Origin of the sequence: Flavobacterium frigoritolerans (genome assembly GCF_025847275.1) — a bacterium.
In the GTDB taxonomy this organism is placed as follows: Bacteria; Bacteroidota; Bacteroidia; order Flavobacteriales; family Flavobacteriaceae; genus Flavobacterium; species Flavobacterium frigoritolerans.
This window is the reverse complement of the sequence record NZ_JAOZEV010000001.1, coordinates 288,357-346,027: the sequence shown is the minus strand read 5'-3', so window position 1 is coordinate 346,027 and position 57,671 is coordinate 288,357. Positions and strand designations below refer to the sequence as shown.

Sequence of the window (57,671 nt, the reverse complement as noted above, 5' to 3'; positions counted from 1 at the left end):
GTGGAGATTGCCTCGTTGGGTGTCAAAATTGGTACCTAATTCCATGGTAGTTGTAGTACCTAAAGTGTGCTTCATATTGGTTACATAACCATAGCTGTCATACGTATTATTTATAGCAATTCCGTTGCCAAGTGTCGCTTGGGTTAGTTGTCCTCGAGCATTTACTCCTGTTGTTTCCCAGAGAGTTTTAGTTTTTTGCCCGTTTTTTATTTCATATATCTTATATGCAAAGCCATTTTTGTACTCATTTTGTGTACTAGTGATACTGCTTTTTCCGTTTAGAGTTGCTGTATTGGTCTCTTTATCAACCCTGCCCCAAGCATCGTATTCTATTTTTTTTGTAAAAATGGCACCGTAACCTGTGGTTTCAGTAGTTGTTTCTAATCGTTTTTTAGAATCGTAGGTATAATCAGTAGTACTTGTTTTACCAGCATCTCCAGTATCTGTATATATCGTTTTTAGTAATAATTTACTGTCTGCCGTATAAATGTACTGAGTGCTACTGTTGGTGTTATTGCCTACTACGGTTTTTGTTTCGGGTTTGCCCCAGGAATTTAGTGTAAAGGTAGTTTCTCCATTTGGAGTCGTTTCTTTGATGTTTTCACCTAGTTCATTATAGGCATAGGTATAGGTACCCGCCGAAGGATCTGTTAAGCTAATTTTTCGTCCCCAACCATCTTGTGTTATGGATATTTTGTTGCCATTGTAATTGGTTTCCTTAAGATTTCCGTTAGCAAAATAACTGTAATTTATAGTACCTCCAATTGGGGCTTCTATCATAGAGATGACGTTACCCATGGCGTTCTTGATAGTTGTTTTGGTTTGACCAGTACTGCCATCAGTTGCTACGGATGTTAGTTTATCATATTTTAGTGTTATTACTTTACCTTTAAAGTCTGTGGCACTTTCGGGACGGCCATATACGTCATAGGTCGTGGTATTCCATAAAGGATTACCTGTGTTAGGTTCGCTTATGCTAAAGTTACGATCATAAATATCGTATACGAAATCTTTGTAAGACATCGTGCCTTGAATATCTTTTGTACCAGTACGTATTTTTCTGCCTAGCTCATCAAATAGTTCTTCGCTGTAACTATCATCTGTATTTCCTGTGAGCGTGATCTTAGTTTTTTCGTTTTGGCGTACATAGGCATATGTTTGGGTTTTACCTAAATAATCGGTGACTATAGTCTTTTTGAACCAGGAATCATATTCGTAGCCTGTTACAAGTGCATTGCTCCAGGTACCAAGTTCGGTCTGTTTACTTTCAGATTTAAGTGTACCATTAGGATTGTAGACAAGCTCAGTTTTGAATCCTTCAATATCGGTACTTTCTTTTAAGAAACGACCTGTTGGATCGTATAGAAAACTCGTTTTTCTATCGGTAACTCCTGGTGCTGATATCGTTTTTGCTGTGATATTTCCAAAAAGGTCATAGCTATTAGTTTCAGTGATGGCGCTGGTGTTGTTGCCCCACTTTTGTATTGTTTTTAGTAAATTACTTTCAGACCCCGAGCCGTATTGATACGTTTCTTTAGAATCCATGCTATCACCAGCTGCTGTTATAGTTTGTGTTTTGTTTTTAGGTCTGCCTACTATATAAGGGGATTGTAGTGCCGATTCATAAGCTAATACAGTCGTAGTAGTTTGTTGGTTAACTCCTCCTGATTTAACTTTAGTGATGGATTCGGTAGGGTTGCTGAATTCATCATATATAGTATTGGTCTCACTACCAATGTTACTTAGAATATCGTAGTTTTTGGACTGTATATTTTGGAGTTTAAATACTTTTGATGGAGACAGACTCGTTTCATAAAATGATAGCGATTTACTTATCAAATTATAGGGTGGGCTAGTGTTGGTTTCTGTATATCCATTAGGATCATAATCAGGAGTGATTCTGGCAATAAAAGTATTGCCTGCTGTGGGAGCAATAATTGCACCTGGTCTAAAAACAATACTATTAGTTGCTAAAAGAGTTTCGGTCGCTGTTCTGGTGTTGTCTACTATAATTTGGCTTGCCCTAGGAGTGCTAGGAGCAGTATTAGACATTGCAATTGCAGGACTAACTAACCCAAGGTAGGTATAATTCTCTGTATTGGCACCACGCATATTAGGGTCAAACTTGGATATGGTGCTAATAATTTGATCATCGTTTTCGAACCAATTGGTACGCATCGAGGCACTATAGCCCATAAAACCTAATCCTTCAAGATTGGAAGTTGCTCCTGCATAGGCAAATAATTGTTTTTTATAAACTGAAGCACTTTGTCTTTCAAGTTTGGTTACTACTTGTACTGTTGCTGCTGATTCGATATCAGTTTTGGGATAATTTTGACCATATCCACTAGTATATATTGGCTCATAATGATTCTCATTATAAGAATTAGGAGATAATGGCTGGTAGGTAATCGATTCTTTAACACCGTTGCCTGTGGTTATAGTTCGTAGTAATTGATCTTTAGTATTATCCTTTTGAGAATTAAAATAAAAAATTTTATTATTACTCAGAAATGCAATTTCTAAGGTTGGATTATACGGTTTGCCACTAGTTGCTACTCCTCTTCCTGAGGGTAAGTAAATAGGCATTGTACCTACATTAATATCTGGGTGATAAATAGTAGATTTATTTGTAACAGGATAAGAAAAAATACCATCCTGATTGTTAAAACATTCAAGTTCTATCTGACCATTTTGGGAAACTGTATTTCGATTGCTTTTAGCTATAATTAAATCAGACTTTCCATCCTTATTATAATCAGTAGCTATGTAGTTGTATGTAACATCTTCATAACTAAGGTTGTACCAAACTCTGTTAAAAAAAGATTTTACAAAATCAGTTCCTGTCGAGGTGTAAACAATCCATGACATAGTTGCCTTGTTTATATCATAAGGAATCATAAAATCAGTTTTTCCATCTCCATTATAATCTCCCAGAAGAGGGAAATTTGAATTTGGGGTGATCTTTGCATCAGTATAGTCAAATAATAAAGTCAATTGATAGTCATCATTGAGGGTATAAACGGTTGCTTTTCTGTTTTCAAAAATTATGATGTCTGATTTTCCATCTCCATTGATATCCGCTACTTCTACTTTAGAGCTGGAAGTAATATTTGAAGCTAATTCTCCTGAATAAGTTAAGAAATCAGTTGTTTTGTCTCTTTTTAAATCAATAAAATAGACTTTTTTGGAAGTTATTATATTGGTCTTTGAAACACATCCAAAAGTCAAGTAAGATTCTGTTAGTTCCATATCAATGGCAATAACATCTGTGAGCCCATCCCCGTTAAAATCGCCTGAAAGTATTTTTTTAGGAAAAATCTTTTGAGATACAGAATTTTTACAATTAGTAGTTTCACGAACTGGTACAGTAGGGAAATTAGCAGTTTTTTCATACTGGTGGTAAACAGAAGCAGTTGGACCTATAGAATAAATATTAAAAGTATAATTAGTATTTGTTTTTTTAGCTACTGCCCAGCCTTGTTTTGACCAAAGTGTATTGTTCCAGGTTAACCAGCTAACAGGGAATATAGTTTCAAAAGCACCAACATCATGAACGTAACCTATATTTGTATCGTCACTTGAATGTATATCTGAGTATATCCAATATTTTGATTTGGCATCGGGACCTACTGTAGGGTAGAGTAAAAACTCCATTCTTTCATCCCCACTAAAATCTCCAGAAACGGTAGCTGCATTTTGGGAGGAAACGTTTCCAACACTTATTTTTGTCGTAATATCATTATATGATATGGATTCGGCGGTAGTTTCGTAAGAGAATACAGTAGGGTTATAACCTTTGGTTCCATCTCCATTGAATTCAGTTATTTTCTCTAAACGCTGGTATCCTATAGAAGTAGGATTATGAGTTAAGTTGTAATTTCTGAAGCCTATTCCATTGCCTTTAACTTCAATTTTTTCTAATATTCGGTCATTGAAAATACCTTTTCCTCCTACATAAGATTGTTCTGGTCTTTTGCGTGTACCATAAACAAATTGAATTTCGTTAATAGGTGTTGCATTTCTTAATGCTCCATATTTTATGTTAGCTATTGTAATATTGTTATTTGTATTGGTGTAATTGTATACAATTCGTACTCCTTGCGGATTTTGCCAATACGTTATCGACCATGTTGTAATTGATTGAGAATCTGTAGTAGAACCGTATTCTGCAATAGAACCATCTGGGTATTCTACTAAGAAAGACGCAGGGCCATAATTCCCAGGTATTGGTGATGTTCCAATCGCAGTAATTTTTATATTCGAGAAGTTCTCAGTTTCATAAGTTGTATTTGGAGCGCCATAGGGAGTACCTGATTTTAAAATCAGCCGTTGGCCATCAAGAGCAAAACGATCGTTGGCATCGAGATTTACACCTCCCATACTTCCATCATGAAATTTTGTTCTTGGAATTCTGGTTATAGCAGATATACCTGAAATATTCCAGCCATACCCTGCAATTCCATTTCCTCCCTGACTGTTGTAAACTAAACTAATTTGAGGAACTACACCATTGATTCCTGGTGGCACAGCAATAGGAATAGAATAACTTGCTGAACCGCTAAGAGAGACTGCTAATTCACCTTCGGTAATACCTACTTCAGTTGAAGACCCAGTAGGTGCTGATAGTGTACTTACTGCTGAAGACTTAGCGGTTTCGTTAACAGGTAGATTGTTATTTGTTGTTTCTGCAGTGCTGCTAACCCGTTTTATAGGAGTTAACCCTTGAACAGGTGTTCCTCCTGAGTCCTGAGCTGAAACAAAAAAAGACAAACTTATAAATAGTAATGTATAGTAAAATTGCTTCATGTCTTATTGCTTGATAATTTTTATTGTTTTTTGATCTCCGCTTGTATAAATTAAAGCGACTATATAAATACCAGTTGGGTAACTCTGAAAAGAAATATTTTGAGTATTTATTTTTTCGGTTTTATGGTAGGTATTTAGTGTTTGTCCGTTTAAACCGTACACCACTATAGATGAAACACTGTTACCATCTTTTAATTCCCATTTAAGATACAATTCTTCTCTTACAGGGTTCGGATAGTAGGATATAACATCTTCAGGAGAGAACTTTTGTAAGTCCTCATCTGTAATTGCCTCAATCTCTTTGGGGATTTCTTTAGCCATTTTAGCTGTACAACCTGAAAGGCATAGTTCTCTCAATGTTTGGTTGCCAGCAGCATCATAGTTGAACGTGATTTTTGTTTGGGCATTAGAAACAAAGCATGTTATTAAGGATATAAAAAGTAGTAGTCTTTTCATAATTTGGTATTTATTTAAAAGGGATTATTATAAGAATAGTTTTAAAAAAAAAAGGAATTGCAAATATTGATTATTAAAGTATAATTTGCAAGATTTTTTTTATTTTTTAATGGGTTAGAAAATCTAATATTTTACATAAAAACAGCACTTAAAAATGGTATTGTTTTAATTTCTATGAATTAATTCACTTTCAATTTTTGCAACTCGCAGAGCTAAATCTTTTAAAGCTTCAAGCTCTTGCGCTTGTGTATTTATTTTCTTTTCTTGAGCAATAGAGTAAAGTGTCAATTCCTCAATTTTCTTCAACAAACTCATATTCATCTCAGCAAGCATAAGACCATTTTTTTCAATTTCTTTTGCTGATGGAATTTCTGGTAAATGGCTGTTTTGTTTGATGAATTCTTCTACTTCTTGTAATGATTTTAGTTTGTAATTATTGGCGAAGACATAATCGGGTGCGGGGATACCTAAATCAATTCTAACTTCCTTAGCATGAATTTTCCCGTTTACAGTAAGTTTTTCGTCAGGGTTTGTTGTGCCAATTCCTACGTTTCCTCCATTAAGGTATGAGTTACCTATAGAGGATAGTAAGGTTTTGAATTCACCATTATACATCATTGCGATTTGATTTTCGCTCCAATAACTTTGGTCAGAAGGATATGTAAATCCTAATAATTTAAATGCACCATTGCTGCTTTCCGAGGTTGGTCTAATTGTTAGCTTTGCAATAGTGTTTGTTGTTCCAATGCCAATGTTACCATTAGGATCAATATTAAAAAATGGTTGGGTTTGATTATCTGACCAGTTATAGATGGAAAAACTGGATTCTGTGACCATGTTAGTACCTGAGCTAATTGCCCAAGTTTTGCCAGCTGGATTCCGAACAAATAATTTTGTTGTATTTGCATTCACGCTTCCACTTCCAATTGTGATGTCTCCATTAATATTAATTTTTGAACTAGTTATTGTTTTGGCTATAAAATCTGAATTTATATTATTAAGATTTGCCGAATGCCAGATTTCGTTCCAAGGGTTCCAAGTAGTGTTTGAGCTAGGGTCTCCATTATGCGTTCTAAAAGAAATATGATTCCCTCCGTTTGGCCCATAATCGGTACTAATTTGGCAATCATATTTATTTGTGAATCCTCCATAACTTATGAGTGCGCCATTCCAAGGAGTTCCTGCTGTGGAATATGAAAAAGTATAACCTCCAATAAAGCTATCAGCTGAATTGGCAACAGAAATCGAATTAGTTGGATTTAAGGTTTGTGCTTGTACTGAAATTATAGAAGAAATTATAATTATAGCGCTTAGTGTAATTTTTTTCATGTTAGATAAATGTATTACTTAAGTTGTTTTTCGATTATAGAAAGTCTTTCGGATAGAGATTTAAAAGCTTCGTTTTCTTTTTTTAAAGTTTCATTTTGTTTTTCAATAACTAAAATTCTTTTATTCTGCTCAATAGTGTAAAGCGTCAATTCTTCAATCTTCTGCAATAACTTTATGTTCATTTTAGATAGATTAATACCGTTTTCCTGCATTTCTTTGGCAGAAGCTATTTCTGGTAAATGCTTGTTTCCTTTAATAAAAGTTTCAACAGAAGTTAGTGAAGGTAAGTCGTAATCATTTTCAAAAACAAAATCGGCACCAGCATTAACGGTAACTTTTACTTCTTGTGCATGGATGTTTCCTGCTACAGTAAGTTTTGAATCTGGATTTTGCGTTCCGATACCGAGATTACCGAACTCATTAAGTATCATACCAGGATTCCAATTATTTTGTGTGGCATTTCTAGTGGTAAATATCATAGACGAAGAAGGATTTTCTGACGTAGAGTTGATTCCACTAATAACTCCGAGATATGCTAAACCTTTATTAGGAGAAGTTGTATTTGGCATAACCCATGTAAGACTTCCTATAGATGAATTTGAGAGTGTTGACCCTGATGATAATATAATATGAGATTGGGAATTGGAAGTAGTATTAGGGTTGGATATTTCTACTACTTTGTTATTCCCACCATGTTGGTAAAATGAAGGATCTGCTGTTCCGATTCCAAGGTTACCATCTGAATTAATTCTCATTCGCTCCGTTCCCCATGTACCCATTACAATGTTTCCATACATATCTGCTTGAGTAGAATAGCCAGATAAGTCTATGTATGATCTTATATTATTTGTACCTCCACCAGCTGATAATCTTAAAAAACCATCATCAGTAAGTGGATCAGAAGAACCATAGCCCCTAATTTCACCGTTTAATAATGTTTTATTTGTCACAGGAGGTCTAGGGGATGAGTTTGTTAGTCCACCATTTAAGTTAATTGACTCTTTTAATGTTAGTTTTTTTGCAGAAAAATCAGAATTTATATTATTAAGATTGGCCGAATGCCATATTTCACTCCAAGGATTCCAATTGTTAGAGCTAGGATCTCCGTTATGTGTTCTAAAGGAAATATGATTTCCACCATTTGGTCCATAATCTGAACTAATTTGGCAATCATAAGTATTTCCTGCCCCTCCAAAACTTATAAGAGCTCCATTCCATGGTGTTCCAGCTTCAGTATAAGAAAAAGTATATCCCCCTTTGAAGCTATTTGCAGCATTAGGAGTATGGATAACACTAGTTGGATTTAAAGTTTGTGCTTGTACTGAAACTATAGAAGTCATTATAATTATTGCGCTTAATGTAATTTTTTTCATGTTAGATAAATGTATTATTTTAATTGATTTTCAAGTTTAGTTAATCTTTCGGATAAAGATTTAAAAGCTTCGTTTTCTTTTTTTAAAGTTTCAATTTCTTGAGTTGATCTTTTATCTTGCTTTTCAAGTATTAGTATCTTTTTATTCTGTTCAATAGTATAAAGCGTCAATTCCTCAATTTTCTTTAATAAACTCATATTCATCTCAGCAAGCATAAGACCATTTTTTTCTATTTCCTTAGCCGATGGAATTTCTGGTAAATGACTATTTTGTTTGATGAATTCTTCTACTTCTTGTAATGATTTTAGTTTGTAATTATTGGCGAAGACATAATCGGGTGCGGGGATACCTAAATCAATTCTAACTTCCTTAGCATGGATTTTACCATTTACAGTTAGTTTTTCATCAGGGTTTGTTGTTCCGATACCTATATTGGCGTTTGATCCTTTTATCGTTAATGCATCAGTGTAGAATTCTTTAAGATCCCATTTACTAGGAGTTGTTTTTACTTTAAAGATTAGATTTCCAAAATCGGTATCTACATCACTTAAAACAATTTTTGCACTTTGAATATTTCCTGTACTTGAAACTTTTGTTAATGCCATTCTTGCATCAAATGCAACGCCATTTCCAGTACCTCCATTAATGTTAAATTTTTCAATTGGATTGTTGGTTCCAATGCCTACATAGGCATTAACCCCTTGTATAGTTAAAGCATTAGTATAGAAATCTTCGAGTTCCCATTTGCTAGCAGTTGTTTTTACTTTAAAATTTAGATTACCAAAACTAGTATCTGCATCGTTTAAAACTAATTTTGCGGTCAAAATATTTCCTGTACTTGAAACTTTTGTTAATGCCATTCTCGCATCAAATAAAGCTCCATCTCCTGTACCTCCATTAATGTTAAGTTTCTCGATAGGAGTGCTAGTTCCGATGCCTATGTTATCACCACCACCACTAGAAGTTGCTTGCATTGTTGCATTCGGAGTGTATAATTGTGCTTGTACTGAAACTATAGAAGTCATTATAATTATTGCGCTTAATGTAATTTTTTTCATGTTTAATGATTATTTTTTGAATAGTAATTTTTTATAGTATTTTTTTTATAAAAGCGCAAAGATAACTTTTTGATCCAAACAAAAAATTCTACTTCTACCGATATTTAACATAAATAAACAAGTTTGTCAGTCTTTTAAAATCTACTTTGATTTCTCCTCTAAAATTTTATATTTGTTAATGCTAATACTATAATAGATTATGAAATCGGCATGATTCTCAACCATAAATTATTAAGGAAGAATGACGATACCATATTCCACTAAAAAATAAATATTATCTACGTATGAAAATAAAAGAAGAATTATTCAATAAAAGGATTATTTCCATAGATGCTTTTCGTGGAATTACCATTTTTATCATGATTTTTGTCAATGAGTTGGCAAGCATAAAAAATGTACCACAATGGATGAAGCATATGCCAGCCGATGCCGATGCAATGACATTTGTTGATTTGGTATTTCCTGCGTTTTTATTTATTGTAGGAATGTCTATTCCATTTGCATTTAATGCAAGATTAATAAAAGGAGATTCACCTAAAACAATTTGGACACATACTTTAAAAAGAGCTTTAGCACTTATCATTATCGGAGTTTATATGGTAAATGCCGAATACGGTTATGATGCATCTAAGATGGTGATTTCTGCGGCCTTTTGGGGGCTTTTGGCATACACTATGCCAATTCCTATTTGGAATAAATACGACAAATCATTTCCTAAAATCACTAAAAATATCTTGCAATATGGGGGAATGTTAGTTTTGGTAGTATTGTACTTTTTATACGTTCAGGAAAATGGCGAGATTGGAATTACGCCAAAATGGTGGGGAATTCTAGGGCTTATAGGTTGGGCGTATTTAATTACGGTAGTTTATTATTGGCTGGTAAAAGGAAAATTGACCGCAATGATTGCATTTCTTTTTGTTTGTCTTATAGCTACTATTTTAAATCAAATTAAAGGATCTTTTATTCATGAAATAAAATGGATAGGATTTATTGCTGGACATATGACACATGCTACACTTGTTTCGGCAGGAGTAGTGATATCTCTTTTGTTTTTTGAAGGAAAAATATCTGAGAAAATTAATTGGAAAGTAATAGGTTTTGGTGTCTTGTTTTTTGTGTTGGGTTATTTATTACGACCATATTACGAAGTTTCAAAGGTTAGAGGAACACCTTCTTGGGTGTTATATTCAGCGGGTATTTGTACGGTTATATTTTATTTCTTGTATTGGCTAATGGAAATTAAAAAGCAAACTAAGTGGAGTAACTTTTTTATGCCTGCTGCCGCTAATCCACTCCTTATTTACATACTTCCCGGAATAATATATTACTTCAATTTAGCATTTAAGATACATATAATTCCAGATTATTTCCGCGAGGGAACACCTGGAATTATCTGGTCTTTAGTATTTTCAACGATTATGTTATTTGCTATGCAAATTTTTAATAAATACAAGATTCAGCTGCATTTGTAAAGTTTCAATTGAATCAGTTTGCATTGAAAGAAATTATTTATATTTTCGATTATATTTTTGAAAATTAAATTATGACAGAAGAACAACGCCGACAAATTAAAACGGATAATGATACAATTATTAAGCAAAAGGAATATCGTGTAAATGATTGGCTGCCAATTTTGGATGCACCAAAATTAAGAACTCTGGAAGAAATTAAAGGGAGAATGTCGGTTATGAATGCTTTGATAAATATTGCATTTGAAGCTCCGACCTATATTATTAAAGAATGGATTGAGAATCATGATTTAACCAAATACCTTTCAGATTCAGAAAAAGAAATAGTAGAAAAAGAAAATGATGATTTAACCGAATTTGAAGTCAATTCTCTAAGATGGTATCTAGAATCCTTATGGGCTTTTATGTGGGTTACAGAGATGATCCCTGGGCTTGAAGCAGAAGAATATATTGGAGATAATATGGCTTCATTCTTGCCAAATCTGGAAAATGGTGATAGTAATCAGAAATTAGAAAGTTTGCAGCGCTTAAAATCAGAAGTTGAGATTTATACGATGCTTGATTATTATTACCGACTCCATTGGTATTGTGTAGATGAAAGATTAAATGGACGAGAAGCTAAACTAAATGGAGGATTAGTATATGAAAGACGAAAATCATTAGAATGGATTTATAATCAAGCAGATGATTGGGATAATGTAGAAATGGGTACATAAAATAGTAGTAAAAACGGGTTTAATGATGTTATTAAACCCGTTTTTATATTTTTTACAAAAAAATCATCTCACTCTTTTAAAGGCAATTGTGCCTTCTCTTTTTTTGTTGTCTTTGTAAGCTCCTTCGAGCGTATTACCATCTTCAGATAATGTTAAGACATGTGTTCCCTGAGTTGCCCAACCTTCAATAGGTAAAGTCACATCCACAGTGTATTCAACTGTATTTCCTATTCTTTTCCCAACGCCGCTTTCTACAAACTTTTGCCCTTTCCATTCTAGGTAATGAGAGAAAATAACTTTTCCGTTTTGTTCAGAGATAATAGCTACGGCATTTTCGACCCCCGAATTAATATCTGACCAAACGCCATTGATATCTAATTTTTTATTTTGGCTGAAAGAAAGGTTTGAAAAAAATAATGCTAGGAATAAGAGTTTTAGGATTTTGGATTTCATAATGTTGAGGTTAGTTCGTTTTATGGTTTTAAGTTTTGAATTTGTACAGATTTGATTTCTAATATAGCACCAGAAATAGGATTGTAATTCACAAAATTAAATTTACAAAGATTATGAATGTTCAATGATTTATCTTTTAGTTTAAAATCTGACCAAGGTATTTTTATTGTAGCAAATGTATTGGGTGAAGCAGGTAAATCAACCATTGCATGTGTTCCTCCATGTACACAGCCAGTTCCAGAATTATTTCCTTCCCGAGCCTGCAATTTAATAGCTTGTGATGATTTATAAGTAATGCTTACAAAATTGGAATTGCTAGGTAAATTGGTCGGTTTTCCGTCATTAGTTTCAGATGGAGTGATCATTACATTTAGTTCAATTTCACCAAGAGGAGAGTCTTTTGCTGTTACACGAATAAGATCTTTTTTCTCTCTAATTGAGTTAATCGTTTCCTGATTTTCTTTGGTAGGTCCTGCAACAAACCAAGTATTTGAAGTCACCAGATCAGAGGTTTTATTTGGGGTTTGAAAAATAGTAGTTTTACAGCTTGAAAATAAATATGAAATTATAATAAAACTCAGCGATATAATTCGGATAGTGATTGTTCTATGTTTCATAAAAGATTAATCTTTTTTTTGCTAAAATAAATAATAAAGTAACCTGTTTAGATTTTAAAATTTTAGCGAGGTTATTTGATGATAGATAAAGGCGGGTTCTAAAAGAATAATTAGATAAATTTTAAAAGAGGCTCTAATAAGAGATTGTATTATTATGATAAGCTGTGTTTCGTTTTTATTTCACATTTAATATTATTTTAGAGATCGTAAAAAAGATTTGTCTTCACGGCTAGGATTAGCATAAAATTTCTAACTTTCCCAAAAAAACATAGCTCAATTATTACATGCAATTATCGGTTATTATCCTCAATTACAATGTGCGTTATTTTTTAGAACAATGTGTTTTAAGTGTACAACAGGCGCTTGAGAATGTTGATAGCGAGATAATTGTAATAGATAATAATTCTCCAGATGATAGTTGTGAGATGATTCGCAGTCGGTTTCCTACTGTAAAATTGATTGAGAATAAAGAAAATTTAGGTTTCCCAAAAGGAAATAATATAGGAGTTTCTCAGGCAAATGGAGAGTATATATGTATTTTAAACCCAGATACTGTAGTTGCCGAAGATACATTTACAAAAGTATTGGCTTTTGCTAAAAAACAGCATGATTTAGGGATAGTAGGCGTAAATCTTATTGATGGAACAGGTAATTTTCTTCCAGAGAGCAAGCGTGGTATTCCAACACCTTGGGTCGCTTTTACCAAAATTGCAGGATTGTATAAGATTTTCCCCAAATCAAAATACTGCAATAAATATTATGCGGAACATTTACAAGAAAACCAAACAGGAAAAGTAGAAATACTCGTTGGTGCTTTTATGGTAATGAAACGAGATTTATATAATGAAGTTGGAGGTTTCGATGAAGATTGTTTTATGTATTCTGACGATATTGATTTATCGTATATGGTTTTGAAAAAAGGAAAAACTAATTATTATTTTTCTGAAACTACTGTAATTCACTATAAAGGAGAAAGTACAATAAAGGACGAGAAATACATGAAGCGTTTTCAGGAGGCAATGAATTTCTTTTATAAGAAACATTTTAAAGTATCTTTTTTGTTCTCATTTTTTATGAAAATGGGAATTGTGTTTTTTTCTATTATGAAAATGATTCAGGGAAAAGCAATGATAAAAACAACACCAAAAGAGTATTTTTTATATAGTTCAAATGATAAATTAGCCGTAAAATTGAGTTTAATTTTACAAAATAAAGTTACATTTTGTGATTTAAAAAAAGAAAAAATGGTAAATTCGTCCCTGATTTACATAGCAAAAGGAGCAGAGGTAATTTTGGATAATCAATACATATCATTCAAGAAATGTATCGATATCTTAAAAACGGAAAGACATAAGAAGATTACTTTTAAAATTTTACCCAAAACTACTGCTTTTTTAATCGGAAGTGATTCCAGTAATGATAGAGGTAAAATCGTTAAAATCGCATAAAAATTATATTTAATGTAATTTATATTTAAATTTTTCAGTAATTTCGCAATCTGAAAATCAAAATCACCTTTTAGGTTAACAATATGGCAAGATTTGAATTAAAACTTCCTAAAATGGGAGAAAGTGTCGCTGAAGCAACAATCACAAACTGGTTGAAACAAGTTGGAGACAAAATTGAAATGGATGAAGCAGTACTGGAAATCGCCACTGATAAAGTAGATAGCGAAGTGCCAAGTGAAGTTTCGGGAATTTTAATTGAGCAATTGTTTGGCAAAGACGATTTGGTACAAGTAGGGCAGACTATTGCCATTATTGAAACAGAAGGAGGATCGTCATTTTTAGTCGATAAAGTAGCAGAAGAAACAACTGCTCCAGCAGAAGTTGCTGCAATCGAAAAAACAATCGAAGCGGCTAAAGAAGTTGCAGCTCCGGCAGATTATACTACTTCAGATAAATTCTTTTCTCCTTTGGTGAAAAACATAGCTAAAGAAGAAAATGTTTCTATAGCTGAGTTAGAAAGTATAAATGGTTCAGGAAAAGATGGTCGCGTGACCAAAGAAGATATATTGGCTTATGTTGCTGGTAGAAAAAATAAAGTAGAAACACCGAAGGTAGAAGTGAAAGTTGAGGTTGCGGTGCCTGTTAAAGTACAGGAACAAGTAGTTTCAAAAGCAGCACCAGTTTCTGTAAATGGAGGAGATGAAATCATAGAAATGGATAGAATGCGTAAGCTTATATCTGGATATATGGTGGCTTCAGTTCAAACTTCTGCACACGTACAATCGTTTATTGAGGTAGATGTAACTAATATTGTAAAATGGAGAGAAAAAGTTAAAACTGCTTTTGAGAAAAGAGAAGGAGAAAAATTAACTTTTACGCCAATTATGATGGAAGCTGTTGCAAAAGCATTGAAAGACTTTCCAGGAATGAATATTTCAGTTGATGGTGATTATATCATCAAAAAGAAAAATATAAATTTAGGAATGGCAGCTGCATTACCAAATGGAAACTTAATCGTTCCGGTAATTAAAAATGCAGATCAGTTAAACCTGGTTGGAATGGCAAAAGCAGTTAATGATTTAGGTAATCGTGCAAAAGCAGGAAAACTAAAACCAGACGATACACAAGGAGGAACATATACAGTAACTAATGTGGGAACTTTTGGAAGTGTTTTTGGAACGCCAATCATCAATCAGCCGCAAGTTGGTATTTTAGCTCTAGGAGCAATTCGTAAAGTACCAGCAGTTATAGAAACTCCAGAAGGGGATTTTATCGGGATTCGTCAGAAAATGTTCCTTTCGCACAGTTATGACCACCGAGTTGTAGATGGAGCATTAGGAGGAAGTTTTGTGAAAAGAGTAGCAGAGTATTTAGAAGCTTTTGATGTAGATAGAGATTTTTAGAAAAATCAATCTTATAAATAATTAACCCTTTTAACGTTTTAAATGTTGAAAGGGTTTTCTTTTTGCAGGATTGTTGCATTACAGGAGGTAATCGGCAACTTTCTGAAAAAAACAAGTGAAATTCGGCTTTAAAAATTATATTTGTAAACTTATAAAATTAAAAAATGGAACTGAAACTCAACAAACCAATTTGCTTTTTCGATCTTGAAACTACTGGAATTGACATCGGAAAAGATAGAATAGTAGAAATTTCAATATTTAAAGTTTTTCCAAACGGAAATAAAGAAAGTAAAACTTGGTTGGTGAATCCTACAATTCCAATTCCACCACAAACCACCGCTGTTCATGGTATTACCGATGAAAAAGTGGCAAATGAACCTACGTTTGCAGTATTGGCACCACAGGTTTATAATATGATAAAAGATAGTGATTTGGCAGGGTTTAATTCAGATCGTTTTGATATTCCGTTGTTGGCAGAAGAACTGCTGCGTGCGGGTGTTGACTTTGATATGAAAAACAAATGTTCTGTCGATGTGCAGACTATTTTTCATAAAATGGAAGAAAGAACATTAAGTGCTGCCTTGAAGTTTTATTGCGGGAAAAGTCTAGAGAATGCGCATTCTGCAGAAGCAGATACCATGGCGACATATGAAATTCTTAAAGCGCAATTGGATCGTTATCCAGAACTGGAAAATGATATGAAGTCATTGTCAGAGTTTACAACCAGAAAGAAAATAGCTGATTTTGCAGGAATGATTGCTTTTGATAAAGATGATGAAGAGGTTTTTACCTTCGGAAAACATAAAGGAGCAAAGGTAGAGAAGATTCTTGAGACAGAACCAGGATATTTTAGCTGGATACAAAATGCAGACTTTCCTTTGTATACTAAAAAGGTACTGACAGCTATTAAATTAAGAAAGTTAAACACAAAATAAGGTTCTAAGAAATTAAGGCTCTAAGGTTCTGAGTTTTTTGTACTTGGTTTTCTTGGTGGCTTAGTAACTTAGCGACTTAGCAACTTAAATAGAATGAAGATAATCTGTATCGGTAGAAATTATGCGAATCATATAGAAGAATTGCAAAACGAACGTCCAACGGAGCCAGTCGTGTTTATGAAGCCTGATTCGGCAGTTTTGTTAAAGCAGCATCCATTCGTGATACCTGAATTTTCGGAGGATATTCATCACGAAATAGAGTTAATTGTTAAAATTAACAAGGTAGGAAAGTACATAGAGCCAAAGTTTGCACATAAATACTACGATGAAATTAGTGTAGGTATTGATTTTACGGCTAGAGATTTACAGACTAAATTGAAGGAGAAAGGATTGCCTTGGGAAAAAGCAAAAGCGTTTGATGGTTCGGCAGTAATAGGTGAATTTTTGCCTAAGACGCAATTTAGTTCACTGGAAAATATTACATTTGAGTTAACAAATAATTCTAAGAGCGTTCAAAAAGGAAATTCTAATATGATGTTGTGGAAAATTGATGAGCTTATTTCGTATGTTTCTCAATATTTTACATTAAAAATTGGAGATATTATCTTTACAGGAACTCCAGAAGGAGTTGCGGCCGTAAAACCAGACGATGTTTTAGAAGGATTTTTAGAAGGAAAAAAATTATTCAGAATACAAGTAAAATAATGGCTTTAAAATACAACCTTTCAAAAGTGTACGCACTTTCAGATAACGATCCAGAATTTGTAAATGAAATTCTTAATTTGTTTGTAACCGAAGTTCCGGAAGATTTAAAACAAATTAAAGAAGGGATAAAAAAGAAAGATCATAAACATGCCTATGCCTATGCGCATAAGATAAAACCAACACTTGATTTATTAGGTCTTAATGTTGCTTTTGAGGAGATTCTTCAGGTTGAAGCCTGGACAAAGGCCGAAGGTAAAAAGAAAGCCATAGAGGAAACTTTTAAGAGTATAAAAAATCAGGTAAAAGAAGCGATTAAAGAAATTAAGAAAGACTTTGATCTGTAAAAATTAAAGATGGTCTTCCTGAATCATATCAGGTTAGATTGTCAGTTATATATAAAATTCACTAGCCATATAATTAAATACAAAGGTTAGTGAATTAATTTTCTTTCTTCGTATTACTTCGCGATAAAAAGGATATCTATTGCTACTTCATGCAACTCCTTGCGAGAAATAATCTAATGTAATAATTTGAACTTCAGATACATGAAAGCAACAATAATAACGATTGGTGACGAAATCCTAATAGGACAAATTGTAGACACAAATTCTGGTTTTATAGCCAAATCTTTAGATAAAATCGGAGTCGAAATCCATGAAATGATTTCGATAAGTGATGATAAAGAGCATATTTTAAATACATTTTCTCAATTACAAAACAAAGTTGATTTAGTAATTATTACGGGAGGTTTAGGGCCAACTAAAGATGATGTGACTAAAAAAACATTTTGTGATTATTTTGAAGATGAATTAGTGGTAAATCCAGAAGTTTTGGCTCATGTCACAGAGTTGATCGAAGGTTTTTATAAAAGACCGATTACTCAAATGAATAAAGATCAGGCGTTGGTTCCTTCAAAATGTACAGTACTTCATAATAAGATGGGAACGGCTCCAGGTATGTGGATGAAAAAAGAAAACACTGTTTTTATTTCTCTTCCAGGGGTTCCTTATGAAATGAAATATTTGGTAGAAAGTGTTATAGTTCCAAAGGTTGTAAAAGAATACGAGCGGCCGTATATTATTCATAAAACGATACTTACCTATGGGCAGGGCGAAAGTTTAGTAGCTGAGCGTATTGAAGAGTGGGAGAATAATTTACCAGATTTTATAAAGTTAGCTTATTTGCCTAATCCAGGAAGGGTGCGATTGCGACTTTCGGCACGAGGTACAGATAAAGAAATGTTGGAAGCAGCTATTGAGGCTAATGTGCAATCGTTAGATGCGATCATTCATGATATCATAGTAGGTTTTGATGATAACGAAACTATTGAGGTAGTGGTGGGGCAGCTACTTGCTAAGAAAGGAAGAACAATAGCAACAGCTGAAAGTTGTACGGGAGGAAAAATCGCATCACTTTTATCAGCGGTTTCTGGTGCATCAAGTTATTTTAGAGGTAGCGTTGTGCCTTATTCAACCGAGTTAAAAACGACTGTTTTGGGAGTGTCGGCGAATTTAATAGAAGAAAATTCTGTCGTAAGTTCGGCAGTAGCTTCAGCGATGGCTTTGAACGTAAAACGCCTAATGAAAACAGATTACGCAATAGCGACAACTGGGAACGCTGGACCAACAAAAGGAGACTCAAAAGCGGAGATCGGCACTGTTTTTATTGCAATTGCAACTCCAAACGATATAATTGTTGAAGAATTTAATTTTGGCCAACCACGTGAAAAAGTGATAGATAGGGCTGTAATTAAAAGTTTAGAGATGTTACAGAAAGAAATTTTAAAAAATGTGCACTAATTTTTTGTTTCAATCGTTTATTTTTCTTTTCTTTGCACCCTGATTTTGAATAACGATAAAACATAAGTATAATGTCAAGAGTTTGTGACCTTACAGGTAAAAGAGCGATGGTAGGAAATAACGTTTCTCACGCTATGAACAAAACTAAGAGAAAATTTTCTGTGAACTTAGTTAAAAAGCGTTTTTATCTTCCAGAAGAAGATAGATGGATTACTCTTAGAGTAGCAGCATCTACGATAAAAACAATTAATAAAAATGGAATTTCTGCAGTTTTGAAAAAAGCGCAGTCAGAAGGATTTATCAAATAATCTTTTCCAAAATAAATATATAGCAAGATGGCAAAGAAAGGTAATAGAATCCAAGTAATTTTAGAATGTACTGAACACAAGACTTCTGGTGTAGCAGGAACTTCAAGATACATTACAACAAAGAACAAAAAAAATACTCCAGACAGATTAGAGATTAAGAAATTTAATCCAATCTTGAAACGTGTAACTGTTCACAAAGAAATTAAGTAATAATTAGAGATTTTATAAATCTCAATGGTTTTCCATTAGAGCTTTATAAAAACTTCAAATAACATTTGAATCATGGCAAAGAAAACCGTAGCATCGTTACAAACAGCTTCTAAGAGATTATCAAAAGCCATCAAAATGGTGAAATCTCCTAAAACTGGTGCATATACATTCGTAGAATCTATTATGGCTCCTGAAGAAGTTGATACTTTCTTGAAAAAGAAATAATTAACAATTACAATATATAGAAAAGCTACTTTCATTCGGAAGTAGCTTTTTTATTTTTTATATTTGTCTCAAAATTTAGAGAAGCCAGACAATAGCCCTTTTTTAATCAATGTTCCCGCATTTGCTATAATCTTTTGTTTTGGACCCCAGAACAAAAAGGTTTTTTCTGCAAACCTAGTTCGCTTAACTCCTATGAAATTGGAAATTATGTGAAGTAATTGGAGCTAATTAAAGACATTTGGACTTCTTTAAACTCTAGAATTGTTGTAGATTGTGAGAAAAATCTAAATAATTCGAAAAACTAACAACCTATATAAAAATGAGTTTTTTTAAAAAAATATTTTCATCCGATAAAAAAGAGACACTAGACAAGAGTCTTGAGAAATCAAAAACATCTTTCTTTTCTAAATTAAGTAAAGCAGTAGCTGGTAAATCTAAAGTCGATGACGACGTTTTAGATAATTTGGAAGAAATCCTTGTTTCTTCAGATGTTGGAGTAGAGACAACTCTAAAAATTATTACCCGAATAGAAAACCGTGTAGCTGCCGATAAATATCTTGGTGTTGATGAGTTAAATCAAATCTTACGCGAAGAAATTGCAGGCTTGTTATCCGAAACCAATACAGGTGAGGCAACCGAATTTGTAGTTCCTATTCAGACAAAGCCATATGTTTTAATGGTGGTAGGAGTAAATGGAGTAGGAAAGACCACAACTATTGGTAAATTAGCTTATCAGTTTAAAAAAGCAGGTTATAAGGTAGTATTAGGTGCGGCAGATACTTTTCGTGCAGCAGCGATTGACCAATTGCAAATTTGGGCTGATCGCGTAGATGTGCCAATTGTAAGACAAAATATGGGTAGTGATCCAGCATCAGTTGCATTTGATACCTTACAGTCAGCAGTAGCACAAAATGCAGATGTAGTTATAATTGACACAGCAGGACGTTTGCACAACAAAATTAACTTGATGAACGAGCTTACAAAAGTTAAACGCGTCATGCAAAAAGTTGTAGCCGATGCACCACACGATGTACTTTTGGTTTTGGATGGTTCAACAGGTCAAAATGCTTTTGAACAAGCTAAGCAATTTACAGCAGCAACCGAAGTAACAGCTCTTGCTGTAACTAAATTAGATGGTACAGCCAAAGGCGGTGTTGTAATTGGTATTTCGGATCAGTTTAAAATTCCTGTAAAATACATTGGTGTTGGTGAAGGAATTGAAGACTTGCAGGTTTTTAATAAGTATGAGTTTGTAGATAGCTTCTTTAAATAATTTTCAGATGAGTTTTAATACTATTCCGCCGATATATTTTTATTTTGGCAGCATTCTTTCTTTTGTTTTGTCTAATATTTTTAGAGAACAAAATCTAACAGTATATTATGTTTTATTAGTAATAGGTGTTATTTTGTTTGTTCTTGGTCTTCTTAGAAGAATTCAGACAAAAAGATAATTCAATAAAAATATTTTCACAATATTTTTTTATAAGATAAAGCTTTTCTTTGTTAGGATAAGCTGTGTTTTATGTATAAAGAGCCAAGGAATATTTATAGTATTCGTTGGTTTTTTGCTTTATAGATAAGTTCAGATAAATAAAATAGTTTGTTGGGTTTTGATGATTTTTTCTTCTTTATCAATTTTATAAAGTTAACTTTGTGTTTAATAAAAATATTCATATTACCGTGAAGCTTTAGCCCTAGTCACTTCATAGAATTTCATTAAAAGTGGTATTCTCTATTATGGGTTTTTAATCATAATAAAGATGTAGCATCATAAAGCCTTCCAAGAAAAAATTAATTTATAATGAAAAACGTATTTAAAATTCTCTTAGTCTCATTTTTGTTTGTAGCTTGTCAACAGAAAATAGAACCTGCCGATATTGCTAAATTAAATGGATATTGGGAGATTGAAAAAGTTGTTTTTGATAAGGGTGAAGACAAAGATTATGGAATGAACGAGAGCTATGATTATTTTATGATCGGAGCTGATAATACAGGAACCCGCCAAAAAGTAATGCCACAATTGGATGGAACTTTTGTAACAAATGATGTACATGAGGATGTAAAAGTAAGATTTAAAGAAGGTAAAGCCTTCTTAGATTATTCAACACCTTATATGAAATGGAGTGAAGAATTAATTGCTTTAACAGATAGTGAGTTAGTGCTGCTAAATGCTGAGAAGAAAGAATATCATTATAAAAAAGCAGGACCAATTAATATTACAGACAATGGCAAAAAGACTAAATAATCAGAGTACTGTTGGAGATATTTTACAAAAAATTATCCAAGTAAATAAGCTCCAACCCGGAATGGATCAGATTGATGTGAAAGAGGCATGGCGACAACTGATGGGGAATGGTGTAAATAGTTATACCCGAAATGTAGTTTTAAAAGGAAGTACACTTTATGTAGAGCTAACGTCATCAGTTTTAAGAGAGGAACTGACCCACGGAAAATCTAAAATCATTACAATGATAAATGAAGAATTACGAAGAGATGTAGTTCGTGATGTAGTTTTGAGATAGATAGTTTTCAGTTTCAGTAAAACAGAGTTATAAAAAAAAGTCCCATTTCATTTGAAATGGGACTTTTTTTATGATGTAAACTGTTACAGTAAAACTGCGACTGATTTACTGAATACTAGAATTGCTCTCTTCCAGCAAAATGGAATGCACCTTCGATAGCAGCATTTTCGTCGCTATCAGAACCGTGAACTGCATTTTCTCCGATAGAAGTAGCATATGCTTTACGAATTGTTCCTTCAGCAGCTTCAGCAGGGTTTGTAGCTCCGATTAAAGTTCTGAAATCTTCAACAGCGTTGTCTTTTTCTAAAATAGCAGCAACAATTGGTCCGCGAGACATGAATTCTACTAATTCTCCGTAGAAAGGTCTTGCAGCGTGAACAGCATAAAATGCTTGAGCATCAGCTACAGTTAATTGAGTTAATTTTAATGAAACGATTTTAAATCCTCCATTAGTAATCATTGCTAAGATATTTCCGATGTGTCCGTTTTGAACTGCATCTGGCTTAATCATTGTAAAAGTTCTATTTGTTGCCATTTTTATTTTTATTAAATTTTGTGCAAAAATAGACTTTTTTTATGAATTCAATTTAATAAATTCATAATTAAAACTACACAGGCTGTCTTTATGATAATTAATATTTAGAAATGGTGCATCGATTGTGATGCACTAGTATAGACACACCGTAGTGTGTCTGTATTTTGTGCATATCGTTAAGGAAAATTAAACCTTAAAAATAAGTTTATTCTTGTAGAAAATCCATAAAATGAATGTCCAAATACCAACGTATGTGAGCGCTCCAGCTAATGAAGCTGTCATTGGATTACTGAAAAAAGGTGCAATTCCAAAACTGTATAAATAATCTAAAAGATTGATTTGTTGATCAGGATTATGTGGGTTTTTAAATTGAAACATTACCAATCCTTGTGGGATTATTTGAGAAAAGAAAAATACAATCATTGGATTTACTCCCCAAATCAAGAATAATTTAATTCCTTTTTTTAAGTTTAGAATATCAATAAGATAATATAATAATGCTAGACAAGTTGTTGCTAGCCCAGCAGTATATAATACATATGTACTTGTCCATAAGGATTTGTTTATCGGAAAAACAATACTCCAAATTTGAGCAATGATGATTAGAATTATACCAGCGATTGCCATTTTTTTAGCAATCTCTATTTTGGGTATAGAACGGTGTAATAACTGACCAATAAGTAAACCAATAATTCCAGTTGCAATTGATGGAATTGTACTTAAAATACCTTCAGGATCCCATGTTATGGTTCCGCGGTACATATGCCCTTTTAATAAGATACTATCTATCCAAGAAGCTAGATTAGTTCCTTTATCAAAATTAGCTTCTCCAATTCCCGGAACAGGAATTAATGCCATTACTGCCCAATATCCTAATAACAAGAATGAAGCAACTAGTATTTGTGTTTTTTGGTTTGATTTTAAATATAAAAGCGAGACTACAAAATATACAATTGCGATACGTTGTAGAACTCCTGGAAGTCTCACGTCTTGATATGCTTCAATACCGCTATAAGCCAAAAAGAGGTAAATAAATAGGATTGAAAAGGCTAGAATGTTTTTTACTTTAGAGCTAAAATTACCCATTAATGCATATCCTACCGCAATAGTTATGATTAATCGGCCAATAAGCAACGGAATACCTTCGAGCCCAAAAAGTTGTATTTTGGCAAAGAAATTAAAGAAAATTCCAAGACAAAACATTCGTAACGAGCGTACTAATATTTTATTAAAAGTTGTGCTGTTAAAGTTTTTTGTAGGCATTGCAAAAGAAACGGCAACTCCCATAATGAAGATGAAAAATGGAAAAACCAAATCGGTTGGTGTGCAACCATGCCACTCTGAATGTAATAGAGGAGGGTAAATAGCGCTCCAGCTTCCTGGATTATTGACGATTGTCATTAATAAAATAGTTAATCCTCTGAAGACATCTAGTGAAATCAAGCGCTCTCTGGTCATAATGTTTTGGTAATAGGTTAGTTTTTGTTTTAAAAGTTAATAATTTGGTTTAGAGGGTAATAGTCTAAGAAGTAAGCGGTTATTTATTTTCTTATGATTATTACTTTATTGTTTTGTTTTTAAGAGCCTGCCTAAATTTTGAACGGATTCTTATATTGTTATAACATTAAAATTAGATTCTAATGGTTTTAATTCTTTAATTAAAAGCGGAATTAATTCTTCGCCTTTTTCCAGATAAAATTCCGAAAAATTGGCTTGACGCTCCTGTAAACTTCTGTTAGGGAATAACTCATTTTGCAAGCTAGTAATACGTTGTAAAATGTCATTTAGCTTTCTTTTTTGAGCTTTTAATAATCTTTTTTCAAGGTTGTCTAATCCTTTTATTTGTTTGATTTCTTGTGCTTTTACAGCTCCTGTAAACGATTTATCAGTTTGATTTGCCAATTCATAAAGATATTCGAATTGCTTCTGTAAAATCTCTTTTTGAGGTGTTAAATCAATAGAAAATGGAGATAATTCTCTTGTGCTTTTATTAATTAAATTTTCTTGCTTTGAAAATAAATCGCTCCATGATAGATTTAATTGATCCGCTTTTTTAACTTGTTTTTCGGTTGCTAAAAGCACCGAATTTCTAATTAAAAGCATTGGGAAAGTAATCTTAACAGTGTCAAAAAAGGACTTTAATTCTAACCAATATGCGATTTCTCCACCTCCGCCAATGTAGCATAAATTTGGAAGAATAATTTCCTGATATAGCGGACGCATAATCACGTTTGGACTGAATTTTTCGGGATTACTTTCTAATAAATCAAAGATTTCTTTTCCTGAGAATTCAATTCGGGTATTGTTTACTTTGTATTTTCCATTTTCAAAAATAATACGTTCGCGTAATTCATCTTCGATATAAAATAAATTAATTTCACGAGGATTTACCTGTATTGTATAATCTTTTAGTTTTTCAATGGTTTCCTGAACGGCTTTATAAGAAGATTGGGATTCTAGTTCTTCTTTTATATAAGGAATAAAAGCACGTTTTAAATTGGCATTATCGGCGTCTAGAATTACTAAGCCTTGTGAAGCAAATAAACTATTGGCTAGATAACGGGTTGCGTTAGCCAGATTATCATGTTTTAAATAAGCTTCCTTGAATATTTTTTTTAAGACATTGGCATTAGTGCTAGAACCTAATTCTAAAGCATATATTTCGAAAAAATCTTCAAGCCCTTTCGTTGATAATCTACCCACAGGACCAGTACTTTCAGCATTCCATCTAAATTTTTTACCTTTAAAATTAAAATAATTAATTTCTTCAAAATCATGATCTTCGGTTGCCATCCAATATATGGGAACAAAGTTATAAGAAGGATATTTTGACTTTAATTCGGCGGTAAGGTTTATAGTAGAAATGATTTTATACAAAAAATATAGAGGTCCACTAAATAAGTTTAATTGATGTCCAGTTGTAACTGTAAATGTATTTGGGAGTGCTAATGCTTCAATATTTTGTTTGGTTGAATCCGAAAGTTCAATCGTAGCATACTGATCTTTTAAGACAGAAACCAAAGGCATTCTATTGTTATCATCGAAATTTTGTTGTTTTTCAATGATTTGTTTCTCAAAGTTTTCCAGTGTTGGAAAATTATTATATAGCGGTTTTAAATCCGATTTTTGCTCTAAATAATCATGTATCAATGTTGAAAAATATCCTGAGGTTTGGTAGCTGATACAGTCGGTTGGCATAAGTATTGGTTTATTTTTAATAGCTGTAAATTTAATCAAAATTTATACTTAAAAATGGATTTAACTATTGCTTATGATTTGATTTTTAAAATAATATTTAATTAATTAAAAATCAGCTAGTTATATGTGTTATAGGAAAATACTTGTTTTTGAATTTGTTTATTTGAAAAATAATTTGCAAAATTTGCATTAGAAAATAAATCATTAACCAATTAATAACGAAGACAATGTTTGTATTAAACTTTACCTCTCAAAACATCACATCAGGATTAGATTCTGTTGTCATGTGTCTTCGTGGCTTTTCGCAATCATAGCAAATCAATTTTAGATATATGAATAAGCCCGAAGGAAATTAACTTTCGGGCTTTTTTTATTCTAGACACTTCAAAAAATTCCCGATACCCCGAACTCAATTTATCTATTGGAGATAAAATGCTTTTGTCTTGTATTTTTTAATACTTGACAGGAAAACTATAATTTAAATTTTTTTAAAATGGATAATTATCTTTTAGATGATTACATCCAATGTAGTCGCTTAAAGAAAAAAAGGCAAAAAAAGAGATTAGTTAAAGAGGATTTCGAAAAACAATTAATTCAGTTGAATAAGCTTGAAGGTGAACTTTGGAAAAAGAAAAGTTGTTTGCCTTTAGTTCCTTTAGCAACGCCCTACCAAAAAGGATGGCAGCGCTATTTTGTACTAAGGGAAGATATTGCAAGATCTAAAGAGGCATTGTTCTATAAAACAGTATTAGAGAAGATAAACACAGTACAATATTCTTCTGATAAATCTTTTAAGAAAAAGAAAAAGAGAAAAAGAAAGCATGTATATGTTGAAAGCCTTCAGATGGTAAAAGAGTTTTCAGAATCAGAATGGAGAAGCCCAAAATTAGCGTTGACTGAGAAAGAAAAAACACATTTTTATAAAAGGGAACGTTGGTGTCCTAATTGTAAACGCTATAAAGTGCATTATGTATTTAATGAACCTTGGCGCTATGTATTACGTGTCAGACCAAATATGATAACACATACTAAAATGGTCGATGCTGTTTTAGAAAGTGAAATAGATAAGTTAGATAATTATCTAACAAGAAATTTTCTTCGAAATTCAATGATAAAAATTGCACGCGGAAGTGTGAACTATTGGAGATGGAATAATAAAAAAATAAAATACCAAAATCCATTAGACAATAAACAAATTCATACCGTAATGGATGAATATTATAAAGAAAAAGAATATCTAAATAGTGGGGCAATAGACCCAAAAGATAAAAAATACAATGGGAAATAAATTATCCGGAAAGGACCTGATTAAAATAGGCTTTCCAAAAAATAATAGTATCAATATAGCCTTGGGGCAAATAAATAGATACCGTAAACGAGAAAAAAAAGAGAGTATATTAAACGAAGCCAAAGAAGTTTTACTATCGCCTGAAAAATTTACAGGACATGGTACTTGGGGTAAGGTCGCAGAAGGATTGGTAAATCCGGTACAGGTAAGAATGCATCAGTTAAATAATACTCGTGCACCATTTTCCATATTTGGAGAAAATGAAATCGATGAGCAGGCTAAGTATCAGTTATATGATGCTTTAAAATTACCAATTTCGGTTGCAGGAGCTTTAATGCCTGATGCACATTCTGGTTATGGATTGCCAATAGGTGGTGTTTTAGCAACAGATAATGCTGTTATTCCGTATGGAGTTGGAGTGGATATTGGCTGCCGAATGAGTTTGTCGATTTTTGATATACCAGCATCTTTTTTTAAAGGAAAAGATCATCAATTACAAGCAATTTTAAAAGATAATACGAAGTTTGGAATGTATGAAACGCATACCATACGAGCAGATCACGAAGTGTTTAGCCGAAGTGAGTTTCAGGATATTCCACTTATTAAAAGTTTATTAAGTAAAGCATATAAACAACTTGGTACATCTGGTGGAGGAAATCATTTTGTAGAGTTCGGAATTGCTAAAATTACCAATCCACTTAATGAGTGGAAAATTGGAGTAGGCGAGTATTTTGCAGTGCTTTCGCATAGTGGATCAAGAGGTTTGGGAGCTAATATTGCCAAACATTATACGTATCTGGCAACTAAACAATGTCCGTTACCTAAAAATGTACAGCATTTGGCTTGGTTGGATTTAAATACGCATGATGGACAAGAATATTGGTTGGCTATGAACTTAGCTGGAGATTATGCCAAAGCTTGCCATGATGATATTCACCGCCGAATTGCCAAGGCAATTGGTAAACGAGTGGTTGTAACGATCGAAAATCACCACAATTTTGCATGGAAAGAAACGGTAAATGGTAAAGAAGCTATTGTACATCGTAAGGGTGCAACCCCAGCTAATGTAGGGGAACTTGGTATTATTCCGGGTTCGATGACTGCACCTGGATTTATTGTTCAGGGAAAAGGAAATTCGGAGAGTTTAAACTCCGCATCACATGGAGCAGGACGACTTTTTTCTCGTAGAAAATGCAAGGAATCGTTTACACAAAGTGAGATTAATAAAGTCTTGAAAGCTAACGATGTGAGTTTAATTGGTGGAAACATTGATGAAGCACCCATGGCGTATAAGGACATTAATAAAGTAATGGCTAATCAAACAGAATTGGTGGATGTTTTAGGAACGTTTACACCAAAAATCGTTCGAATGGACAGATAATTAAAATTTAAAAAGATGAAACGATTTCAAGATGAAAATAAATTTTTAGGAAATTTTTCCAATGAGATTTTGGTAAAATGTCCGAAATGTGATTCTAAATCGGCTGTTAAAAGAGAAAATAAAATTGGCTGTGAATGCGGTCGTTGCTATTCTGCAGTTTTTGAATGCAAACATTGTTTTTATAAACTCAAAGAGCCCGTTTATCGATACATTGCTTATGGGAAAGCATATTGCAATCATTGTTTTGAAAAATACGAATATGAATCGCAACTTTTAAAAGAGAAGCCCGAAAAATATAAAGCTAAATGCCCGCATTGTAACTTTCAAGAAGAATGGAAACCAAAAATTAAAGCGGTTTTACAGAGCTCTAAAGTAAATGATGGTTTAGTAACCGATGCATGGTATAATTTACCACTTTGGTTTCAAAAAGAAGTAGATGGGGAAATATTTTGGGCTTACAATCAAGAACATATTGATTATTTAGAAAGGTACATTGGAGCAGATTTGCGAGAACGGAATTCAAAAATAAATTACAGTTCAAGCTTAGTAGCTCGTTTGCCAAAATTTGTAAAAGAGGCAAAAAACAGAGAAAAACTATTGAAGATTATAGATAAATGGAAAAAATAATTCAAATAACATCAGGTCGTGGCCCAGCAGAATGCAGCTGGGTTGTGGCTCAGGTTTTAAAAACATTCCTGGAAGAAGCAAATGACAATAAAATAAAGACTACTTTGCTTCAAAGAGAAACAGGAATAGAAAATGGTACAGTAGAAACAGCCACAATTTTATTAGAAAGTAATAATCTTGATGAATTTGTGAATTCTTGGATTGGAACCATCCAATGGATAGGACAGAGTCAGTTTAGGAAATTTCATAAGCGTAAAAATTGGTTTATCGGAATTTTTGAAGTTGATAAAGTGACTACAACTCAAATTTCTGAGAATGATATTCAGTATCAGGCAATGCGAAGTTCGGGTGCTGGTGGACAACATGTAAATAAGGTAAGTTCGGCTGTAAGAGCAACCCATGTTCCTACAGGGATAAGTGTTGTGTCTATGGATTCACGTTCGCAGCATCAGAATAAAAAACTGGCGACAGAGAGACTATTTCAAAAGTTTAAGGATGAAACTGTCAAACAATTCAAGGCCGAATTTCAGATGCAATGGATGAATCAATTGCAAATCCAGCGAGGTAATCCGATTCGGGTTTTTCAGGGGTCAGATTTTAAAAAACAAAAACAAACAAAAAATTACAAACAGGAAAGACAAAGATTAAAAAGAGAAGATTACTTAGAAAATGATTAAGTTCTAAAATCTTGAATTCCTAAATAGAATAGATTATGAAAACAGTAGATAAATATCTTTTTCAGGCATTAGATAGTTATCCATATTCGTTGGAAGAAACCATCGAATCATTGGATTATGCGTTGTCTTATGATGATAAAAACACGATGGCTTTATGCTTATATGGACAGGTTTTAAGCGATCAGTTATTTAAATATGAGGAAGCTAAAGAATATTTTCAGCAGGCTATTTCGATTAATATCAATACAATCGAAGTATATCCTTTTTATATTCATACTTTGATTTTGAATGAAGATTACAAAGAAGCAGTGAAGTTAATTGACTTTGCACTGACTATTAAAGGGATTAACAAAGTTGAGATATTTCTTAAGAAAGTAATGCTTTTGGAGAGCCAGCAAGAGTTTAAAAAAGCATTGAAAGCATTGAAAAAGGCAAAACTGGTAACTATAAATTCAGCTTACGAGTATGATATTGAAGAGACTGAAAAAAGATTAAACAAAAAAATAAAAAAAGGTTCTAAAAAAGAGGAACCTATTAAAAATAAAAAGAAATAATGCTAGAAAAGGATGTCATAATGGATATCCTTTTTTATTTCTAGAAATTTATATTTATTAAAAAAATATTTTAAACAGGCTATAATTAGGGTACTATACTTTTTGTATTAAGTTTTTCACAAATAGACTTTAATTTTGAAGATAAATATTTGTTACTTTTGGGAATTAGCTTCATTTTTACATCCTGTTTTCTTAAAATACATATAGAATAATATGAAAAATAATTCCAAAAAAGTAAATTCCACAAAACACGTTCTTTTTGGTAGCTTAATAGGTACTACAATCGAATTTTTTGACTTTTATATTTATGCCAATGCTGCAGTATTAGTTTTTCCGCAGTTATTTTTTCCAAGTTCAGATTCGACTATGGCAACTTTAGAGTCATTAGCTACTTTTTCAATTGCTTTTTTATCACGCCCTTTAGGCTCAGCATTTTTTGGGCATTATGGAGATAAAATTGGACGTAAATTTACTTTAGTTGCAGCCTTGTTAACTATGGGGATTTCAACAGTAGCAATTGGCTTTTTGCCTAGTTACGCTAGTATTGGTGTTGCTGCTCCTTTATTATTGATGTTATGCCGATTTGGACAAGGTGTTGGGTTAGGAGGAGAATGGGGAGGAGCAGTTTTGTTAGCGATTGAAAATGCACCACCAAATAAACGTGCTTGGTATGGGATGTTTCCACAATTAGGAGCGCCAATTGGGTTGCTGCTTTCAGGAGGGACTTTTTTATTACTTACAGATTCGATGAGTAATGAAGATTTTATGAATTATGGATGGAGAATTCCTTTTATCGCCAGTTCACTTTTGGTTGTAGTCGGGTTTTATATTCGAACTAAAATTACAGAAACACCTTCTTTTGAAAATTCTAAAAAAGAACAAGAAGAAGTGAAAATTCCATTTTTCACTTTGGTTAAATCGTATAAAAATCAATTGATTTTTGGAACACTTGCAGCTGTTACAACCTTCTTGGTATTTTATTTAATGACTGTATTTACATTGAGTTGGGCAACTTCTGATTTAGGTTATGCCAAAAGAGACTTCTTATTGATTCAGTTGTTTTCAGTATTGTTTTTTGCTTTATTTATCCCTATTTCCGCTGTAGTAGCAGATAAAATCGGACGTCGTAAAATATTAATTTTAACTACGGGAGCTATTGCTGTTTTTGGTTTTTTCTTTTCCTATTTTCTAAATTCAGGAAATGCTACTATGGTTACTTTCTTTTTATGCCTCGGAATGGGCTTGATGGGCTTTACTTACGGCCCTTTAGGAACCTTTCTGTCTGAATTGTTTCCTACAGCCGTTCGTTATTCAGGAGCTTCATTAACCTTTAATATGGCAGGAATTATTGGTGCAGCATTTGCCCCAATGATTGCGATTTGGCTAGCGAGTACTTATAATTTAACCTACGTAGGTTTTTATCTTAGTATTGCAGCTTTTATTTCGATGTTGTCATTATTAGTAATTAGTAAAAAAGAACATAAGTTTTAAGAATTTAATCCTAATAAAAAAGGGTCGTCTAATTATTTTAGACGACCCTTTTTGTTTGAAAAACAGGAGCTAAATCTTTTTGCAGAAACATTATAAATATCCCGTATTTTTGCAGAAAATATTTCCCTTTGAAAACTAAGCTTTTTGTAATCACGCCTCCTTTTACCCAACTGAATACACCGTATCCGGCAACTGCCTATATTAAAGGGTTCCTGAATACTAAAAATATAGAATCGGTTCAGGCAGATTTAGGTATTGAAGTAATTTTAGAATTATTTTCAAAGAAAGGATTACAAGATTTGTTTGAGATTTGCTCCGCTAGTTCGGCTTCCAGCCTCGGGCCAAATTCAAAATTTGAAGTTTTAGGGAATACAATTTCAGATAATTCCAAACGTATTTTTGCATTACAAGAGGAATATCTTAAAACTATCGATGCTGTAATTGCCTTTTTACAAGGAAAGAATCCAACATTAGCATTACAAATTTGTCAGGAAGATTTCTTGCCAGAGGCTTCTCGATTTGCACAATTAGAAGAACTCGATTGGGCATTTGGTACTATGGGAACGCAGGACAAAGCAAAACATTTAGCTACATTATATCTTGAAGATATTTCGGATTTTATTGTAGAATGTGTTGATGAGAATTTTGGTTTCAGTCGCTATGCCGAGCGTTTAGGTCGAAGTGCCAATTCTTTTGATGAATTGTACCAAGCTTTACAGCAAGAACCAACTTATATTGATGGGGTTTTAATTTCGATTTTAAAAGAACGTATAGAATCGGTAAAGCCAACTTTGTTCTTAATATCAGTTCCATTTCCTGGGAATTTATATAGTGCATTTAGAGCTGCACAATGGGTAAAACAGAATTATCCTGAAATTAAAATTTCAATGGGAGGTGGTTTTCCAAATACCGAATTACGTTCACTTTCAGATAAACGTGTTTTTGAGTTTTTCGATTTTATTACTTTGGATGATGGAGAAGTACCAATTGAAGAATTAATTTCGAGTATCGAAAATCCTGAGATTAATTCGTATAAACGAACTTTTCTGTTAGAAAACGGAAAAGTAGTTTATAAAAATAATTCGCTTAAACAAGATTATAAGCAATCTCAAGTCGGAACGCCAGATTATTCTGATTTGTTATTGGATAAATATATTTCGGTTATTGAAATTGTAAATCCAATGCACAGAATGTGGAGCGATGGACGTTGGAATAAACTCACCATGGCACACGGTTGTTATTGGGGAAAATGTACATTTTGCGATATTTCATTAGATTACATAAAGGTTTATGAACCTGTTGCGGCAAGTTTGTTATGTGACCGAATGGAAGACATGATGGAGCAAACGGGGCAAAATGGTTTTCATTATGTAGATGAAGCTGCTCCACCAGCACTTATGCGTGCTTTGGCACTCGAAATCCTTCGAAGAAAGCTGGCAGTAACTTGGTGGACAAATATTCGTTTTGAGAAAAGTTTCTCAGCCGATTTATGTTTGTTATTGAAAGCTTCGGGCTGTATTGCCGTTTCAGGAGGTTTAGAAGTTGCTTCGGATAGATTATTAAAACTTATAGATAAAGGGGTAACTGTAGAGCAAGTTGCAAAAGTAACCCGCAATTTTACCGAAGCAGGAATTATGGTTCATGCATATTTAATGTATGGATATCCAACACAAACGGTTCAGGAAACCGTTGATAGCCTCGAAATGGTGCGCCAGTTATTTGAAGCTGGAGTTTTACAATCAGGATTTTGGCATCAGTTTGCCATGACTGCACATAGCCCGGTAGGAATGTATCCAGAGAAATTTGGTGTAAAAAAAGCAACAGAAGCCATTGGAACTTTTGCGAATAATGACATCGATTATACAGACTCTACAGGAATCAATCACGATAAATTTAGTTTTGGGTTAAAGAAATCATTATTTAATTTCATGCATGGAATTTGTTTTGATTATGAGCTTCAAGACTGGTTTGATTTTAAAATTCCAAAAACGAAGATTGGGCAAGATTTTATTTATGATGCATTACAGGAATCAGAAGATTTTAATATAAAACCTACTGCCAAAATTGTTTGGTTGGGAGGAAAGCCTTTTACAGAAGCCTTTACCAAATCTAAAAAAGGAAATTCGTGGGAAATGCTAACGCTTACTTTTCATGATAAAAAAGAAAGTTTCAGTATTCAGACGAATAAAAGCGAAGGAGAATGGCTAGTTGAAATGCTACAGAAAATTTCAGTTGCAAAAACGAAAACGTATACATTTCAGGAAATCAAAGCCGATTTTGAAACTAGTTCTGAAGATTTCGAATTGTTTTGGTATTCTAAACCTGTGAATACGTTAAGAGAATTTGGATTATTGGTTTTATAAATACTCAACACATTCGCCATCATTAGGAACCGAAGTTTTTGCTAAAAGATCATTTGCAGTTAAAGCAAGTTTTAATTCTGTTCTGGTTGTTGGACAATGATTTAAAGCTTCTAAATGGTTCGCGAATACTTTGCCTGGTGCAAGTGCAATAAATTTTAAAATATCATTCATTCTCATCAATAATGGCTGTCCAAAATCTAATCGTGCGGTACCGCAGGCAATAGTTGCAATATCGGGTTTAAACTCAGTTAGTACTTTTTGTACATGTTCAGTAAAAATAGTATCAGCACTAATGTAAATCGATTTTTCATTAAGTAGTTCGATATAAAACCCCATTACATTTCCCATTAGTTTTGCAATAAAACCATAACCATGAACAGCTGGTATGCCCGTTATTTTTCCGCCTAAAAAGTTTTGTGGCTTCCAATAATCCAGAGTTTGAATAACGGTTAAACTTCTTTTAATAAGAGCATTTTCATCTTTGACACTGCAGATAACAGGAATCGATTTTCTTCTTAAGAAAATCTCACCAGCTTTATCGAGATGATCTGGGTGTAAATGTGTAATGATGCAATGTGTGACTTTGCTCAAAATGTCTCTGCTATTTTTTGGCAGATAGGTAAGTGGATTTCTTTTAGGTTTGTAGCGAAAAAAACTAAAAGGAGCAATAGTTTTTCTTTTGCCTAACATTGGGTCAATTAAAATAACATATTTTTCTGTTTCAATTACTAAAGTGGCATTACGCAAATGATGCAATCTCATATCTGGAATATTTGAATATTAAAAATACAAAATTCTATAAATTTGGACAAGAATTAGATGGTAAATCGGAAACCAATTCCGTGTAGGTTTTCTATAGAAATTCCCTGTTCATTTACTAAAATTTTACGCAGACGTGAAATGAAGACATCAAGGCTTCTGCCCATAAAGTAATCATCATCTCCCCAAAGCGAAGTTAAAATCTGCTCTCTTTTTAAAACGGAGTTTTTATTGTCAAGAAATAATTTCAATAATTCAGCTTCACGCTGTGTAAGGCCAATTTTTTCATTTTCATTAAAAAGAATAAAGTTTTTAGTATCAAAATGATACTTCCCAATTTTATAAATGGATTTATCTATAGAGTCATTTTTTTGTGAACGCTTTAAGAAAATTTCAATTTTTAGAAGTAATTCTTCAATGCTAAAAGGTTTTACGAGATAATCATCGGCTCCTAGTCGCAATCCTTTTATTCTGTCTTCTTTTAGTGTTTTAGCGGAAAGGAAAATGATAGGAATATCAGAGTTGTTTTTTCTTATTTCGGTAGCGAGTTCAAATCCATCTATTTTTGGCATCATAATATCCAAAATACAAATATCAAAATTACCATTATTAAAAGCTTCCAAACCCAATTGTCCATCGCAACAATGTGTTACTTCATAATTATTTTGTTCCAGATTGTCTTTGGTAAGAAACCCTAGGGTTTCATCATCTTCGGTGTAAAGAATTTTGAAAATACTCATTTTTTATATGGAATTGATATGGTTATGGTAATCCCCTTTTTGGGATTGTTAGTAGCATTGATTTTCCATTGATGCAAGTTGCAAATCTTTTTCACATAATACAAGCCTAATCCAAAGCCATTTGACTGGGTACTTTTTTCATTTGGAATTCTGTAAAATTTATCGAAAATAAAAGAAATGTTTTTGTTTGCAATTCCTATTCCGTTATCTATAAAAGCAATTTTTAATAATTGATTTTCAGTAGCTAACCGAATTATAATTTCAGGTTTGGTATCGCAATATTTTATTGCATTATCAAGAAGGTTATAAACGATGTTTGTAAAATGAAAAACATCAGCTACAATAGTATAGTTTGTAGCGTCAGATTCAATTTTTATATCAGTATCGGGATATTTTAGTTTAATGTTTTCTATTGTTTCCTCAATAGGGGGGATAATTAAGATGTTTTTTAACTCTAGTTCTAATGGGGTGTAATCTGATTTCGCAATACTTAAAATCTTCTCGATATGATTATTTAATTTGCCACTTTGGTTGATAATGATTTCAGTATATTTTTCAAGTTTCTTATCTTCTTTGATCGGATTTTGTTTAATTAAATAATTTGAAGCAATTAAAATAGAAGCCAAAGGAGTTTTGAACTCGTGTGTCATGTTATTAATAAAATCACGCTGTAACTCGGAGTATTTTTTTTGCTGTAAAAGCATGAAAATCGAGTAGATATAAATTAGTAAAATGATAATAAGCATAATCGAAAGCACAAACCAAAATCGCATTGAGCTGAATATATAAGTAGTTTCATTAGGGAAACGTACAGCGAAATAATAAACTAGATCTTTGTGTTTTGGAAAATGAACAGATTGTTTTCCTTTTGATTTTTTTGATAAAGAAATATAATCTCCATATATCATTTCATTGCTCTGGCAATTGTACATGGCGTATTCGAAATCAGTTGTAATATTCATTTTCTTGAATTCCGACTTTAAATAAAATTCCAAGATATCGGGCTCAAAATCATTTTCAATGTTTACAACATAATAGTCATTGGATATTTTTTGAATAGGGCTTTGCGCAGGTAACTCATTACTACTGCTTTCATGTAGTTTTTTTGCAACTTCAAGTAATGCAATATGTGTTTTCTGATTTAGCTTCTTTTGTTCAAGAGTAAAAGCTTCTTTGGTCCATAGTAATTGCACGACTAATATGCCGATGATTGCTATAAAACCCAGAATGATAATGCTGTTGAGTCTGTTTATTTTCACTTAAATACAATTTACAGGGTGTAATATTAATCAAAAATATCTTTAAAAACAGCGATTAACAAGTCGTTAACAAACATTTGAAATCGCTTAACAGCGTTTCATTTTTATCCGATTTACATTTGTAATGTTCAAAATGACAAACCAAATAATCATTTAAATTTTAGACTTATGAAAATTATCAGACCATTATTATTAGTATTAACTTTAGGGTTAATGTCTTTCTCAGCAGTTGCTCCAGTAGAATCAATACTAGCAAACACTGCAGCATTTGCTGGATCAATTACATGGAAATCAGAAACTATCGATGTAGGGCAAATACCACTGAATGTTCCAAAGGAAATTGATTTTGAATTTAAAAACACAGGAAAAACAGCTGTAGTTATTACAAGTGTTCAGGGTTCTTGTGGTTGTACAGCAACAAATTATACAAAAGAGCCGATTCTTCCTGGGAAATCAGCAAAGATCACAGCAACATACAATGCTGCAAGTAAAGGCGCTTTTTCTAAAACTGTTACAGTAGTAACAAGTGCAGAACCAACTCCAAAAGTACTTACATTAAAAGGAATAGTTTTATAAAAGTAGTTAGTTATAATTTCTAGACTCCAAGCAAGTTAAATTGTTTGGAGTTTTTTTTGTGCTTGTTTTATAAATTAACTAAAGTGAAAATTAATTATTTAGGCAATACATTAATACATTTATAAAAACGATTACTGTAATGATTAGAGTCTAATGCACTAATTGTTACGCTCTTTATTTTCCCAGATGAGGCATGTATGAATTTTGATTTCATGCCATTGGCTTCACAAATAATTCCAAGATGGCCTATGCTTTTTCTATCTTTATAACCATAAAAAACTAAAATATCTCCCACTTTAAAATCTTCGGGTGATTTTGCCTTGCCTATATTTTTATAAGCACCAGAACTTCGTGGTAAGTTAATATCGAAATATTGAAAAACATAATTAACGAAACCAGAACAGTCAAAACCTTTTTTTGGATTATTGCCCGCATATACATATGGTGTTCCAAGATATTGTTTAGAATAGGTAATAATAGCATCCCTATCTATTATAGATTGTATTTCTTGAATTTGATTTTTTACAATTTTTTCTTCTTTTTTTATGGTAAACGATGAAAGTAGAACTGCAACTGTAAATATATAAATGGTGAATTTCATTTTTTAAGTAGAGAAATGATTTAATTTATAAAGATATGTGGATGTTCTTTAATATCAAAGGAATATAATATGAAAGGATTGGAAAGCATTTTTGGATAGGATTGATAAAATCCTTTAAGTGAAGAAACACAAGGGAATTTATGAGTTAATTTTTACAAATAGCTATATTTATTCCTTATCTTTGAGAGACTTCGTAATAAAACAGACCGAATATAGCTGTTTTATGATTGGGGGTGATCATTAAAGGTAAGCTGAAAACTTAATAGAGTAAGCATGATTTTAAAATATATTTATGGAAAATTCTTTATTTAAAAAAGTAAAAAAAGCTATTGATTATTGGTATATCCCATTACTAGTGGGAATACTTTTTGTTGGAATTGGAATTTGGTCTTTTATAACACCATTAGCAGCATATTTAACTCTTGCGTTTGTTTTTAGTATTTCCTTTCTGGGGAGTGGAATTTTTGAAGTTATTTTTGCACTTTCAAACAGAAAAAAAATTGATAATTGGGGCTGGACATTAGCTTCAGGAATTTTAGGATTAGTTGTAGGGATATTGTTAATTTCTAATCCGTTAATTTCGATTACAATACTTCCGTTATATATAGGATTTGTGATTTTATTCCGTTCTATCATGGCAATAGTTATTGCTTTTGATTTAAAGAGTTATAGAGTACCAGATTGGGCGAATCTTTTGGTTTTAGGTATTCTTGGAATTATATTTTCATTCATATTATTATGGAACCCTATTTTCGCAGGACTTTCGTTGGTGTATTGGACTGCTTTTGCTTTTATTGCAATTGGAGCTTTCTATATTTACTTTTCTTTCAAGCTGAAAAAAATACATGATATTTCTGAGAAGTTGCATGAATAATTAAATAAGATAATTTTATAAAGATTGTTTTTTGGATATTCAAAATCATAAAACGATAAATCGGAAGTATTTCAATTAGTATAAATTAATTGTATAATACTTTCGATTTCTTATTTTTACAGAAGTAGAATTTATGTACTGATTATGTTTAGATTCTTAAAATTTCAATCTTTAAATTAATAAAATGAAATATAACAGATGCGGAAAAAGCGGATTATTATTACCGCAGATATCTTTAGGATTATGGCATAATTTCGGTTCGGTAGATAATTTTGAAAACGGTGAAAGTATTATTAAAGAAGCTTTTAATAAAGGAATAACACATTTTGATTTGGCTAATAATTATGGACCAGTTCCAGGTTCTGCTGAAGAAAATTTCGGGAAGATACTGTGGCACAATTTTCAAGGAAATCTACGCGATCAAATTGTAGTTTCTACTAAGGCAGGTTATACCATGTGGGAAGGGCCTTATGGTGATTGGGGTTCTCGAAAATACTTATTGTCAAGTTTGGATCAGAGTTTAAAACGGATGAAACTAGACTATGTAGATATTTTTTACTCTCATCGTTTTGATCCCGAAACACCTTTGGAAGAAACAATGATGGCTTTGGATTACGCTGTACGAAGCGGAAAAGCTTTATATGCAGGAATATCTAATTATAATGCAGAACAAACCAGAGAAGCCACTGCAATTTTAAAACAATTAGGGACACCATGTTTAATACATCAGGTTAAATATTCGATGTTTGTTCGCGAAGCCGAAGCAGGTTTATTAGATGTTCTCGAAGAAAAAGGAGTAGGCTGTATTGCATTTTCACCTTTGGCACAAGGACTATTGACTGATAAATATTTAAAAGGGATTCCAGAGAACTCCAGAGCTTCAAATCCAAACGGGCATTTGCAGTTAGAAGAAGTGTCAGAACAAAAAGTACAAAAGATAATTGCTTTGAATGAAATTGCTCAAAGGAGAAATCAGTCTTTGGCACAAATGGCATTGGCTTGGTTATTAAAAGACAATCGAATTACATCAGTTCTAATTGGTGCAAGTTCAGTAGGGCAGTTAAATAATAATATAGATAGTTTGCAAAATCTTGATTTTTCGCAAGAGGAATTAAAAATGATTGAAGCTATTTTGGGATAGGGGTAATGTAGAAATGCATTGTTATTTATTCCTAAAAAAGGTAGTTTTTTATAAGAGAAATTAAAAAACAAAAATCCCAATCTAAAAAATTAGATTGGGATTTTTTATTGCTTTTGACTTAAGCTAAGTAAAATTATTTCTTTTTTGTAGGCTTTGCAGGTACATCAAAAATACCAGGGATTGCTGTCAACTCAGCAATTTTTACAATAACATCAGTTGCTTTTTGCATACTTTCTACAGGAACATACTCGTATTTTCCATGAAAGTTATGACCACCAGCAAAAATGTTTGGGCAAGGCAATCCTTTGTATGATAATTGAGAGCCATCAGTTCCACCTCTAATAGGTTTTATTAATGGTTTTATGTTTAATTCTTTCATTGCTTTCTCTGCAATATCAACAATATGTTTTACAGGTAAAACCTTTTCTTTCATATTGTAATATTGGTCATTTATTTCGGTAATAACGATTGGTTCTCCGAATTTTTTAGCAAACTTATGGTTGATTTTTTTAGTAATTCTCTCAATCAATTTTTTACGTCTTTCGAATCTTTTTGCGCTATGATCTCTAATAATAAGTTCAAGAACAGTTTCTTCGATAGTTCCGGTTATATGATGTACGTGAAAAAAACCTTCGTATCCTTTAGTTTCTTGAGGAGTCTCTCCTTTAGGTAGTTCGTTAATAAACTCATTAGCAATAAGCAACGAGTTAATCATTTTTCCTTTGGCATAACCAGGATGAACACTTTTCCCTTTAAAAGTAATTTTGGCACCAGCAGCATTAAAGTTCTCATATTCAAGTTCTCCAATCTGACTTCCGTCCATGGTATAAGCCCATTCAGCGCCAAACTTCTCTACGTCAAAATGATGTGCACCACGACCAATTTCTTCATCAGGAGTAAAACCAACTCTAATTTTACCATGTTTAATATCTGGATTTTTAATTAAGAATTCCATTGCAGATACAATTTCTGTAATTCCAGCTTTATCGTCAGCACCCAATAATGTAGTTCCGTCGGTTGTAATTAAAGTTTGTCCTTTATATTGTAATAAATCTTTGAAGTAACTTGGAGATAAAATAATATTTTGCTCAGCATTCAATATAATGTCTTTACCGTCATAATTAGGAATGATTTGTGGTTTTACATTAGCTCCTGAAAAATCTGGTGAAGTATCAAAATGGGAAATAAAGCCAATTGTTGGAACAGCATGTTCTACATTACTTGGTAAAGTAGCCATGATGTAAGCTTTGTCATCTATAGTAACATCATGCATACCGATGCTTTTTAGTTCTTCGGCTAGTTTATTAGCAAGGTCCCATTGTTTAGCAGTACTTGGAGTAGTTTGTGAATTTGGATCAGACTCTGTATCAATTGTTACATAACTAATAAATCGATCTATAATATGTTGCATTTTTTTATTTTTTTAGCAAATATAGGCAATTTTTTTAGCTGTCTTATTTTAGACTAAAAACATCCTAATACAGACAAAAAAGGATTCTATGCTGTGATAGGATCCTTTTCGTATTATTTATTTTTTTAAATGCTTTTTACACATCTAAAGCCTAGATGGTTTGCAGGAGAGCGCACTTCTCCCTTTCCTCTGGTGCCTACCATGTAACGTGTACAATATTGATCGGTACATAAAAAGGAACCGCCGCGTTGTACTTTTTTATGGAGGCCAGGTTCAGATGGGTCATTACTCACCTCGGGACCGTGTGGGTTTTTGGTAGCTTTACCACTTTCGGCTAATGCTTTGTAATAGTCAACGTCATACCAATCATTCACCCATTCCCAAACATTTCCAGCCATATCGTATAATCCATAGGCATTCGGTGCGTATTGTGCTGTTGGAGCAATTCCTTTAAATCCGTCTTCTCCAGTGTCGCCATCCTTAATAGGGAACTGACCTTGATATATGTTGGCCTGAAATTTCCCTTTAGGTTTTAAAGTATTTCCCCATGCATATAATTCTCCAGTTTTACCACCTCTAGCTGCAAATTCCCATTCAGCTTCACTAGGAAGTCTTTTTCCTGCCCATTTTGCATAAGCGGCTGCATCTTCATAGGCAACTTGTACTACTGGATATTTTTCTTTACCTTTTATAGTACTATTGGGGCCTTCGGGATGTCTCCAATCAGTTCCGCCAATGTAAGACCACCATTGTAAAAAGCTATCTAGATTTACAGATGTAGAAGTTGGTGTAAATACTGCGGAACCTGCTATTAAATTCTCTTCGGCAACTGTAGGGAATTCTTCTTTGGTGGGTTTTTGTTCTGCGACAGTAATGTATCCAGTTGCTTTTACAAACTGCTCAAATTGTTCATTGGTTACTTCGGTTTCATCCATCCAATAGCCATCTACATATACGCGATGTATTGGAGCAGCATCTTTGGTAACACCTTTTATACTGCATAAACTTTCGTCAGCAATATTGCTTCCCATCGAAAATTCTCCTCCGGGAATCCAAACCATACCTTTTGGAGCTTTAGACGGAGCTGCTTTTTTATTAATGATTGTGGGTTCAAATTTAGATTCAGACGAGGCTATTTGAATTTCATTGCAATCTAGCGTTGAATTTTCTTTAGTTGGTTTTATAAAATTTGCGTAGCCAAAGCTTATGAATAAAATACCTGCGGCTATCATTCCAAATAACCAAAATCCATTTTCTTTTTTCATTAGTTCTATAGAATTTGTATAGTTTGTTTCAGGAAATAAAAGTACAACAAAAAACTTAAAAGGAATTAAATTAACAAGCAGTTTTTTTGCATAAATTGGGTTCATTTAAGCATATTATAATTAAATTTGCAACCACAAAAACAACAACACACTTATGTACAAATTGCTTATTCGCCCGATACTTTTTAGGTATGACCCAGAGGAAGTTCATTATTTTACTTTTTCATTTGTTAGATTTATTTCAAAAATACCAGGAGTTTCTTCGATTATAAAAGCAATTTATAAAGTAAATGATCCTCGTTTAGAACGAGAAGTTTTTGGAATAAAATTTAGTAATCCAGTTGGACTTGCTGCAGGATTTGACAAAGATGCCAAATTATATAAAGAACTTTCAGATTTTGGTTTCGGATTTATAGAAATAGGAACTGTAACACCAGTAGGACAAGAAGGAAATCCTAAAAAGAGATTGTTTCGTTTAAAAGAAGATCAGGCGATTATTAACCGAATGGGATTCAATAATGGTGGTGTTATCGAAGCTATAGAGCGCTTAAAACAAAATAAAGGTGTTTTAATTGGAGGGAATATTGGTAAAAACAAAATTACTCCAAATGAAAATGCAGTCGATGATTACATCATTTGTTTTGATGCATTATTTAATCATGTTGATTATTTTGTAGTGAATGTAAGTTCTCCTAACACGCCAAATTTAAGAGCGTTACAAGATAAAGAGCCATTGACACAATTATTGCAAACGTTACAAAATAAAAATCTAACGCACGAAAAGCCAAAACCGATTTTATTAAAAATTGCTCCAGATTTAACCGACGAGCAATTATTAGATATTATCGATATTATTAAAACTACACAAATTGCAGGTGTAATTGCAACCAATACTACAATTTCTAGAGAAGGATTGCAGTCAGTAAATAAAGAAGAAATGGGTGGTTTATCAGGGAAACCATTAACCCAAAGATCGACTGAAGTAATTCGTTTTCTTTCCGAAAAAAGTAACAAAGCATTCCCTATTATAGGAGTTGGAGGAATTCATACGGCCCAAGATGCTATCGAAAAACTAAATGCAGGAGCAAGTTTGATTCAGCTATATACAGGTTTTATTTATGAAGGGCCAGCTTTGATAAAAGCTATCAATAAAGAAGTTTTAAAAGGTTTGTAATAACATAACTTGAGCAATCAGGCCAGTAAGTAATGCGATTCCAAAACTTAAAAGAGTTCCTATAAGTACGTATTCAGTTAGTTTACGATCTTTAGCTTCTTTTAAATCACCAAATCTAAAAATAGATTTTGCAGCCAATAGAAAACCTATGGCTTCAAAATGTCCAGTGATTATAAAACAAAAAACAAATAAACGTTCTAGTATGCCAATGTAATTTCCTGCATTGGCAAGAGAATTGTCAGTTCTGTTATTATTTTCGGGAGTCCAAACTGAGATGAGGTTTTTGATACAAATAGAAGTAGGTTTGGTTAAAAACAAAAAACCGGTTACTATAATCCAGAACTGACTATTAAACCAAAGTAAGTCTATTTTTTGATGATTGTATAAAAAAGCAATGGCTATCAAAACTATAAAATGAGCAATTTGGTCACCAATAAACCAGGCTCTTTTGGTAGTGTCTTTTTGAAAATGAAGTTTTAAAAAATCAATAAAACCATGCGTAATAGCTAATAAAAGCGCATACCATCCAAAAGATAATTCACCAATTAGAATCCAAGTTATAATGCCATGTAAGCTTGCATGTATATACAAGTAAATGCTTTTTTGTTTCTTGATTTCTTTATCAGCAACCCAAGAATTAGGTTGAAAAATAAAGTCGCCGAGTAAGTGTGCCAAAAATAATTTTACAAATAGTATCATAAAGCAAGTTCTTTTATTTGCGACCTAAAATAACGGTCTAAATCCATCATTAAATCAAATTGTGCACGTTTTTGTCTTCTACTTACAGCGGCTTGGTTAATTCCTAGTTTTAATCCAATTTCTTCCTGTGATAAAGTGGGATTCTGTATTGCAATTACTATAAATTCTGCAGCTGGAACCAGCCAATTATCCATAAAAGTTAAACTTAAGCGTAACATTAAATTGAGTTTTGTATCAAAATCTATATTTCCTGATTTTAAAGCCAAGGTAGTTTTTTGCTTTTTTAAAGTTTCGAAAAGTTCCCCAGAATTTATAAAAGAAGTTCCGTTACTCTCAGATATTTTTTTTGCTTTATGTGTTTTATCTCCAAAACCGATGCTCATCCTTGCATCGAGTTTTATAGATCGTAAATAGGCTTTTATTAATAAAGTAGTTAATAAAACATCTTCAGGATTTTTAATTTCTATCTGGAATTCATCACCACGGTAAATTTCCCATTCACTTGGATTTTTACCAAATTGACCAAATAATTTTTTTAAACCATCAATCCAATCTTTGGATTTTAGTTGTCTAGAACCTATAATGTCTCCTGTGATTATACTTATCATATCCAAATATAATTAAAAATTAAATAGCTTTTTTGTTTCAATTTGTTCCGCTTCTTTAGTTTGTCTATTGTAAAATGCGTCCTTCGACTTCACTCAAGAAGATGTATCTTGATTGTTTTTGTTATACTTTCTGTAGTGTCAGGCTGAGCTGAGTCGAAGCCTTTTACATTCAGTATAGGTTGTTGATATAATGATTCTTCGACTCCGCTCAGGGAGATAATAGTATTACAAATATAAGTAATATTATTTTTTATTACGTTTTTAGGTAATATTTTCAATTATTACGATTATGTGTAATAAAATAAACAAAGCGATATTTTTTATTTGTATAAAAAAGAGAGTAACTTAGCATTTAGAAACAGAACTGCTTTGAGTAAAGAAATTAAGATTATCGAATGTCCGCGAGATGCCATGCAAGGCATTAAAACATTTATTCCTACTAAGAATAAGGTTTCTTATATCCAGTCTTTATTGCGAGTAGGATTTGATACTATTGATTTTGGGAGTTTTGTCTCTCCGAAAGCAATACCTCAAATGCAAGATACTGCTGCCGTTTTAGCGCAACTAGATTTGTCGCAAACAACCAGTAAATTACTGGCGATTATAGCAAATACACAAGGTGCAGAAATAGCTTCAGAGCATAAGGAGATTCAATATTTAGGCTTTCCTTTTTCGATTTCAGAGAATTTTCAAATGCGGAATACGCATAAAACAATAGCTGAGTCGATAATTACACTTCAGGAAATATTAGAAATAGCGGATAAAAGGAATAAAGAAGTTATAACTTATCTTTCGATGGGATTTGGAAATCCATATGGTGATCCTTGGAACGTGGAGATAGTTGGAGAATGGACAGAAAAGCTCTCTAAAATGGGAGTGAAGATACTCTCACTTTCAGATACAGTAGGTAGTTCAACGCCAGATATTATAACTTATCTGTTTTCGAATTTAATTGCACAATATCCTAAAATTGAGTTTGGTGCGCACTTACATACGACACCTAGTACTTGGTTTGAGAAAATTGATGCCGCTTTTCATGCTGGTTGCCACCGTTTTGATGGAGCAATTCAAGGTTTTGGAGGCTGTCCGATGGCAACAGATAAGTTAACAGGGAATATGCCAACAGAAAAAATGGTATCATACTTTACAGCACAAAAACAAAATACCAATATAAGAGCAATGAGTTTTGAAAGCGCTTATAATGAAGCTTCAAAGCTGTTTGGTGCTTATCATTAAAGAATCATTAATTTTTTTACAAAGAAGTAATAAGTGAGAATTAAAATCCGTTGTTAGCATAGTATTAAACTAAAATAATTTTGCAATGAAACCATATCTCCATAATATGTTTCTTAGGTTAATAATCGTTGCGGTATTGTTTTGTTCGTGCGCGAGTGATTTAGATTTTGATCAGACTAAAGATCTTACATTAGAACCTGTTATTGTTGCCAATTTAACTTATTTTGATGTTAAAGCAAGTGCATTTGTTGATAATGGAACAGAGCAAAATGTTTTTTTTGACGCAAAGGATTTTGATGTATTTAGAGATAGTTTTTTTAGAGATAACTTAAAGAAAGCGGAGTTCAATTTTGAAATTGAAAATACAATATCTCGAGCTTATATTGTTGGCATGGTTTTTTTAGATGAAAATAATCAAGTCATGCATGATACAGAAATAAATGTTCCGGCATATGTAAACACGCCAAATAGTGTAAAGCATACTGATGTTTTCGAAAATCAAACACTAGATTTATTAAAAAAGGCGGTCAAGCTAGAAATAAGAATCACTATGCTTGCGGGAACACCATTAACAGCAGATAGTTCAGGGAATTTAAAGTTACGTTCAGGAGCAACCCTTTACTTCGAGATAAAATGAGAAAAATTTATTTGATTTTGTTGTTAGCGGTAAGTGTTTCTGGATTAACACAGAACAAGCAAGTCTTGTATAACTTTACTTCTGTTCCGCAATCATTGCTTGTAAACCCGGGTACGGATATTTCGTATAAATATTATTTTGGAATACCGTTATTATCGGGTATCTCGGCAAATGTAGGTTCAAGTAGTTTTTCTGCATATGATTTGTTTGCGAATAATGGAGTCGATTTTAATACTAAATTGAGAAATGCAGTAAATAAAGCATCTAAAAATGATGTGGTTTCGGTTAATGAGCAAATTGAATTGTTCTCGGGGGGATTTAAACTCGGGGGGCGTGAAAATAAAGGATATATTTCGTTTGGAGTGTATCAAGAAGCTGATTTCTTTATGTATGTGCCCAAAGATTTAGCATTGTTGGCATTAGATGGAAATCAAAAATACATAGGAAAATCATTCGATTTAAGTCAATTAAGTGTCAAGGCCGAAGTGCTTTCTGTTTTTCACATAGGTTATCATAAAAAGGTAAGCGATAAGCTGGTTTTAGGAGGGAGAGCAAAATTATATTCAAGCGGATTAAATGCAACTTCTACCAAAAATTCAGGATATATCTATACAGGAATGTCGAACACAACAATGTATAATCAAATAATTTCTTCTAATCTGGAATTAAAATCTTCAGGAATTGCCGAATATCTCGAAGACGATTATAATGGGAGCATCGCTTCAGATATTGCCCATAAAACTTTTTTGGGTGGGAATTATGGAGTTGGCTTTGATGCAGGAATAACCTATTATCCTAAAAAGAATATTCAGTTTACAGCAAGTGTTATCGATGTTGGTTTTATTCGTCATAGTAAAGAAGTGGAAAATCTTACTTATAAAGGTTATTATCAATATGAAGGTGTAAACCCGAATTTTACCAATCCTAATAAGCCAGAAAATGTATTTGATGAATTTGAAGCAGCAATTCCAAGAGATACACTTTATAATAAATATACCACTTGGCGTCCTGTTAAATTTAATTCATCAATTCAATATTCTTTTGGGGAATCCAGATTAGATGAAGAATGCAATTGCAAGACACATAATAAAACTGAATATCTCAATGGAGTTGGGGTACAATTATTTGTAATGTCTACGCCTAGAACGCCACTGACAGCTTTAACGGCCTTTTATAGGCGTACACTTTTGCAAAACCTGCAAGTAAAAGCAACTTATACGGTCGATTCTTATTCTTCTAAAAATATAGGTTTTGGGTTTTCAACAACACTTGGAAAGTTTAATTTGTATGCTATGCTTGATAATATTTTGGAATACAAGGATATTACAAAAGCCAATAGTGCAACATTCCAATTCGGTTTAAATTTTATTTTTAAAGAAAATTCGGAAGAGAATTAAGTTATTTTTTATTAGAAGCTAATCCAGCTATTCATTATAATCTTTATTGTTTTAAAGAAAAACAATAAAGGATTTCCATTGCTATCTAGGCTAGAAGAGTAGTGGTTTTAAGATTTTTTTTAATAGAAATTAACGGGTATAATTTGTGATTACTAAAATTTATGAATAGTATAATGTAAAAGTTTTCAATTTATTTACTATATTTGCACGCAATTCAACTAGAAATTGCACCATGAAAGCACACAACTCCAAGATTATCGGCGAAGGTTTAACTTACGACGATGTATTATTAGTACCTAACTACTCGAATGTGCTTCCTCGCGAAGTGAGTATCAAATCAAAATTTTCTCGAAATATAACATTAAATGTTCCAATTGTATCTGCAGCTATGGATACCGTTACCGAAAGTGCAATGGCAATTGCTATGGCGCAAGAAGGAGGAATAGGTGTTTTGCATAAAAACATGACTATCGAGCAGCAAGCAGCCAAAGTACGTAAAGTAAAACGTGCTGAATCTGGAATGATAATCGATCCGGTTACTTTGCCATTAACTTCTACAATAGCCGATGCTAAAATGGCGATGAAAGAATTCGGAATTGGTGGAATTCCAATTGTTGACGAAAACAGAATTCTAAAAGGAATTGTTACTAATCGTGACTTACGTTTCGAAAAAAATGGAACAAGACCAATTGTTGAGGTTATGACAAGTCAAAACTTAGTAACTGTAGCAGAAGGAACTTCATTAGAACAAGCCGAAGTAGTTTTACAAGGGCATAAAATAGAAAAATTACCAGTTGTTAATGCAAACTATGAACTAGTTGGATTAATTACTTTTAGAGATATTACAAAGCTTACACAAAAACCAATTGCTAATAAAGATGTTTACGGACGTTTGCGCGTTGCAGCTGCAATCGGAGTTACGGGTGATGCAGTACAAAGAGCTGAAGCGCTTGTAAATGCGGGTGTAGATGCAATTATTATTGATACAGCTCACGGTCATACCGAAGGTGTTGTAAATACATTAAAAGAAGTAAAAAGCAAATTCCCAGGAATAGATGTTATCGTAGGTAATATCGCAACTCCAGAAGCGGCTAAATATTTAGTTGAAAATGGTGCCGATGGGGTAAAAGTAGGTATCGGACCAGGTTCAATCTGTACAACTCGTATTGTTGCAGGAGTTGGTTTCCCTCAATTCTCAGCAGTGTTAGAAGTAGCTGCAGCAATAAAAGGAACTGGTGTACCAGTAATTGCCGATGGAGGAATACGTTATACAGGAGATATTCCTAAGGCTATCGCTGCAGGAGCTGACTGTGTAATGTTAGGGTCATTATTAGCAGGAACAAAAGAATCTCCAGGAGAAACTATCATCTTTGAAGGAAGAAAATTCAAATCTTACCGCGGAATGGGTTCAGTAGAAGCTATGGAAGGTGGATCAAAAGATCGTTATTTTCAAGATGTTGAAGATGACGTTAAGAAATTAGTTCCAGAAGGAATTGTAGGTCGTGTTCCTTATAAAGGAGAATTAAACGAAAGTATGTTACAATTCATTGGAGGACTTCGTGCAGGAATGGGATATTGTGGTTCAAAAGATATTCCTACTTTGCAAGAGTCAGGACGTTTTGTTAGAATCACGTCAAGCGGAATTACAGAGAGTCACCCTCATAACGTAACAATTACAAAAGAAGCTCCAAATTATTCAAGATAATCTAGAGGGTTCTATATAAAACAAAAGGCATAAGATTTAGTTTCTTATGCCTTTTTTATGTTTTTAAACTAATCCTTTTATCTTAGCGTGTTGTAATAATAAAATGGTTTTAGCGTCTTTTATTTCGCCAGTCGCAATCATATTGTATGCTTCATCAAAAGTAATTTCTAGTACTTCAATATTTTCATTTTCACTATCAAGCCCTCCGCCTTCACTAACTTTCATAGTTTGGTCATATTCTCCTGTAAATAAATATAAAATTTCGGTAACAGATCCTGGCGACATATAAGTTTCGATTACTTTGTCTACATTTTTTAACCGATATCCTGTTTCTTCTTCAGTTTCTCTTATGATACATTCTTTAGGATTGTCTTTGTCTAATAGTCCAGCACAGACTTCAATCATCATTCCAGAATCATTCCCGTTAAGATAAGTAGGCATGCGAAACTGTCTGGTAAGAACTACTGTTTTCTTTTTGGAATTATAAAGTAAAATTGCAGCTCCATTTCCTCGATCATATACTTCTCGGTTGTGAGTTTCTTGTGTTCCATTATTCTTTTGATAGTCAAAAGTTACTTTGTTTAATATGTACCAATTATCAGATAACAGTTTAGTTTCTGTTATTTTTATTTTAGGATTGCTCATGTGTCAATTTTTTTGGGCAAAAAAAACGCTCTGAAATCCAGAGCGTTTAGTTTTTTTATTTAAGTATCGTTTGTTTTCTGTCTGGACCTACAGAAACAATTTTGATAGGTACTTCAACTTCTTTTTCGATAAACTCGATATATTCTTTTAATTCAGCTGGTAACTCTTCGTAAGTTGTCATTCCAGTTAAATCTGCTTGCCATCCTTTGAACTCTTTATAGACAGGAGTTACATTTTCTGGTTCGATATTATAAGGAAAGTGAGAAATGTTTTTTCCTTTGTAATTATATTCAGTACATACTTTTAAAGTTTCAAATCCAGAAAGTACATCCCCTTTCATCATCATTAATTGTGTAACACCGTTTACTTGAACAGCGTATTTTAATGCTACTAAGTCTAACCATCCACAACGTCTTTGTCTTCCTGTAACTGAACCAAATTCGTTTCCAATTTTTGCCATTGTAGCTCCAACTTCGTCAAAAAGTTCAGTTGGGAAAGGACCACTTCCTACACGAGTTACGTATGCTTTAAAAATTCCGTAAACTTCTTTAATTTTGTTTGGCGCAATTCCTAAACCAGTACATGCTCCAGCAGCAGTAGTGTTAGATGATGTTACAAAAGGATATGTTCCAAAATCTACATCTAATAAAGATCCCTGAGCACCTTCGCATAAGATAGATTTACCTGCTTTTTGAGCTTGGTGCATATACTCTTCACTATCAATAAAATCTAATTTTTTTAATTCTTCAATAGCTTCAAAAAATTCTTTTTCAAGTTCTGCTAAGTTATATTGGATAGCAACGTCATAAAAAGCAATCATAGCTTCGTGTTTATCGGCTAATGCTCTATAGCGTTCTTTGAAGTCTTCTAATTCGATATCCCCAACACGTAAACCATTTCTACCTGTTTTGTCCATGTAAGTTGGACCAATACCTTTTAATGTAGAACCAATTTTTGCTTTTCCTTTTGATGCTTCCGAAGCTGCATCAAGTAGGCGGTGTGTTGGTAAAATTAAATGTGCTTTTCTAGATATAATTAATTTGCTTTTGATGTCTAAATTAAATTTCTCTAAACCTTCAATTTCTTTTTGAAAAACCACAGGGTCAATTACAACTCCATTACCAATAATATTAATAGATTTCTCGTGAAAAATTCCTGAAGGAATTGTTCTTAAAACATGCTTTATTCCGTCGAACTCTAAAGTGTGTCCTGCATTTGGCCCACCTTGAAAACGAGCAATAATGTCATAATTCGAGGTAAGAACGTCTACAATTTTTCCTTTACCTTCATCTCCCCATTGTAATCCTAGTAATAAATCTACGGTCATTCTGTTTTTAATTTTAATTGTAGAGGTAGTTTTTTGCTACCTGCTCAGATTAATTAGTTGTCTATTTTATTTAAATATTTTGAGAACAATCTTTTTTATTGATTGTCTATTTTTTGTTTTTTGTTTCCGTAAAAATATAAGGAATGATTCGTGATCTCGATATCAAATATTTCTTCGATTGTTTTTTTTATGGTTTGGATTCTAGGATCGCAAAATTCGATTACTTCACCAGAATCAGTCATAATAATATGATCGTGTTGTTTGTCAAAATACGATTTCTCGTAATAGGCTTGATTTTGCCCAAATTGATGTTTACGAACTAAAGCACAATCTAATAATAACTCTATCGTGTTGTATAGAGTAGCTCTACTTACACGATAATTTTTGTTTTTCATTTTGATATACAAGTTTTCAATATCAAAATGTTCTTCGCTATCGTATATTTCCTGAAGTATAGCATAACGCTCAGGAGTTTTACGATGGCCTTTTTGCTCAAGATATAATGTAAAAACATTTTTTACAATTTCTTGATTTTTGTTGTTGTCAGTTGAAATGAGTGTCATATCCTGCAAAGATAATTTATTATTTTAAATGAATAAAAGTTTCCTGTTTAAAGTTTCACGTTCAAATGTTTAATCTTAAAAATTCAGGGACTTACGTTCTGTATTCTCTGGTTACTTTCTCTACACCATCAATTTTTTTGATATTGTTAATCATTTTCTTTAGTATAGAGTTGTTTCGTACGATTACCGCAATCTGACCATGAAAAATTCCTGCATCGGTACTCAAAGAGATACTCTGAATGTTTACGTTCATGTTATTAGAAATAACTTTGGTTAGTTGGTTGGTCAGTCCTAAAACGTCCATTCCGGTAATATTTATAATAGCTTTAAATTCCTCTTGCGATGAATCAATCCATTTGGCTGTCATAATTCGGTAAGCATAGTTTGATTGCATACCAATGGCATTTGGACAGTCTTTTTTGTGAACTTTTATTCCTTCATTTATTGTTACAAAACCAAAAACATCATCACCAGGAATTGGATTGCAGCATGGTGATAATTTATAATCAAGTTTATCATGCTCTGTTCCAAAAACCAACATATCATAATTACTGCTAATTACAGGTTTATGAATGTCTGTATCGGCTGTAGTGGTATTGTTGCGTTTTATCTTGTTTTTAAAGAAATTAATAAACGAGTTGCTTTTTTGGGCAGCATAGTCTTTTAATTGCTGATTCTCGATTGCGCCAACTCCCACTCTGTAAAATAAATCTAAACTTGTTTTGAGTTTAAAGAAATTAACTAACTCGTTTATAACTTGTTCGTTAATTGTTATTTTTAAGTGCTTTAGTTTACGGGTAAGTAATTCTTTTCCTTCTTCGGCAATCTTTTTGGTGTTCTCGTTTAAAACGTTTTTAATTTTGGTTTTTGCTCGGGATGTGGTAACGTAATCCAGCCAGTTTATGGTTGGTTTTTGGTTTTGAGAAGTAATAACTTCAACTTGATCACCACTTTTTAATTCGTAGTTAAGCGGTACTAATCGTCCGTTAACACGTGTTCCGCGAGTTTTTATTCCTATTTCGGAGTGAATGCTAAAGGCAAAATCTAATGAAGTTGCTCCTTTTGGAAGTGATTTAATTTCGCCTTTTGGGGTAAATACAAAGATTTCTTTTGAATATAAATTCATTTTAAAATCTTCAACAAAATCTACTGCATTTGTTTCTGAGTTTTCTAAAGCTTCACGGAGTAGGTTTAGCCAAACATCAAGGCCACTTTCTTCTGTGGCTCCATTTTTATATTTGTAATGTGCCGCATATCCTTTCTCAGCAATTTCATCCATGCGCTCACTTCGAACCTGAACTTCGATCCAGCGGCCTTTTGGCCCCATAACAGTTATGTGTAAAGCTTCATAGCCAGTAGATTTTGGTGATGAAATCCAATCACGTAAGCGACTTGGGCTTGGTCGGTAATGGTCGGTTACGATAGAATATATTTTCCAAGCTAGAAACTTTTCGTCATGAGGATTGGATTTGTACACTATTCGAATCGCGAACTTATCATAAACTTCATCGAAGCTTACGTTTTGTGCACGCATTTTTCTTCGAATGGAATAAATAGATTTCGGACGCCCTTTTATCATGTATTCAATTCCTTCTTCATCCAAAGATTTTTTCAGTACATCCGATATATCTTTGATATAAGCGTCTTGTTCTTCTTTAGTTTCTCGAATTTTACTTACGATATCATTATAAACTTCTGGTTCAGTATATTTTAATCCTAAATCTTCAAGTTTAGTCTTGATGTTATACAGCCCTAAGCGGTGAGCAAGAGGCGCATAAATGTATAAAGTTTCCGATGCAATTTTGGTTTGTTTGTACTCAGCCATTGAATCCATTGTTTGCATATTATGCAAACGATCGGCTAATTTTATCAAAATTACACGAACATCATCATTTAAAGTAAGAATCATTTTACGGAAATTTTCCGCTTGCATTGATGCATTTAAATCTCTTTGCACCATCGAAATTTTAGTTAATCCTTCTACAAGTTGTGCCACTTTAGGATTAAATAAGCGTTCAATGTCCAGAACTGTCAGAGGAGTGTCCTCAACAACATCATGTAATAAGGCAGCAGCAATTGAGGTAGCTCCCAATCCAATTTCGGAAGCGACGATTTTTGCAACAGCAATAGGGTGGAAGATATAAGCTTCACCCGATTTTCGTCGTTGTTCTTTATGAGCATCAACAGCAACATCAAAAGCTTTTCGAATTAATTTTTTGTCTGTAGGACTTAAAGTCTGATAACTAATTCGAAGCAATTCTTTGTATTCCTGTGCGATTGCTTTATTCTCTTTTTCAATATCTATCTCTGTCATAAGTACGCCTGGTTCAATTCCCTAAAAATAAGAATAAGTTTCAATATACACAAGGGAATGGGAGTGTTTTAAATATTGAAAATAGAATAAAATGTTTTAAAAAATAAATATTTTTTAAACATAAAAAAACACTATCCTAAAATAGTGTTTTGATTTTTAAGTTGTTATGTTTTGTTGTTTGAGTTTTAAAGATTTAAATGGGTTTGTCTGATAAAGAATTAAAATAAAGAGCTATTGCATCCTCTAAATATATTTTCTTTTTTTGTCCTTTGTTACTTTGAGTCTTTGTTGCTCGGAAACTATAAAATTCATGGAATTTTAGTAAAGTCCAAGTCTTGAAAATCGTAACTAAAATCGGTTAATTCAGATATTGGCTCCATTTTTAAGTTTGCTGCTTTTCCGTTAGAATCATATTTAAAGAATAAATGAGCATCGGCATGAAAATAAGCATTATCCCATTTTACTACATAATTCCCATCTTTATAAAAGAATACTTCTCCAACCAGTTGTGGAGACCGTTTTGATGCAAAATAAACTTTCCCCTTTTTCTCAATAATCGTTATTTCTCCAAACCAATTGTCTTTGTAAGTTCCAGTAATTTTGGAGAAATCAGTTTTTATTTTGTCTTTTTTATTTTTTGCAACAACAGCCCAGACTGCATCAGTTACTTTATCTGCAGTTTCGACATTGGCTTTCATGCGATTGCTGTATAGTGCAACGTAATCTTCAGATTTAATTCCTAAATAACTGTCTTTTATAGTATTGGTAATAGCTGTAAATGCTGCACCAGATTGCTGATTTGTTAAGACTATAATTCCTAATTGTAGTTCAGGAATTAAAGTAACCTGAGTAACAATACCTTCTAAGCCACCTGTATGAGTAACTTGTTTGTTTCCTTTTACATCGCTCAAAAACCAGCCTAAACCATATCCGCTAAAATGAGTATTATATGGTGCTCTAGGTTTTACTGGAATTATAGTTTGTAATTGCCACATTTCGTCATGTTCTTTTTCGGAAAACAACTGCTTGTTTTCTGGGCCATATTTTCCATTATTCATTTGCATAATTGCCCATTTACTCAAGTCGTTTACGCTAGAATAAATACCAGCGGCAGCATCAAAAAGTTGGTTCTTATATCTGCTGATTACTTTTAGTTTTCCGTTTATAGGTACATGTGGAACAATGATATTTGTTGAGTCTTTTAAACGTAAAAAGGATGCAGCACTATGATTCATTTCTAGTGGTTTCATGATGCGTTCTTCAATAAAATCGCCCCAACTTTTTCCGCTAACAGCATGAACGATTTCTCCAGCAACTATATATAATAAATTATCGTAATCGTATTTGGTTCTAAAACCCGAAACAGGTTTTAAATATTGTAAGTTTTGGGTAATATCCTGTACTGTAAAATCACTTCCGTCAGGCCATATCATTAAATCTCCTGCTCCAAGACCTAGCCCGCTGCGGTGAGTTAGTAAATCACGAATCGTAAATTCCTGTGTTACATATTCATTGTACATTTTAAAATTAGGAAGGTATTTTATCACTTTATCGTCCCATTTGATTCTGCCTTCATCAACTAAGATGGCCAAAGCAGCACTTGTAAAAGCTTTACTGTTTGAAGCAATTCCGAATAACGTATTTGCATCTACTTTTTCTTTTGTTAAGATAGATTTTACTCCATAACCTTGAGCATGAACGATTTTTCCATCTTTAATAATAGCAACAGCAATTCCGGGAACATTAAATGTTTTTAGCGTATTTTCTACCAATGTATCAACTTCTTTATTGGTAATTTGTGCAGAAATAGAGAAACTGAATAATAGTGCTAAGAGTGATACTTTATAGTTCATGCTTTAAATTTTATAATTGATTAAAACCTCGTTGCCTTTTTGCTTCAAAAATTAATATGGCTGCCGCAACTGAAACATTCATGCTGTCTATTTCACCTTCCATTGGGATGATGATATTTTGAGTTGCTGCATCTCTCCATTCTTGAGTTAATCCTGTGGCTTCGGTGCCTACAACCAAGGCTGTTGGAGTAGTAAAGTCCTGTGTGTGGTAAGAAGTCGAGTTTTGAAGTGTAGCGCAATAAAAATTAATTTTATTTTCTTTTAAAAAAGTAATAATTTCGGTAGTTGTCCCTGTTGCAATTTGGTTGGTAAATAAGCAACCTACGCTAGAGCGAACAATATTTGGATTGTACAAATCGCTTTTAGGATTGGCAATGATTACTGCATTTAAATTGGCTGCATCGGCAGTACGTAATAGCGCACCAATATTCCCAGGTTTTTCTGGGGCTTCGGCAACAAGAATCAATGGGTTGTCTGTTAATTTTAAATCTGATAATTGTAATGATTTGGTTTTGGCTATAGCCAAAACACCTTCGGTCGTATCACGATAAGCCAGTTTTTGATAAACTTCCTTATTGATTTCGATTAAATTAACTTGTTTGCCTGTTAATTTGTTGATTTCGTTTTCTGAAATTAATTCGGGTAAAAACAATACTGTTTCTATTTCATAATTTCCTTTTATAGCTAATGAAATTTCACGTTTTCCTTCAATTAAAAACGTTCCTGTTTGTTTACGTGCTTTTGCTTTTTCTTGCAATAACACTAATGATTTTATGAATGGGTTTTGTATCGAAGTAATTTGTTTCAAGGGAAAAGGTGCTGAGTTTGTAAGTGGCTAAGGTAATAAGATTTTTTAAATTTTAAATTCAATACTTTTTTTTAGAAAATCACTAAATTTATTAATTGCAGTTAGCATCAGTTTATAAAGAGTATTT

At 32.8% G+C, this 57,671-nt stretch carries 53 protein-coding genes (1 of these 53 only partly in view); 29 read left to right on the top strand and 24 right to left on the bottom strand.

What is annotated here, in order from left to right:
* The 5 genes from OIU80_RS01500 to OIU80_RS01480 all read right to left on the bottom strand — a co-directional run.
* Positions 1-4,809 carry the 5' portion of an RHS repeat-associated core domain-containing protein gene (locus OIU80_RS01500; RefSeq protein WP_264285340.1) on the bottom strand. It extends 1,686 nt beyond the left edge of the window, so only the first 4,809 of its 6,495 coding nucleotides appear in the window; its start codon is at positions 4,807-4,809; the stop codon falls past the left edge of the window.
* A 3-nt stretch (positions 4,810-4,812) separates the two neighbouring features.
* Positions 4,813-5,265: a T9SS type A sorting domain-containing protein gene (locus tag OIU80_RS01495; protein ID WP_264285339.1), complete on the bottom strand. Its 453-nt coding sequence runs from the start codon at positions 5,263-5,265 to the stop codon at positions 4,813-4,815.
* 165 nt (positions 5,266-5,430) lie between these two features.
* Entirely contained in the window at positions 5,431-6,594 is a 1,164-nt protein-coding gene (locus tag OIU80_RS01490; protein ID WP_264285338.1) for a hypothetical protein, read from the bottom strand.
* Positions 6,595-6,608: 14 nt separating this feature from the next.
* On the bottom strand, positions 6,609-7,967 hold the full coding sequence (locus tag OIU80_RS01485) for a tail fiber protein (protein ID WP_264285337.1): 1,359 nt from the start codon (positions 7,965-7,967) through the stop codon (positions 6,609-6,611).
* Positions 7,968-7,981: 14 nt separating this feature from the next.
* Entirely contained in the window at positions 7,982-9,025 is a 1,044-nt protein-coding gene (locus tag OIU80_RS01480) for a hypothetical protein (RefSeq protein ID WP_264285336.1), read from the bottom strand.
* Positions 9,026-9,309: 284 nt separating this feature from the next.
* Here OIU80_RS01480 and OIU80_RS01475 point away from each other — a divergent pair, with 284 nt between their 5' ends.
* Both OIU80_RS01475 and OIU80_RS01470 read left to right on the top strand, forming a co-directional pair.
* A complete protein-coding gene (locus OIU80_RS01475; RefSeq protein ID WP_264285335.1) occupies positions 9,310-10,500 on the top strand; it encodes a DUF5009 domain-containing protein in 1,191 nt (396 codons plus the stop codon).
* 71 nt (positions 10,501-10,571) lie between these two features.
* Complete coding sequence (locus OIU80_RS01470; RefSeq protein WP_264285334.1) at positions 10,572-11,213, top strand: DUF4272 domain-containing protein; 642 nt, start codon at positions 10,572-10,574, stop codon at positions 11,211-11,213.
* Positions 11,214-11,276: 63 nt separating this feature from the next.
* Here OIU80_RS01470 and OIU80_RS01465 read toward each other — a convergent pair whose 3' ends face one another.
* Both OIU80_RS01465 and OIU80_RS01460 read right to left on the bottom strand, forming a co-directional pair.
* Entirely contained in the window at positions 11,277-11,666 is a 390-nt protein-coding gene (locus OIU80_RS01465) for a hypothetical protein (RefSeq protein WP_264285333.1), read from the bottom strand.
* 20 nt (positions 11,667-11,686) lie between these two features.
* The gene (locus OIU80_RS01460) at positions 11,687-12,283 is read right to left on the bottom strand and encodes a hypothetical protein (protein ID WP_264285332.1); all 597 of its coding nucleotides are present in this window, start codon (positions 12,281-12,283) and stop codon (positions 11,687-11,689) included.
* A gap of 284 nt (positions 12,284-12,567) precedes the next feature.
* Here OIU80_RS01460 and OIU80_RS01455 point away from each other — a divergent pair, with 284 nt between their 5' ends.
* The 12 genes from OIU80_RS01455 (at position 12,568) to OIU80_RS01400 (ending at position 21,838) form a co-directional block, all read left to right on the top strand.
* Positions 12,568-13,731: a glycosyltransferase family 2 protein gene (locus OIU80_RS01455; protein ID WP_264285331.1), complete on the top strand. Its 1,164-nt coding sequence runs from the start codon at positions 12,568-12,570 to the stop codon at positions 13,729-13,731.
* Between the two features lie 83 nt (positions 13,732-13,814).
* On the top strand, positions 13,815-15,134 hold the full coding sequence (locus OIU80_RS01450; RefSeq protein WP_264285330.1) for a dihydrolipoamide acetyltransferase family protein: 1,320 nt from the start codon (positions 13,815-13,817) through the stop codon (positions 15,132-15,134).
* Positions 15,135-15,298: 164 nt separating this feature from the next.
* Positions 15,299-16,069, top strand: coding sequence for a 3'-5' exonuclease (locus OIU80_RS01445; RefSeq protein WP_264285329.1), 771 nt, complete (start codon positions 15,299-15,301; stop codon positions 16,067-16,069).
* A 93-nt stretch (positions 16,070-16,162) separates the two neighbouring features.
* Positions 16,163-16,774 carry a fumarylacetoacetate hydrolase family protein gene (locus OIU80_RS01440; RefSeq protein WP_264285328.1) on the top strand — a complete coding sequence of 204 codons (612 nt, stop codon included), beginning with the start codon at positions 16,163-16,165 and terminating at the stop codon, positions 16,772-16,774.
* Positions 16,774-17,118 (top strand): Hpt domain-containing protein, encoded by a 345-nt coding sequence (locus OIU80_RS01435; RefSeq protein ID WP_035625977.1) that lies wholly within the window; start codon positions 16,774-16,776, stop codon positions 17,116-17,118. The genes OIU80_RS01440 and OIU80_RS01435 overlap by 1 nt, the downstream gene beginning before the upstream one ends.
* A 201-nt stretch (positions 17,119-17,319) precedes the next feature.
* Positions 17,320-18,573 carry a CinA family nicotinamide mononucleotide deamidase-related protein gene (locus OIU80_RS01430; protein WP_264285327.1) on the top strand — a complete coding sequence of 418 codons (1,254 nt, stop codon included), beginning with the start codon at positions 17,320-17,322 and terminating at the stop codon, positions 18,571-18,573.
* Positions 18,574-18,644: 71 nt separating this feature from the next.
* Positions 18,645-18,881, top strand: coding sequence for a 50S ribosomal protein L28 (gene rpmB, locus OIU80_RS01425; RefSeq protein WP_007805815.1), 237 nt, complete (start codon positions 18,645-18,647; stop codon positions 18,879-18,881).
* Positions 18,882-18,908: 27 nt separating this feature from the next.
* Positions 18,909-19,091 (top strand): 50S ribosomal protein L33, encoded by a 183-nt coding sequence (gene rpmG, locus OIU80_RS01420; protein WP_017495179.1) that lies wholly within the window; start codon positions 18,909-18,911, stop codon positions 19,089-19,091.
* Positions 19,092-19,163: 72 nt separating this feature from the next.
* Positions 19,164-19,316 (top strand): DUF4295 domain-containing protein, encoded by a 153-nt coding sequence (locus OIU80_RS01415; protein WP_072961632.1) that lies wholly within the window; start codon positions 19,164-19,166, stop codon positions 19,314-19,316.
* Between the two features lie 319 nt (positions 19,317-19,635).
* Positions 19,636-20,589, top strand: a complete 954-nt coding sequence (gene ftsY / locus OIU80_RS01410; protein WP_264285326.1) for a signal recognition particle-docking protein FtsY — start codon at positions 19,636-19,638, stop codon at positions 20,587-20,589.
* 528 nt (positions 20,590-21,117) lie between these two features.
* Entirely contained in the window at positions 21,118-21,561 is a 444-nt protein-coding gene (locus OIU80_RS01405; protein ID WP_264285325.1) for a lipocalin family protein, read from the top strand.
* Positions 21,542-21,838 carry a DUF721 domain-containing protein gene (locus OIU80_RS01400; protein ID WP_264206381.1) on the top strand — a complete coding sequence of 99 codons (297 nt, stop codon included), beginning with the start codon at positions 21,542-21,544 and terminating at the stop codon, positions 21,836-21,838. The genes OIU80_RS01405 and OIU80_RS01400 overlap by 20 nt, the downstream gene beginning before the upstream one ends.
* Before the next feature lie 115 nt (positions 21,839-21,953).
* Here OIU80_RS01400 and OIU80_RS01395 read toward each other — a convergent pair whose 3' ends face one another.
* The 3 genes from OIU80_RS01395 to bshC all read right to left on the bottom strand — a co-directional run bounded on the left by OIU80_RS01395 (position 21,954) and on the right by bshC (position 25,571).
* The gene (locus tag OIU80_RS01395) at positions 21,954-22,373 is read right to left on the bottom strand and encodes a nucleoside-diphosphate kinase (protein WP_035625955.1); all 420 of its coding nucleotides are present in this window, start codon (positions 22,371-22,373) and stop codon (positions 21,954-21,956) included.
* Positions 22,374-22,559: 186 nt separating this feature from the next.
* Positions 22,560-23,831 carry an acyltransferase family protein gene (locus tag OIU80_RS01390; protein ID WP_264285324.1) on the bottom strand — a complete coding sequence of 424 codons (1,272 nt, stop codon included), beginning with the start codon at positions 23,829-23,831 and terminating at the stop codon, positions 22,560-22,562.
* A gap of 150 nt (positions 23,832-23,981) precedes the next feature.
* Entirely contained in the window at positions 23,982-25,571 is a 1,590-nt protein-coding gene (gene bshC, locus OIU80_RS01385; RefSeq protein WP_264285323.1) for a bacillithiol biosynthesis cysteine-adding enzyme BshC, read from the bottom strand.
* 493 nt (positions 25,572-26,064) lie between these two features.
* Here bshC and OIU80_RS01380 point away from each other — a divergent pair, with 493 nt between their 5' ends.
* The 7 genes from OIU80_RS01380 to OIU80_RS01350 all read left to right on the top strand — a co-directional run bounded on the left by OIU80_RS01380 (position 26,065) and on the right by OIU80_RS01350 (position 33,952).
* Positions 26,065-26,859, top strand: a complete 795-nt coding sequence (locus tag OIU80_RS01380; protein WP_264285322.1) for a hypothetical protein — start codon at positions 26,065-26,067, stop codon at positions 26,857-26,859.
* On the top strand, positions 26,849-28,240 hold the full coding sequence (locus tag OIU80_RS01375; protein WP_264285321.1) for an RtcB family protein: 1,392 nt from the start codon (positions 26,849-26,851) through the stop codon (positions 28,238-28,240). Before OIU80_RS01380 ends, OIU80_RS01375 begins: the two co-directional genes overlap by 11 nt.
* Before the next feature lie 15 nt (positions 28,241-28,255).
* Complete coding sequence (locus OIU80_RS01370) at positions 28,256-28,867, top strand: hypothetical protein (RefSeq protein ID WP_264285320.1); 612 nt, start codon at positions 28,256-28,258, stop codon at positions 28,865-28,867.
* Positions 28,855-29,544: a peptide chain release factor H gene (prfH, locus tag OIU80_RS01365; protein WP_264285319.1), complete on the top strand. Its 690-nt coding sequence runs from the start codon at positions 28,855-28,857 to the stop codon at positions 29,542-29,544. Before OIU80_RS01370 ends, prfH begins: the two co-directional genes overlap by 13 nt.
* A gap of 35 nt (positions 29,545-29,579) precedes the next feature.
* A complete protein-coding gene (locus OIU80_RS01360; RefSeq protein WP_264285318.1) occupies positions 29,580-30,098 on the top strand; it encodes a hypothetical protein in 519 nt (172 codons plus the stop codon).
* 213 nt (positions 30,099-30,311) lie between these two features.
* Positions 30,312-31,589: an MFS transporter gene (locus OIU80_RS01355; RefSeq protein ID WP_264285317.1), complete on the top strand. Its 1,278-nt coding sequence runs from the start codon at positions 30,312-30,314 to the stop codon at positions 31,587-31,589.
* A gap of 128 nt (positions 31,590-31,717) precedes the next feature.
* Positions 31,718-33,952 carry a B12-binding domain-containing radical SAM protein gene (locus tag OIU80_RS01350; protein ID WP_264285316.1) on the top strand — a complete coding sequence of 745 codons (2,235 nt, stop codon included), beginning with the start codon at positions 31,718-31,720 and terminating at the stop codon, positions 33,950-33,952.
* On the opposite strand, the gene OIU80_RS01345 is transcribed toward OIU80_RS01350, so the two are convergent.
* Genes OIU80_RS01345 through OIU80_RS01335 form a run of 3 tightly spaced genes read right to left on the bottom strand, consistent with a single transcriptional unit; the run spans position 33,947 to position 36,710 of the window.
* Positions 33,947-34,714 carry an MBL fold metallo-hydrolase gene (locus OIU80_RS01345; protein ID WP_264285315.1) on the bottom strand — a complete coding sequence of 256 codons (768 nt, stop codon included), beginning with the start codon at positions 34,712-34,714 and terminating at the stop codon, positions 33,947-33,949. The genes OIU80_RS01350 and OIU80_RS01345 overlap by 6 nt on opposite strands.
* A gap of 53 nt (positions 34,715-34,767) precedes the next feature.
* Positions 34,768-35,451 carry a response regulator transcription factor gene (locus tag OIU80_RS01340; RefSeq protein WP_264285314.1) on the bottom strand — a complete coding sequence of 228 codons (684 nt, stop codon included), beginning with the start codon at positions 35,449-35,451 and terminating at the stop codon, positions 34,768-34,770.
* A complete protein-coding gene (locus OIU80_RS01335; RefSeq protein WP_264285313.1) occupies positions 35,448-36,710 on the bottom strand; it encodes a sensor histidine kinase in 1,263 nt (420 codons plus the stop codon). Before OIU80_RS01335 ends, OIU80_RS01340 begins: the two co-directional genes overlap by 4 nt.
* Before the next feature lie 168 nt (positions 36,711-36,878).
* Between OIU80_RS01335 and OIU80_RS01330 the strand changes: the two genes are divergently transcribed.
* Positions 36,879-37,286: a DUF1573 domain-containing protein gene (locus OIU80_RS01330; RefSeq protein ID WP_264285312.1), complete on the top strand. Its 408-nt coding sequence runs from the start codon at positions 36,879-36,881 to the stop codon at positions 37,284-37,286.
* Positions 37,287-37,380: 94 nt separating this feature from the next.
* Here OIU80_RS01330 and OIU80_RS01325 read toward each other — a convergent pair whose 3' ends face one another.
* Positions 37,381-37,887: a C40 family peptidase gene (locus OIU80_RS01325; protein ID WP_264285311.1), complete on the bottom strand. Its 507-nt coding sequence runs from the start codon at positions 37,885-37,887 to the stop codon at positions 37,381-37,383.
* Between the two features lie 292 nt (positions 37,888-38,179).
* Here OIU80_RS01325 and OIU80_RS01320 point away from each other — a divergent pair, with 292 nt between their 5' ends.
* On the top strand, positions 38,180-38,761 hold the full coding sequence (locus OIU80_RS01320) for an HdeD family acid-resistance protein (RefSeq protein ID WP_264285310.1): 582 nt from the start codon (positions 38,180-38,182) through the stop codon (positions 38,759-38,761).
* A 184-nt stretch (positions 38,762-38,945) separates the two neighbouring features.
* Positions 38,946-39,902: an aldo/keto reductase gene (locus OIU80_RS01315; protein WP_264285309.1), complete on the top strand. Its 957-nt coding sequence runs from the start codon at positions 38,946-38,948 to the stop codon at positions 39,900-39,902.
* Between the two features lie 133 nt (positions 39,903-40,035).
* Here the strand turns inward: OIU80_RS01315 and pepT are convergent, their stop codons facing one another.
* Together pepT and OIU80_RS01305 are read right to left on the bottom strand one after the other, a co-directional pair.
* Positions 40,036-41,313, bottom strand: a complete 1,278-nt coding sequence (pepT, locus tag OIU80_RS01310; RefSeq protein WP_264285308.1) for a peptidase T — start codon at positions 41,311-41,313, stop codon at positions 40,036-40,038.
* Positions 41,314-41,438: 125 nt separating this feature from the next.
* Positions 41,439-42,683: a formylglycine-generating enzyme family protein gene (locus OIU80_RS01305; RefSeq protein ID WP_264285307.1), complete on the bottom strand. Its 1,245-nt coding sequence runs from the start codon at positions 42,681-42,683 to the stop codon at positions 41,439-41,441.
* Between the two features lie 49 nt (positions 42,684-42,732).
* On the opposite strand from OIU80_RS01305, the gene OIU80_RS01300 reads away from it, so the two are divergent.
* Positions 42,733-43,752, top strand: coding sequence for a quinone-dependent dihydroorotate dehydrogenase (locus OIU80_RS01300; protein WP_264285306.1), 1,020 nt, complete (start codon positions 42,733-42,735; stop codon positions 43,750-43,752).
* Here OIU80_RS01300 and OIU80_RS01295 read toward each other — a convergent pair.
* The gene (locus OIU80_RS01295) at positions 43,738-44,451 is read right to left on the bottom strand and encodes a DUF3307 domain-containing protein (RefSeq protein ID WP_264285305.1); all 714 of its coding nucleotides are present in this window, start codon (positions 44,449-44,451) and stop codon (positions 43,738-43,740) included. The genes OIU80_RS01300 and OIU80_RS01295 overlap by 15 nt on opposite strands.
* On the bottom strand, positions 44,448-45,059 hold the full coding sequence (locus tag OIU80_RS01290) for an RNA polymerase sigma factor sigma-70 region 4 domain-containing protein (RefSeq protein WP_264285304.1): 612 nt from the start codon (positions 45,057-45,059) through the stop codon (positions 44,448-44,450). The genes OIU80_RS01295 and OIU80_RS01290 overlap by 4 nt, the downstream gene beginning before the upstream one ends.
* A 369-nt stretch (positions 45,060-45,428) precedes the next feature.
* Between OIU80_RS01290 and OIU80_RS01285 the strand changes: the two genes are divergently transcribed.
* The 4 genes from OIU80_RS01285 (at position 45,429) to guaB (ending at position 50,034) form a co-directional block, all read left to right on the top strand.
* Positions 45,429-46,295, top strand: coding sequence for a hydroxymethylglutaryl-CoA lyase (locus OIU80_RS01285; protein WP_264285513.1), 867 nt, complete (start codon positions 45,429-45,431; stop codon positions 46,293-46,295).
* A gap of 85 nt (positions 46,296-46,380) precedes the next feature.
* Positions 46,381-46,932, top strand: a complete 552-nt coding sequence (locus tag OIU80_RS01280; RefSeq protein ID WP_264285303.1) for a hypothetical protein — start codon at positions 46,381-46,383, stop codon at positions 46,930-46,932.
* Positions 46,929-48,329 (top strand): DUF5723 family protein, encoded by a 1,401-nt coding sequence (locus tag OIU80_RS01275; protein ID WP_264285302.1) that lies wholly within the window; start codon positions 46,929-46,931, stop codon positions 48,327-48,329. Before OIU80_RS01280 ends, OIU80_RS01275 begins: the two co-directional genes overlap by 4 nt.
* Positions 48,330-48,561: 232 nt before the next feature.
* On the top strand, positions 48,562-50,034 hold the full coding sequence (gene guaB / locus OIU80_RS01270; protein WP_264285301.1) for an IMP dehydrogenase: 1,473 nt from the start codon (positions 48,562-48,564) through the stop codon (positions 50,032-50,034).
* 63 nt (positions 50,035-50,097) lie between these two features.
* On the opposite strand, the gene nudK is transcribed toward guaB, so the two are convergent.
* From nudK to OIU80_RS01240, 6 genes are all read right to left on the bottom strand, one after another.
* Positions 50,098-50,679 carry a GDP-mannose pyrophosphatase NudK gene (nudK, locus tag OIU80_RS01265; RefSeq protein WP_264285300.1) on the bottom strand — a complete coding sequence of 194 codons (582 nt, stop codon included), beginning with the start codon at positions 50,677-50,679 and terminating at the stop codon, positions 50,098-50,100.
* A 55-nt stretch (positions 50,680-50,734) separates the two neighbouring features.
* A complete protein-coding gene (locus OIU80_RS01260; RefSeq protein ID WP_129537602.1) occupies positions 50,735-52,006 on the bottom strand; it encodes an adenylosuccinate synthase in 1,272 nt (423 codons plus the stop codon).
* 95 nt (positions 52,007-52,101) lie between these two features.
* Positions 52,102-52,569, bottom strand: coding sequence for a Fur family transcriptional regulator (locus tag OIU80_RS01255; RefSeq protein ID WP_264285299.1), 468 nt, complete (start codon positions 52,567-52,569; stop codon positions 52,102-52,104).
* Positions 52,570-52,660: 91 nt separating this feature from the next.
* Positions 52,661-54,883, bottom strand: coding sequence for a RelA/SpoT family protein (locus OIU80_RS01250; protein ID WP_264285298.1), 2,223 nt, complete (start codon positions 54,881-54,883; stop codon positions 52,661-52,663).
* A 308-nt stretch (positions 54,884-55,191) separates the two neighbouring features.
* Positions 55,192-56,736: a serine hydrolase gene (locus tag OIU80_RS01245; RefSeq protein WP_264285297.1), complete on the bottom strand. Its 1,545-nt coding sequence runs from the start codon at positions 56,734-56,736 to the stop codon at positions 55,192-55,194.
* 10 nt (positions 56,737-56,746) lie between these two features.
* Positions 56,747-57,544 carry a TrmH family RNA methyltransferase gene (locus tag OIU80_RS01240; RefSeq protein WP_264285296.1) on the bottom strand — a complete coding sequence of 266 codons (798 nt, stop codon included), beginning with the start codon at positions 57,542-57,544 and terminating at the stop codon, positions 56,747-56,749.
* Positions 57,545-57,671 lie beyond the last annotated feature (127 nt).

Coding starts and splice junctions, on each gene's coding strand:
- OIU80_RS01395 (WP_035625955.1), bottom strand. CDS start 22,373: ATGGCAACAAATAGAACTTTTACAATGATTAAGCCAGATGCAGTTCAA.
- OIU80_RS01315 (WP_264285309.1), top strand. CDS start 38,946: ATGAAATATAACAGATGCGGAAAAAGCGGATTATTATTACCGCAGATA.
- ftsY (WP_264285326.1), top strand. CDS start 19,636: ATGAGTTTTTTTAAAAAAATATTTTCATCCGATAAAAAAGAGACACTA.
- OIU80_RS01450 (WP_264285330.1), top strand. CDS start 13,815: ATGGCAAGATTTGAATTAAAACTTCCTAAAATGGGAGAAAGTGTCGCT.
- OIU80_RS01460 (WP_264285332.1), bottom strand. CDS start 12,283: ATGAAACATAGAACAATCACTATCCGAATTATATCGCTGAGTTTTATT.
- OIU80_RS01370 (WP_264285320.1), top strand. CDS start 28,256: ATGAAACGATTTCAAGATGAAAATAAATTTTTAGGAAATTTTTCCAAT.
- OIU80_RS01490 (WP_264285338.1), bottom strand. CDS start 6,594: ATGAAAAAAATTACACTAAGCGCTATAATTATAATTTCTTCTATAATT.
- OIU80_RS01280 (WP_264285303.1), top strand. CDS start 46,381: ATGAAACCATATCTCCATAATATGTTTCTTAGGTTAATAATCGTTGCG.
- OIU80_RS01260 (WP_129537602.1), bottom strand. CDS start 52,006: ATGACCGTAGATTTATTACTAGGATTACAATGGGGAGATGAAGGTAAA.
- OIU80_RS01250 (WP_264285298.1), bottom strand. CDS start 54,883: ATGACAGAGATAGATATTGAAAAAGAGAATAAAGCAATCGCACAGGAA.
- guaB (WP_264285301.1), top strand. CDS start 48,562: ATGAAAGCACACAACTCCAAGATTATCGGCGAAGGTTTAACTTACGAC.
- OIU80_RS01345 (WP_264285315.1), bottom strand. CDS start 34,714: ATGAGATTGCATCATTTGCGTAATGCCACTTTAGTAATTGAAACAGAA.
- OIU80_RS01295 (WP_264285305.1), bottom strand. CDS start 44,451: ATGATACTATTTGTAAAATTATTTTTGGCACACTTACTCGGCGACTTT.
- OIU80_RS01445 (WP_264285329.1), top strand. CDS start 15,299: ATGGAACTGAAACTCAACAAACCAATTTGCTTTTTCGATCTTGAAACT.
- bshC (WP_264285323.1), bottom strand. CDS start 25,571: ATGCCAACCGACTGTATCAGCTACCAAACCTCAGGATATTTTTCAACA.
- OIU80_RS01390 (WP_264285324.1), bottom strand. CDS start 23,831: ATGACCAGAGAGCGCTTGATTTCACTAGATGTCTTCAGAGGATTAACT.
- OIU80_RS01375 (WP_264285321.1), top strand. CDS start 26,849: ATGGGAAATAAATTATCCGGAAAGGACCTGATTAAAATAGGCTTTCCA.
- OIU80_RS01470 (WP_264285334.1), top strand. CDS start 10,572: ATGACAGAAGAACAACGCCGACAAATTAAAACGGATAATGATACAATT.
- OIU80_RS01305 (WP_264285307.1), bottom strand. CDS start 42,683: ATGAACCCAATTTATGCAAAAAAACTGCTTGTTAATTTAATTCCTTTT.
- OIU80_RS01355 (WP_264285317.1), top strand. CDS start 30,312: ATGAAAAATAATTCCAAAAAAGTAAATTCCACAAAACACGTTCTTTTT.
- OIU80_RS01325 (WP_264285311.1), bottom strand. CDS start 37,887: ATGAAATTCACCATTTATATATTTACAGTTGCAGTTCTACTTTCATCG.
- rpmG (WP_017495179.1), top strand. CDS start 18,909: ATGGCAAAGAAAGGTAATAGAATCCAAGTAATTTTAGAATGTACTGAA.
- OIU80_RS01255 (WP_264285299.1), bottom strand. CDS start 52,569: ATGACACTCATTTCAACTGACAACAACAAAAATCAAGAAATTGTAAAA.
- pepT (WP_264285308.1), bottom strand. CDS start 41,313: ATGCAACATATTATAGATCGATTTATTAGTTATGTAACAATTGATACA.
- OIU80_RS01340 (WP_264285314.1), bottom strand. CDS start 35,451: ATGAGTATTTTCAAAATTCTTTACACCGAAGATGATGAAACCCTAGGG.
- rpmB (WP_007805815.1), top strand. CDS start 18,645: ATGTCAAGAGTTTGTGACCTTACAGGTAAAAGAGCGATGGTAGGAAAT.
- OIU80_RS01245 (WP_264285297.1), bottom strand. CDS start 56,736: ATGAACTATAAAGTATCACTCTTAGCACTATTATTCAGTTTCTCTATT.
- OIU80_RS01415 (WP_072961632.1), top strand. CDS start 19,164: ATGGCAAAGAAAACCGTAGCATCGTTACAAACAGCTTCTAAGAGATTA.
- OIU80_RS01300 (WP_264285306.1), top strand. CDS start 42,733: ATGTACAAATTGCTTATTCGCCCGATACTTTTTAGGTATGACCCAGAG.
- OIU80_RS01430 (WP_264285327.1), top strand. CDS start 17,320: ATGAAAGCAACAATAATAACGATTGGTGACGAAATCCTAATAGGACAA.
- nudK (WP_264285300.1), bottom strand. CDS start 50,679: ATGAGCAATCCTAAAATAAAAATAACAGAAACTAAACTGTTATCTGAT.
- OIU80_RS01400 (WP_264206381.1), top strand. CDS start 21,542: ATGGCAAAAAGACTAAATAATCAGAGTACTGTTGGAGATATTTTACAA.
- OIU80_RS01405 (WP_264285325.1), top strand. CDS start 21,118: ATGAAAAACGTATTTAAAATTCTCTTAGTCTCATTTTTGTTTGTAGCT.
- OIU80_RS01475 (WP_264285335.1), top strand. CDS start 9,310: ATGAAAATAAAAGAAGAATTATTCAATAAAAGGATTATTTCCATAGAT.
- OIU80_RS01330 (WP_264285312.1), top strand. CDS start 36,879: ATGAAAATTATCAGACCATTATTATTAGTATTAACTTTAGGGTTAATG.
- OIU80_RS01275 (WP_264285302.1), top strand. CDS start 46,929: ATGAGAAAAATTTATTTGATTTTGTTGTTAGCGGTAAGTGTTTCTGGA.
- OIU80_RS01320 (WP_264285310.1), top strand. CDS start 38,180: ATGGAAAATTCTTTATTTAAAAAAGTAAAAAAAGCTATTGATTATTGG.
- OIU80_RS01480 (WP_264285336.1), bottom strand. CDS start 9,025: ATGAAAAAAATTACATTAAGCGCAATAATTATAATGACTTCTATAGTT.
- OIU80_RS01495 (WP_264285339.1), bottom strand. CDS start 5,265: ATGAAAAGACTACTACTTTTTATATCCTTAATAACATGCTTTGTTTCT.
- OIU80_RS01360 (WP_264285318.1), top strand. CDS start 29,580: ATGAAAACAGTAGATAAATATCTTTTTCAGGCATTAGATAGTTATCCA.
- OIU80_RS01440 (WP_264285328.1), top strand. CDS start 16,163: ATGAAGATAATCTGTATCGGTAGAAATTATGCGAATCATATAGAAGAA.
- OIU80_RS01485 (WP_264285337.1), bottom strand. CDS start 7,967: ATGAAAAAAATTACATTAAGCGCAATAATTATAATGACTTCTATAGTT.
- OIU80_RS01455 (WP_264285331.1), top strand. CDS start 12,568: ATGCAATTATCGGTTATTATCCTCAATTACAATGTGCGTTATTTTTTA.
- OIU80_RS01465 (WP_264285333.1), bottom strand. CDS start 11,666: ATGAAATCCAAAATCCTAAAACTCTTATTCCTAGCATTATTTTTTTCA.
- OIU80_RS01435 (WP_035625977.1), top strand. CDS start 16,774: ATGGCTTTAAAATACAACCTTTCAAAAGTGTACGCACTTTCAGATAAC.
- OIU80_RS01380 (WP_264285322.1), top strand. CDS start 26,065: ATGGATAATTATCTTTTAGATGATTACATCCAATGTAGTCGCTTAAAG.
- prfH (WP_264285319.1), top strand. CDS start 28,855: ATGGAAAAAATAATTCAAATAACATCAGGTCGTGGCCCAGCAGAATGC.
- OIU80_RS01290 (WP_264285304.1), bottom strand. CDS start 45,059: ATGATAAGTATAATCACAGGAGACATTATAGGTTCTAGACAACTAAAA.